Below are 57,671 nucleotides of genomic sequence, written 5' to 3' on the forward strand. Positions count from 1 at the left end.
ACGAAGCCGCAGACAGTACAGATAGTACGGAACCGATTCACTTGGTGCTTCAGCACCTTAGAGAATCGTTCTCTTTGAGCTAAGGCGAGGCAACGCCGTACTGGTTTAAAGTTAATCCACTATATCATCCAACTTTGCCTACCCGATACAGATTTGAGCAGACCGACATTCGTTTGATAGCATGGGAACACTCGGCAACTGACTTTCAGGAGTACAAAAATGTCATTTACCACAATCATTTATGCCCATCCGTACGATCAAAGCTTCAATCACGGCATTTTGCGGCGTGTGCAGCAACTATTGGACGAAAAAGGCGAAAAATACCGACTGATCGACTTATACGCAGACGGCTTTAACCCCGCCTACACCAAAGAAGAGCTTGCCCTGTTCAACCAAGGCAAAGCCCTTGACCCGCTGGTTTTACATTATCAAGAACTCTTGAAAACCACCAACCGCCTGATTTTCATCTTTCCGATCTGGTGGGCGGATATGCCCGCCATCGTCAAAGGATTTGAAGACAAAGTTTTCCTGAAAACATTCGCCTACGTCCCGACCCCCACAGGCTTGAAAGGCAACCTATCCCACATCAAAGAAGCACTGGTCATCAGCACGTCCACCGCCCCCACATGGTATCTGAAATGGTTTGGCGGCAACGGCATCGGCAAAGCGATGGTGGGACACACGCTCAAAGGCATCGGTATCGCCAAACGCCGTTGGCTCAACTTCGGCAATATGGACAAATCCACCGACGAACAGCGGCAGGCGTTTTTGGCAGATTTGAGCCGAAGCGTGTAATCTTCAGGCGGTCTCTTACTTCACCGCCGAATTTCCGCCGTCCGCAAACAACGCCGTACCCGTTACAAAGCTGCCCATCGGGCTAATAAGGAACAAAATCGCGGCGGCAATTTCTTCGGGTCGGGCGATGCGTTTGACCGCATGCAACCCTTCCGCCCATGCCCGCTGCTGCGGGTCGGTAGTCATCATTTCCGTATCCGTACCGCCGGGAAGCAGGGCATTGGCGCGGATACCTTGGGCTGCATAGTCGGCGGTAATGCCTTTTGCCAGCGCGGAAAGTGCGGCTTTGGCGCAGCCGTAGGCGGTTTTGTTCGGCAGGGCGCAACTGGTGCCGACAAAGCTGGACGTGAACACAATCGCGCCACCACCGCGTGCGAGCATAAGGGGAATTTGGCTGCGCGCGCCGAGAAAGGCAGCGGTTAGGTTACCGTCCAACGTATCGCGCCATTCGTCGGGCGAGATGTCGGCCAAAGGTTTGTATGCACCGATAATGCCTGCATTGTTGACGGCAATATCTAGGCCACCGAACTCTCGTTCTGCCGTGCGGACGACGGCTTCATGCGTTTCAGGCAGCACCGCGTCGCCTGCAACAGCAACAGCCCGTCCGCCGCGCGAGCGAATCAGGGCTGCGGTTTCCTCCAGTTTGTCGGCACGGCGGGCGCATAAGACAACGTTTGCGCCGTGCTCCGCCAACAGCAGTGCAACCGCGCGACCGATACCCGACGACGCGCCGATAACGGCGGCGGTTTTGTTGTTCAAATTCAACAGGTTTGACATGATTTTTCCTTACATGTGCGGTTAAAGACGATGCAAGTTTAAGGAAGCCGCGATATAAAGACGACCCGATTATTGATGAATTTCAGACAGACAAACAATCTTTCCATCAACAATCGGGTCGTTTCTTGTCGGCTTTCAGGCTATCCTATCCCATACAACGACAGGATAATTTATGAACTTAAATCAAACCCGCCAATTCCTCCGCATTGCCCGCGCCATAGAATACCTTTACGACCATGCCGCCGAGCATCCCGATTTGGCGCAGGTGGCGGCGGCAGTGCACGTCAGTCCCGAACATTTGCAGCGCGAATTTTCCGCATGGGCGGGCATCAGCCCGAAAAAAATGCTGCAACACATCAGTATCAGCCGTGCCAAAGAAGCCCTGAAAAACAGCGAAAGCGGCGCATTGCGGCGGACTGAGCGGCACGGGGCGGCTGCACGACTTATTTGTCGGCATCGAAAAAATGACTCCGGGTGAATACAAAAACGGTGGCGCAGGCCTGCAAATCCATTACAGCCTGATTCCCGGCCCCTTTGGCGACCTGTTGGCAGCAGCAACAGACAAAGGCATCTGCTTCATGCGTTTTTCAGACGCCCCTTCCGCCGCACTGGACGAATTGCGCGCCGAATATCCGAACGCCCGCCTAATCGGGCAGGAAACGGCATTCCACCGCCAAGCCGCCGACATCTTCCGCACCCGGTGCGGCCGCATTACCCTGCACATCAAAGGCACACCCTTCCAGCTCAAAGTCTGGCAGGCACTGCTCGATATTCCCGCAGGCAGCCTGCAAAGCTACGGCACAGTGGCGCAGGCCGTCGGCTCGCCCAACGCCGCGCGAGCCGTTGGGACGGCCATCGGGCAGAATCCCGTTGCATTACTCATCCCCTGCCATCGCGTCATCCGCGAAAGCGGCATCATCGGCGGCTACCGCTGGCAACGCGGGCGCAAAATGGCGATATTGGCGCACGAATTGGGAGACACTGATGACGTTTGACCTCTTCCCCGAAACCGCCAACCCGCACGCCAACCTGCTTCCCTACGACGGCATCGTCAGCAATTTCGGACGGATTCTCACCGTTGCCGAAGCTGACCGTTATTTTGAAATTTTGCAGCGTGATATTCCCTGGCGGCACGACGAAGCCGTGATATACGGCAAGCACATCATCACTGCCCGCGAAGTCGCGTGGTACGGAGACACGTCCTACAACTACGGCTATTCCGGCGCAAACCGCATCGCCCTGCCGTGGGATGGCGTCTTGCCCGAACTCAAAAACCGCGTGGAAGCCGCCATCGCCGACATCTGCCCCACCCGCTTCAACTCCTGCCTGCTCAACCGCTACAACAACGGCAACGAAGGCATGGCGTGGCACAGCGACGAAGGGCAGGGGCTGGTCAAAAACAGTGCCATCGCCTCCCTCAGCCTCGGCGCAACGCGCAAATTCGCCTTCAAACACAAAGAAAGTAAGGAAAAACGCGAAATGTGGCTGGAACACGGCCAGCTCATCGTCATGCACGGCGAAACGCAGAAACACTGGCTGCACACCATCCTGAAAAGCACCCGCATCCAAGAGCCGCGGATTAATCTGACGTTTCGGGTGATGAAAGGATAAAAAGGGGCTGCTTTTTTCCATTTCAGACAGCCCCCGAAAGTCGTCTGAAAAACTACTTGAAAATGTAAAACAGAAAAGCCGTAGGTCGTCTGAACCGTTTTTCAGACGACCTACCGCACCCACATCATTCCCGTACACTCGCAATAGGGAGCCATCCATGTCCCAACAAACCCCGACACCCCCCGCCCCGCGCGACTGGCTGCTGCTTATCGGCGGCAGCACCTACAAATTCACGCTGACCGGTTTTTATCTGGTCGCGCTGGTCGCCATTTTGAAAAACCACGGTTACAGCCTGAACCAACTGAGCTGGATACATTTAATCGGCGGTATCGAAGCGGCGAAGGTGTTGTTTGCCGCGCTGATGGAGCGGCGGCCGGCGGGGCGGTTCGGGCGGTTTCGCGGCTGGCTGCTGGCGGCGACGCTGGGGCTTTCGGCAGTGTTCGGGCTGATGGCCTGTACCGACATCACGCAGAACTTCCCGCTGCTTTTGACCTGCTGCGTACTGCTCTCGGCAATGTCGGCGGTGTACGGCTGCGCAATGTTAGGCTTGTCGTGCATCGTCCTGCCGCACCGCGAACGCGGTTTCGGCGGCGTGATTCAGACGATGGCGGCGCGCGGCGGCAAGATGATCGGCGGCGCGCTGGTGTTGTGGCTGTATCAGGAATACGGGCAGACGGCGGCGGCGGGCTTTATGCTGGCGTTCACCCTGCTGATGCTGCTGCAACTCTTGTGCTACCGCGAGCCGGAAAGCCCAACGGCGCAAGGCGGTTTGACGGCGTTGGCGGCGCGGCTGGTCTCCTTTTGGCGGCGGCCTGAAACGGGCTGGCGGTGGCTGGTTTTGCTGTTTGCCGTTGCCGCGCCGTATGCGTTTGCGGCGGCGACTTTTGTGCCCAAGCTGGCGGATTTGGGCTTTACCCCGAAGCAGACGGGCGGGATTCTGGCGGTGGGTATTCCTGTTGCCTGCCTGATTGTAACGCCGCTGTCGGGCTGGTTTTCGCGCAATTATCCGCGCCGCAAACTCGTGTTCCTGCTCTACGCGCTGCAACTGCCGCTTTTGGCGTCCATGACCGCCATCGACGCGCTCGCCCGCGTCCACCCTTGGCTGCCGCCCGCGCAAATCATCTCCCTGAGCCTGAGCTACACGCTGCTGCTGCCGGTGATACTGGCGTTGGTGATGGACAAATCCGACCGCGCCACCGCCGCACTCGACAGCAGCCTGCAATTTTCCGTCGTCCTGCTCGGCAGTTACGCGGCCGGTTTCGCCGCCCTGCGGCTGGCAAAGTCGGTTGGCTATGCCGATGCGTACTGGGCGGCGGTGGGCCTGTCCGTATTGGCGGGCGGGCTGCTGTATGCGTGCCGAGGCTTGTTTGATTCAGACGAGCCGTCATGAAAGCCCTGTACCTTCGTATTTGAAGTGCAACGGTTTCCCGAATAAAAACAGGACACATCATCTACATCCCTTCTGAACGATACCCCCTTTCAGACGACGTTTCCTTTTAAATCGACATAGAACTTTTCAGCGGTTGCATTGCCTATTATGTTTTACCGTTCAAAATGACAGACCATTTCAAAAGGAACATATTAATGTCAGAAACTGTTACCTACGATCCCTCCCGCTACGGTGCCAAAGCCGCATACACGACTTATGAAGCCGACCAGGGTACACTCTCAGCAGGTGCAACAGTCAAAAAAGCCGCTTCCACACACTCTACTGCCCACGAAGCCAGCAAACAGTCTTACGTTGACCTGCCGGCCAATGCCGCCGTTTCGTTTACAGCAAAAGCGGATGCGGATGCCGCCACCCTCCGCTATACCGTTCCCGACGGGGCAACCGGCAAAGTTGAAATCCAAGTAAACGGCAAACCCGCAGCCAACCTCGATTTATCATCAAAACACAACTGGCAGTATTTGGAAAATTATGAACACCACAAAGGCGAAGACATCAAAATCCACGATACGCCTGCTGCCGACCGTGTCGCCCGCTTCCAGTTCGACGAAGTGGGGACGCTGTTGAAAAATACATCCATCCAAAGCGGCGACATCGTCACCATCGTCAACCAATCAGGCAACACCCCGGTCGGTATCGACTTCGTTGAATTGGAAAAAGCCCCTTCCGCGATCAAACAGCCCGCAAACAGCGTCAGCATTACCGATTTCGGCGCAAAAGCAAACGACGGAATCGATGATTCGAAAGCCTTGACGGCGGCAATCGAATCGGCAAAAACCTCCGGAAAATCCGTTTACATTCCCGAAGGGCAGTTTGATTTCGACCACCAGCTCCACATCTATGTCCCTAAAGGAATCAGCATCGGCGGCGCCGGCAGGTGGCATACCAAACTGCATTTCACGAGCGAGGAACCGCCCGTTTTTGAAAACGGTACAGTGAAAAAAGGCGGCGGCATCGTGTTTGAACACGGCAGCAACAATATTGATTTCGGCAATCTGTCGATGGATTCAAATTTGGCATCCCGTTTCCACCAACAAGCCAACTACAAAGGCATTTCCGGCATTTTGGGCAAAGGCTCGTCCATCCACGACATCGCCATTGAGCATTTTGAAGTAGGCATCTGGACCGGCGATTACGCCAAAGTGGACAATGAACACCCACTGCACTACACAGACGGACTGACCGTCTCCAACGCCCTCATCCGGAACAATCTCGCAGACGGCATTAATTTTGCGCAGGGAACCAGCCATTCGACCGTCATCAATTCCAACATCCGAGGCAACGGCGACGACGGTCTGGCGACATGGTCGAGCATTGCAGACCAAACAGAATCCAAAGTAGCCGAAAACAACCGTTTCCTGAACAACACCGTCGAACTCGGCTGGCGCGCGGCAGGTATCGGCATCTTCGGCGGCGCCGGACATGAAGTAGCCGGCAACCTGATTCGCGACAATGCCGCATGGTCGGGCATACGCCTCAACACCGTTTTCCAAGGACACAATTTTGACCTGAACAAAAAAGGTATTTCGGTTCGGGACAATCTGTTAATCGGCAACGGCACCCGAACCGACACATACGGACGCGAAAAAGGCTCTATCGACTTTGAAGAAGAGCATGGCGCAATCAAAAACGTCAAAGTCGAAAACAACATCATCGCCGACAACCTGTCCGACACAGCCATCACTAAAACATTGCCGATTTCAAACGGCAAAGGCATCGCCCTATCCGGCAACAACATCATCGGAAATGCGGCGGTTTCTGCCCCGTCCGCCGTTGATCATCCGGAAAAAGTTACCTCCATTACCCGTCAGGAACTCAGCAATATTCCCGATCAAAATTATTATTACGCCAACGAAACCACCGGCTTCAAATCCGTCAGCGTTACCTATATTACAGGCACGGCAGGCAGCGACAGCATCAAAGGCACAGACGGCATAGACCATATTGACGGCAAAAGCGGCGATGACAGCATTTATGCCGGCGGCGGCAACGATACCGTATTCGTCAGCGGTGGAACCAACTTCATCAGTGGCGGCGATGGCAACGATATCGTCAGAGGCGGCGACGGCAGAGATACCGTCAATGGAGATTCGGGAAACGATGTGATTTTCGGCAACGGCGGAGACGACCATCTCAATGGTGGGGCGGGCAATGATACGTTGTTCGGCGGCGAAAACAACGATGTCTTTTATGGCGAGGCAGGCAAAGACGTCCTGTATGGCGGCTCAGGCGACGACTTACTGTTTGGCGGTTTAGACGACGATATCCTGTATGGCGGCGCAGGGAATGATACCTATGTCTTCTGCTTCGGAGAGGGACACGACACCATTTCCGACAATCACGGCAACAACGCCCTCCAATTCGGACAAGGCATCGCCGTCAAGGATTTGCATATCCATGCAAGCACCGACGCAAACGGTTCAATCGATTGGGAAATCACCATTGCCAATTCAGGCGGTAAAATCACCATCGACAACCAATATCTCAAAGGCAGCAACACCGCTTCTGTCGGAGAATTCCGATTTGACGAAGGGACATTTACCGTAGAAACCCTGCTGGACAAACTGTCGGCAAGCGGTCAAACCGGCGGATTTGAAACGGTCAACAACGGAGTCGGCAGCTTTAGCTACACCGCCGATACGGAAAACGTGCAGCACTACGATGCCGTAACGCAACCGGTAATTTTATAGCGGCCTGATGGAAATTCAGAACCGGCGTGGTTTGGTTCTGACTTCCACGCCAACCCCGCAGGATATTAGGCTGCTGTAACTGTATGGCGAAGTCAGGCTGAAATGTTCACGCTGTCCGCACAAACAAGAGGTCGTCTGAACCGGTTTTCAGACGACCTCTCTCAATTTTTGGCATAAAATATCTTTTTTTACACATTTTAATTTAAATCATTTCTCAAATCATAGCCATTTAAAAAATTCACGCCAAAAGCTTATCGTTCTACGCACCATCCATGCGTTATTTTCCGCCGCGTCCGCCATCCAGTATTATCCCCGACTACGCTTTGTTACAATTCAGCCAATTTTATTTCTCGACATATCCCGCTATGAGTCATTCATCCTCTTGGTCTTCCAAAATCGGTTTCGTCCTTGCCGCGGCAGGCTCTGCCATCGGTTTGGGTGCGATTTGGAAATTCCCTTATACCGCCGGTACGAACGGCGGGGCAATTTTTGTCCTTCTGTTTGTCATCTTCACGATTATCGTGGCGTTGCCGGTACAGCTTGCCGAGTTTTATATCGGGCGCACAGGCGGTAAAAACGCCATCGATTCGTTCAAAACCCTGCGTCCCGGCTCGCTTTGGCCTTGGGTCGGCAGGATCGGTGTGGCGGCGTGCTTCATTTTATTGTCGTTTTACAGCGTAGTCGGCGGCTGGGTTTTGAATTATGTCGTACACAGCTTCACCGGCGAAATTGCCCCGAACGTTGATTTTGGCGCCCTATTCGAAAAAACAATTTCCAATCCGACAAGCTCGATTCTTTATCAGGGGCTGTTCATGCTGATTACCATTTGGGTAGTCAAAGGCGGAATCTCTGACGGCATTGAAAAAGCAAACCGCTATCTGATGCCTGCTTTGTTTATTTTGTTTATCGTTTTGGCCATCCGCTCGCTGACCTTGCCCGGCGCGATGGAAGGCGTCAGTTTTTTATTGAAACCGGATTGGTCGAAAATCAAATCGGAAACGATGCTGACCGCGCTGGGTCAGGCTTTCTTTGCGTTGAGTATCGGCGTATCGGCAATGATTACCTACGCCTCGTATTTGGGGAAAGATCAGGATATGTTCCGCTCGGGCAATATCATTATGTGGATGAACCTGCTGGTATCGCTGCTGGCAGGCTTAGTCATCTTTCCGGCGGTATTCGCGTTGGGTGCCACGCCCAGCCAAGGTCCCGGTCTGATTTTCGTGGTCTTGCCTGCCGTATTCATGAAAATTCCGTCCGGCAACTATCTGTTTGCCGTGTTCATGATGTTGGTTGTCTTTGCCACGCTGACTTCAGCATTTTCCATGCTGGAAACCGTCATTGCGGCAACCATCCGCCAAGATGAACGCAAACGCAGCCGGCACACTTGGGCCATCGGCATTGCCATCTTTATTGTCGGCATCCCTTCTGCCCTATCCTTTGGCGTATGGAGCGATGTGCTTATTTTCAATAAATCTATTTTTGATTTATGGGACTACATTATTACTGCCATCATTATGCCGCTATGCGCATTAAGCATCTCCATCTTTACCGGCTGGATTCAAGACAGGCAGTCCGTTTTGACCCATGCCGGCATGGGCAGTACCGTACCGAAAACGCTTCTATATCTATGGCTGGGCGCGTTGCGCTACATCGCTCCGATTGCCATTATCGTGGTCTTCATCAATTCTCTTCAAATCATCTGATTTGCCACTATAGTGGATTAAATTTAAATCAGGACAAGGCGACGAAGCCGCAGACAATGCAGATAGTACGGAACCGATTCACTTGGTGCTTCAGCACCTTAGAGAATCGTTCTCTTTGAGCTAAGGCAAGGCAACGCCGTCCTGGTTTAAAGTTAATCCACTATATTTTCGACAAATAAAAAAGGACGGAAGCAAACCCGTCCTTTTTATGTTTCATCACCTTATCCCTCATCCTCAAACAAAAACCCGCTTTGCGCCTCCACACCGACTTCGGGCGCTGCCATGGCATCAAGCTGGCGGTTGCGGATTTTGGTTTTCCTCATACTGAGAAGACGCATGACCTGATGCTTTTGATCATCGGTCATTTTTTGCCAATAAAGCCTTTCTTCGCGGCTGCGCAGACAGCCTTTGCAATAGCCTTTGGCATTGGCTTCACAGACGCCGATACAGGGGCTGGGGATGGGGAAAAAATCAGGTTGTTCCATATTTTAAAAACGTTTGTGAAAAGAGGTCGGCGCGAACCAAAAATCCGACTGCGTCCGTTTCCGTTCAAACACGACAAGTACATCTCGTAGGGTTTATATAAGACGTAAGACAATAAACGACAGAACGCGTAAGAATTTTACTATAGCCCGTTTTAAGAACAAATCAATTTGATTTTCAGACAACCTATGCCCTACCCCAACCGTCTGGATTTTATGACTCAAGCAGTTTACGCAAAGACTGATTGTTGTATTTGATATCGGCAATCATTCGGTCGTATTGGTGCATTCTACGGAGCGATCGGGTTATCAGATAGACCGAGAAAAAAATCAAACTGATGTTCATCAAACTGACCAACACAAGCAAAGGCCAAACATCCACAGCCTCGTACCATTTCGATGTCGCAATCAAGGCACTGAAAATAGACAAAGGCAGCGCGAACACGGCAATACCCGTACGCATGACAGCAAGCGCCGTGCGTTTTTCAGCAAGGAGAAGCTGCACTTGATTGATGCTGAGGATATCGTTTTGCTGTTCGGTAATCATAAGGGGGCATCTAGAACAAATTGACTTGAATCACGGCAAACCGGCAAATATGGTTTGATGTTACCCGAAAGTCTTGAAAATAAAAACAAAGGTCGTCTGAAAATTTTCAGACGACCTTTGCTATTCCTCTTCACACCGTTTGCGAATATTGGGCTTTGGTTTCCCTATGGCGCAGGTGGTAGTCGAATACCATGGCGATATTGCGTATCAGGAAGCGGCCTTTGGGGGTAACGGTCAGTCCGTGCGGTTTCAGGCGGACGAGTCCGAGGGAGGCGAGTTGTTCCAAGTCGGCAAGTTCGTCTTTGAAATAGCGGTCGAACGGGATACCGAACACGCTTTCGTAGATTCGGTAATCCAAGGCGAAGCGGCACATCAAATCTTGGATGATATTGCGGCGCAAAAGGTCGTCCTGATTGAGCTGGTAGCCGCGCATGATGGGCAGGTGTCCGGCATCGAGGGCAGCATAGTAGGCATCGATGTCGCGTTCGTTTTGGGAGTAGGTGCTGCCGATCTTGCCGATGGAGGATACGCCGATGGCAACTAAATCGCAGTCCGCGTAGGTCGAGTAGCCTTGGAAGTTGCGCTGGAGGAAGCCTTCTTTGAGGGCGATGGAAAGTTCGTCATCGGGTTTGGCGAAATGGTCCATACCGATGAAGACGTAGCCGCGTTCGGTCAGGGTTTGAACGCAGTATTGCAGCATATCGAGTTTTTCTTCGCTGCCGGGAACGGCTTCGGTATCGATACGGCGTTGCGGCTTGAAGATATGCGGCAGGTGGGCATAGTGATAAAGGGCAAGGCGGTCGGGATCGAGCGACAAGACAGTGTCGATGGTGGTTTTGATGCTTTCGGCGGTTTGGTGCGGCAGGCCGTAAATCAAATCGACGCTGACGGATTTGAATCCGGCTTCGCGGGCGGCATCGATGACTTCTTTGGTTTCGTCGTAGCTTTGGATGCGGTTGACTGCTGCCTGCACTTTGGGGTCAAAGTCCTGAATACCGACGCTCATGCGGTTGAAGCCGAGCTTGCCGAGCATGAGGACGGTTTCGCGGCTGACTTTGCGCGGGTCGATTTCGATGGAGTATTCGCCGCCGGGGATAAGTTGGAAATGTTTGCGTATCATGCGGAATACGCGTTCGATTTGGTCGTCGCTCAAGAAAGTCGGCGTACCGCCGCCGAAGTGCAGTTGCGCGAGCTGATGCCGTCCGCCCAGATGCGGGGCGAGCAGCTCCATTTCTTTTTCAAGGTATTCGATGTAGGCATCGGCGCGGCTTTTGTCTTTGGTGATGATTTTATTGCAGCCGCAGTAGTAACAAATGGTGTTGCAGAAGGGGATGTGGATATAAAGCGAAAGGGGCTTGTTCAAAGCCCCCATACCGCGCTGATTCAAGGCATTGATATATTCGGCTTCGCGAAATCCGTCATGGAATCGGTCGGCTGTCGGGTATGAAGTGTAGCGCGGACCGCTGGAAGGAAGGCTGGCAATGAGTTCGCGGTCAAACTCAGGTTTGTCATTGTTTCTATTGTGATTATTTTGTATCGGTATTACTTTCATGGCGTGTGCGTGATTAGAGTAATGATGTTAGGCAATTTTCGGATAGTTTGGTAGAATGCCACAGTATGATAAACCTGTCTTGATATGTGTCAATAACTTACGTAATCATGACAGGATAAAAACCTTAATTTTAAGGGTGTTTTATGACCACACACAATGCTATGCATCAGATGAAAACCCTGTGTTCTTCCTGTTCGCTGCGTGAACTCTGCCTGCCTGTCGGGCTTTTGCCCAATGAGTTTGCACAATTGGACGCGGTCATCCGACAGAGCCGCCGCTTGAAGAAGGGTGAATATCTGTTCCGCACCGGTGAGCCTTTCGCGTCGCTGTTTGCCATCCGTGCCGGTTTTTTCAAAACCACGGTTGCCAGCCAGGACGGTCGCGATCAGGTTACCGGCTTTTTTATGTCCGGCGAACTCATCGGTATGGACGGCATTTGTTCCCATGTCCACAGCTGCGACGCGGTGGCTTTGGAAGACAGCGAAGTGTGTGAGCTGCCCTTCACCCACATCGAAGAGCTGGGACACAACATCCCCAGCCTGAGAAGCCATTTTTTCAGATTGATGAGCCGCGAAATCGTGCGCGACCAAGGCGTGATGCTGCTTTTGGGCAATATGCGCGCCGAAGAACGTCTGGCGGCGTTTTTGCTTAACCTGTCCCAACGCCTTTACTCGCGCGGATTTGCCGCCAACGATTTCATTCTGCGGATGTCGCGCGAAGAAATCGGCAGCTATTTGGGGCTGAAACTGGAAACCGTCAGCCGCACACTGTCCAAGTTCCACCACGAAGGCTTGATTTCGGTCGAACACAAACATATCAAAATCCTCGACTCGCAAGCCCTCAAAAAAATGGTGTCCGGCTGTTCGCACGCCATCTGATGAATACTGAGACCATTTTCAAACAGAACCCAAGGTCGTCTGAAAAAATTTCAGACGACCTTCTTCATAAAATCCAATTATGAAACACAAGAAAAAACTCATTTCCTTGACTGCTGCCTGCGCCCTGCTCGCCTACTGGCTCTATCCCGACCAACATCCCGTTTACCCCGCAAGCGACCATTACGACCCGAAAACGCAAACCTTCTTCAACCCCGAACCGCAGCAGAAACCGACCGGCCTGACCGGCGCATTTTGGAAAATCCTGACCGACCCGCAGGCAACGCGCCCGCCCAAACCTCTGCCTACCGTCAAGCCCGATTGGCAAACCTTCCTCGCCGCACCCGAAGGGAAAAGCCGCTTCGTCTGGTTCGGGCATTCTACCCTATTGATGCGGATCGGCGGACAAACCGTCATTACCGATCCCGTTTTCGGCAATTCCGTCTCCCCCATCCCCATCACCATGAAACGCTTCCAGCCTGCGCCCGCAGAAATCGACGAACTGCCGCCCGTCGATGTCATCCTGATTTCACACAGCCACTACGACCACCTCGAAAAAGACAGCGTGCAGGCACTCAATTCAAAAGGCAACAGCCACTTTATCGTCTCACTTGGCATGGGTGTACTGCTGAAAAAATGGGGCGTGCCGCAAGAGCGCATTACCGAACTCGATTGGTGGCAAAGTACCGAACGCAACGGCATCCGCTACACCGCACTACCTGCCCGTCACGATTCATCCCGAACCCTGACCGACCACAACCAAGCCCTGTGGTCCAGCTTCGTCATCGAACACGGCGGAGAAAAATTCTATTTTCACGGCGACTCGGCACAAGGCAGCCATTTCGACAAAATCGCCGAAAAATTCAACGGGTTCGATATCGCGTTCATCGAAAACGGGCAATACAGCGAACATTGGCCCAATAACCACCTCTTCCCCGAACAAACCGCCCGCTATGCCGCGCAGCTTGCTCCCAAACGCTTCATGCCCATCCACTGGGGCGCCTACGCCATGGCATTGCACGCTTGGAACGAACCCTTGCTCCAAAGCATCCCGCTGGCACGCAGTTTGGGTGTCAATCCGTTGACTCCGCTAATGGGACAAGTTTTCGATGCCGATACCGCCACGCAAGACTGGTTCGCCGAACCTTTACAGTAAAGCTGCTAAAAGGTCGTCTGAAAACAAGTACCGCAGGTTCCATCAAGTCATAAATATAGTGGATTAACTTTAAACCAGTACGGCGTTGCCTCGCCTTAGCTCAAAGAGAACGATTCTCTAAGGTGCTGAAGCACCAAGTGAATCGGTTCCGTACTATCTGTACTGTCTGCGGCTTCGTCGCCTTGTCCTGATTTAAATTTAATCCACTACACCGACGAAGCGGAAGCTGTTTTCAGACGACCTTTTTTTGAATTTACCTGTTGCAGCATTTCCAACACTTCTCTCCTTCTCCCGTTTATCCGTTTTGCAATATTCTGATAATAAAAAACTAATTTCCCCTCAACCGAAAACCTTATTTTGCAACGTGCGGTTCGCGTACAAACCACTTGACCGATTACATCGTATTACGTAAAGTATGCGGCATTCTTTTGAATTGGTATTACCAATTTATTTGGTAATTACTCTCAGATTAAGGTTCGGTATCTCTCCCGCATCCGACATCATGATAAAAATTGATAAACAACGCCGATTTAAGGATTCACCATGGCACTATTCCTCAGTATTTTTCCCATCATCCTGCTGATTTGGCTGATGGTTAAGAAAAACAGTATGCCTTCCTACATTGCGCTGCCGATTACCGCCGCGCTGATTTACGCCATCAAACTGTTTTATTTCAACGACGACGCTATGCTGCTCAACGCAACCGCAGCGTCCGGCCTGGTTTCCACACTGACGCCGATTACCGTGATTTTCGGTGCGATTATGTTCAACCGCATGATGGAAACCACCGGCTGTATCGACATTATCCGCAAATGGCTGGCGACCATCAGCCCGAACCCTGTGGCGCAGCTGATGATCATCGGCTGGGCGTTCGCCTTTATGATTGAGGGTGCATCCGGCTTCGGTACGCCTGCTGCGATTGCCGCTCCGATTCTGATGAGTTTGGGTTTCAATCCGTTGAAAGTGGCGATTTTTACGCTGGTCATGAACTCCGTACCCGTATCATTCGGCGCAGTGGGTACACCGACTTGGTTCGGTTTCGCACCCTTAAACCTGAGTCCCGAAAACATCTTAGCTATCGGCAGACAAACTGGCGTGATGCACTTCTTCGCAGGTTTCGTCATCCCCGTCATCGGCTTGAGCTTCATCGTGCCTTGGTCTGAAATCCGTAAAAACTTGGGCTTCATCGGTATTGCCGTCTTCTCTTGTACCATTCCTTATGTTGCCTTGGCGATGGTTAACGAAGAATTCCCATCACTCGTTGCCGGCGCAATCGGTCTGATGGTATCTGTATTCGCAGCCAACCACGGTTGGGGTTTGAGCAAAGACCATCCGAAAGACCCGAATGCCGAAAAAGTACCTTTTGCCCAAGTCGCCAAAGCACTTGCCCCTCTGGGTATGCTTATCGGTATGCTGGTGGTTACCCGCATCAAACAGCTCGGCATTAAAGGCCTGCTGACCAGCAAAGAAGAATGGTTCAGCTTCCAACTGCCGTTTGATTTGAGCAAAATCACCGTCAGCGACTCTTTGACCATTACCTTCGGCAACATTTTCGGACAAGGCGTTAGCGCGTCTTACCAAACTCTTTACGTTCCTGCATGGATTCCGTTTGTCTTTACCGTTTGGATTTGTATCCTGCTTTATAAAACCAAATTCAAAGACGCCTGGGCCTTCTACGCTGCAACTTTCAACCAAACCAAAAAACCGCTGCTTGCCTTGATGGGCGCGCTGATTATGGTTCAACTGATGATGGTCGGCGGCGACGACTCCATGGTGAAAATCATCGGTAAAGAGTTTGCCGCGATGGCAGGTGAACACTGGGTTTACTTTTCCCCTTACCTTGGCGCTATCGGTGCATTCTTCTCCGGTTCGAACACTGTATCCAACCTGACATTCGGCCCGATTCAGCAACAAATCGCTATTGATACCGGCCTGTCCGTTACCCTCATCCTTGCTCTGCAATCCGTTGGCGGTGCAATGGGCAACATGGTCTGCATCAACAACATCATCGCCGTATGTACCGTACTGGACGTGAAAAACGCCGAAGGTGCGATTATCAAGAAAACCGTCATCCCGATGGCGATTTACGGTGTGATTGCTGTCGCCATAGCAATTATTTTCTTCCCCCTAAGGTAAGAACCTTGTAACCCAAAAGGTCGTCTGAAAAATATTCAGACGACCTTTTTTTATGAAGCAAACAGTTAGTCAATACTCCCCTTCCCTACCATCATACTTGCGTATAGAAACCTATCTTCAGTCGCAAACATATCCATAATAAAAACCAACAAACCAAATCTTCTTCATGGACATCTATCCGTTTGCTTGAAAGTGGGCGCATATGGAATGTCCCATTCCTATCGAGTCTGCTATCAAAGACGGATATAAAACAAGACAATGAGCCGTGAAAATCTGTCACCACAACAAGCACATGCCCTCCCCTCTATACATCCAAAGACAGCAGGTCGTCTGAATTCTTCTTTTAAAGATAAAAAAATGCAGATAAAAAAACGGGCCGCCAAAAGGCGACCCTAAGAAACTCTTGCAGCTGGGAGTAATAGCAAGAGATTACGACACTTTAACCTGGTTTATGCCGGAGAAACGACGCATCAGCTCTGGAATGGCTTCGGCATTCGAAGCAACAGTGATACCCATTCTCCGCATTTCATAGATAGTCTCGATGGTGCTTTCAGGCGCGTAGCCGTGGCAGGCACCGAGATTGACAATAATATGAAGATTATCGCTGTACCAAGACAATTGCTTGGCCGTATTGGCGACAGTTTCTTCGATGGCCAATCCGCCAATAATGACAGTATCGGCTTTTTGTTCGTGCAGCCATTCCAACAGTCCTGTGCTGTTTGCCTCATTGGCTTCATGAAAACAAGCACCGTGAACATGTTTACCGCTTAATTCGAGCGCATGATCGTAATCTGCCGGAGAGGGCAAACCTTGGAGCAAATGCGTCCCACGACAACCTCCGGCGCATTGGCTAAAAAAACCGGACGGTCGGCCGAACATAACACCGTTGCGATTGACGACGGTCGCACAAATGCTCTCCGGATCGATGTTCACATTCTCAATTAAAACCCTTTTATCTGCCAACGCTGCCTGGCGGTTAAGTTCATTAACCATATTTTCCGGACGCAACAAAAAATGGGTTGCATTAGCAGCCATACAGGTAAAGCGAAATTGCGGTTGGACGTCGATTGCAACGGTAGTCATATGGTATGGCTCTCTTTATTTAATTCTATTCTGCAAACAGAATCAGGATTGCTCCGCTCAATCACTGACACCAGACGAATGGTTTAATTTGAAGATAATCGGTATATTTATGATGATCGGTATAATATCAGGATAATCGTTATATGGCTAGTAAATAATTTAAGATTTGTAACAATACTTGCAGTAAATATAATTTTTGTGGTATTTAAGGCTAATACTCTAATCAAATATCATTTTTAAACAATTCTTTTCATTCATTAATTTCTTATTTATTTTATGGTTTCTCTGCATTCGTGAAATATGATACATATTGAATAAAACTGTTGTTTAAAAGGAAATTTCACCCCAAAAAGCGAAAAATTGTTGGCAATATCCGCGTTACAAGCTGATTTTTCTCCACCAAGGGCAAAAATAAACGGTGCAAAAACCTTGCCATACCAACCGCCACAGCCCCAAACAAATAAAACGCGCAACACGGTTTCTACCCGTGTTGCGCGTTTTATAGCGGATATTGAGCGGTTCGCTTAACTGCAAACCGAATCATTTCAGAAAAATTCAAGTCAGAAAAAGTACAAAACCTGTTTCAGACGACCCTTGCTTATGAAACAGAGCCATAATGAAGTAATTGATAAAACCGACATCATCGATCTTTGCGGCTTTTCCACTTCAATATTATCGTCCCCGCTCATCGCGAACGGGACAAATCAACAAATCTCCACTTCCAAATCCAAGCGTCGTGCCGTTGCCTGTACTGCTTCGATATCATCCAGCCAAAAAATCGCAAACAGGTAACCATCATCACCGGTCGGTACGTCACACAACACCAAACCATCCCTCTCCAATGCCTCTTGTACATAAGGAAACAGTTCTTCACTATAAGTCTCTTCGGGATATTCCCATTCCCATTCATCCCAACCTAATAGATTCCGGACGATCGCTTCCATCTCTTCCGGTTCGAATTTCCAATCTGAATACCATGTTGCGCCATATCTGCGCAAGACGCAGAAGATATCCGCCCACTCTTCCCCATACCCCAAGTCTTCCATTGACTCTTCATTTTCATCTACACGGATATAAAAATTCTTAACCTGTTCCAGCTCCGCACCGGAACCATCGCCATTTTCCCCTGAAGGCCATCCCCTCTTCCGTAACGTAGCCCAAAGGCTTTCTTGAATCTGATAAACCCATTCACCCCGCTGCAAAACAGCCAAATCTTCTTCCGAGACTTCAAACCATTTAAACAACGCCCACAAATCTGCTTTTTGTTCAGGTGTAGCAGGATAAAAAATTTCTTCGCTCATGTAGTGTTCCTAATATAAAGATACAAAAACAGGTCGTCTGAAAATGGTCAAAGATTTTCAGACGACCTTTGCTTCAATCAAACTTGAATCAATGCCTAAAATGGCGAACACCCGTTACTACCATCGCAATGCCGTGTTCGTCCGCTGCGTCGAAAACTTCCTGATCGCGCATCGAGCCTGCGGGGTGGATGATGGCTTTGATGCCCTGCTCGGCAATCACGTCCACGCCGTCGCGGAAGGGGAAGAAAGCGTCAGAGGCGGCGCATGCGCCGTTTAAGTCCAAACCTGCGTCCTGCGCTTTGCGGGCGGCGATGCGGGTGCTGTCCACGCGGCTCATTTGGCCTGCGCCGATGCCGTAGGTTTGACCGCCTTTGCCGAACACGATGGCGTTGGATTTGACGTATTTTGCGACGTTCCAAACGAACAGCAAATCGTTCCATTCCTGCTCGGTCGGCTGGCGTTTGGAGACGACTTTCAAATCGGCGCGGCTGATGCGGTGGATGTCGGGCGTTTGTACCAACAGTCCGCCGCCGACGCGTTTGAGTTCGAAGCGGTTCGCACCTGCCTCAAGCGGCACTTCCAACACACGCACGTTTTTCTTGGCAGCGGCGATTTCGAGAGCTTCGGCGGTGAACTTGGGCGCCATGAGGACTTCCATAAATTGATTGTCGGTAATCTGTTTCACGGTTGCGCCGTCTACTTCGCGGTTGAAGGCGATGATGCCGCCGAACGCGCTGGTAGTGTCGGTGGCGTAGGCGAGTTGGTAGGCGGTCAATGTATCGGCTGCAACAGCGACGCCGCACGGGTTGGCGTGCTTCACAATCACGCAGGCGGGCGCGTCGAAGGATTTGACGGCTTCCCAAGCGGCATCGGCATCGGCGATGTTGTTGTACGACAATTCTTTGCCTTGGAGCTGTTGGTATGCGGCGAGGCTGCCTGCGGCGGGATACACATCGCGGTAGAACGCGGCGTGTTGGTGCGGGTTTTCGCCGTAGCGCATGTCTTGCACTTTAATCCAGCTTTGGTTGAACTGGCTGGGGAACTCGCCGATTTGGGGCGTGCCGCTCAATACGTCGTCTGAAAGCGAGGTGAGGTAGTTGGAAATCATGCCGTCGTATTGGGCGGTGTGGCTGAATGCTTTGCGCGACAGGTTGAAGCGGGTTTTGTCGCTCAATGCGCCGCCGTTGGCTTCCATTTCGGCGGCGATGGCGGGGAAGTCGGCGGTGTCGGTAACAATGGCGACGTGTTTCCAGTTTTTCGCGGCGGAGCGCACCATGGTCGGGCCGCCGATGTCGATGTTTTCAATCGCGTCTTCCAGCGTGCAGCCGGGCTTGGCGATGGTGGCGGCGAAGGGGTAAAGATTGACGCATACGAGGTCGATGTTGCCGATGCCGTGCTCTTCCATCTTAGCGACGTGTTCGCCCAAATCGCGCCGACCCAAAATACCGCCGTGGATTTTCGGATGCAGCGTTTTCACGCGGCCGTCGAGCATTTCGGGAAAACCGGTGTAGTCGGCGACTTCAATCACGGGAACGCCCGCATCGGCAAGCAGCTTCGCCGTGCCGCCGGTGGAGAGAATTTCGACACCGAGTTTGTGCAGGGTTTGGGCAAATTCGACTGCGCCGTTTTTGTCGGACAGGCTGATCAGGGCGCGTTTGATGGAAGGCATGAGGATTCCTTTTAAACAGAGATTTATAACTGGAAACAAACACTTTCAGGGGCGGTATTATCCCCCAGTTTCGAAGTTTTAGCAGCTGTTTTCTGGAAAAATTGTTGACAATTTTTTCGATAAAAAAGGTCGTCTGAAAACCGGGTTGACCCGTTTTCAGACGACCTTTACTGCTTGAAACCCCATTTCCTTGCCGTTTTCAATCAGTCTTTCACAAGGATTCCGTTTTCGATACGGAATGCGCGGTTTTAAGCGTTTTCGATGAACATCAAACAGCCTCAATGGTTAATATTGAGCGGATAGCTTTTCGGTGCAACATGTGTTTTACCGTCATAAGGAATCACATATTTCTGATTTTTATAACGTTTTTTACCATCCTCCCCCTTCACCGTTGCGCTTAATGCCCACACGCCTGAGGCTGAAGGGCGGCTTTTGTCAAAAGCAATTTTTGCATCGATGCTGGTATAGCGGTCTTCACAATTACGTTTTTCCCGCCCTTTCAATTCATCGCAATTGCCATAATATGCGTCATTATCTTTACCATTCACAATGAAGCTGCGACGGATACGGTTGCTATTATCGGTAAACAGAAAGTTTCTTCCAGTTGTCGTTTCGCCTTGACCCGTATAGCCTGATTCGACAGTGTAGCCCCAGTTTTGCTCACCCATCTGGACAAACCGCCAATCCTTATTCTCCGGCACATCCCCCCATGCGCCGATTTCATCGCTTCCATGTTGTTTGATTGCCCACTTTCCGTCTGTTTTTTCCAAAACAAACAATTCCGCCAGACCCGAAGAAGCATGCGCGTCCTGTTTGACTTTGCGCTTCATATCGTAGGCAAAACCCGTGTACAACACATAGCGCGTGGGCGTACCGTTGCGGGTAACGGCATGGTCGGCAACGGGTTTCATGCAATACATAATATTGTCAGATGTTGTCTCACTGTCTTTCGGCGGCTCGGTAAGCTGGCAGTTGTGTGCTGCAAGCGGTCGGTTGTAATACTGGGCGATCACTGCTTGGACGGCAGCTTTGTCGTTATTGTGCGCAGCCGATACCAAAACGGGGCTGGCGGCAAGCAGCAGGGCAATCATATATTTCATCAAAAATTTCCTGATATTTTTAAAACCACATCAAAACAAGATACTCGCGTACCTTCTCAGGTCGTCTAAAAACCCGATTTACACGTTTTCAGACAACCCCTTACGTATTCTTTCCCCTGTTCGACAGCCATCCTGCGACAAACGTCGCGGCGATGACGATGAACACGCCCGAAGCTGACACGGCGGATAAATGTTCGCCCAGAATCAATACCGCCATGATGACGCCGATAACAGGTTCGAGCGAAATCAAGAGTCCGGAGACATTGGCAGGGACTTTGTTCATGCCCTTATTCCATAAAAGATAGGCAAGCCAACTGCATCCCACTCCCAAATACAAAACCGACAACACGCCGCCCCACGACCAGCGGACTTCATAACTTTCAGCCAACACCAGCGAAAACGGCAGACACAACACCGCCGCCGCCGCCATGGAAGCAGAAGTAAATGCAGGCGCGCCAATGCGGGCAATCATCTCTCGGCTCGGGCGCATCACACCGGCAAAACCGATTCCGGCAAGCAAAATCAGCAAACAGCCGAACCAATCGACCGCGCCGCCCTCTTCAGCGCCGCCCAACACCATCATCCCGATCCCGACAAACGCCGCCGCACCGCAAATCCAGTGGTAAATTTTCGCTTTGTCGTTGAAAAAGAAATGCCCGACAAACACCACCAGCAAGGGTTCAAGCCCGACCATGGTAATCGCGCTGGCGGCGGACGTGTATTTCAAACCGATAAACTGAAGCAGCAAAACCACGACGTAATTGATAAAGGCAATCCACAACAAGGGCTTCCACTCGCGGCGCGGAATCTTGCCGAAATGACGGTAACAGGAAGGCAGCACCATCAACGCAGCAATCAACAGCCGCGCCTCGACCATCAGCGCGGCATCAAGCATCTCGTAAGTATATTTGGCGGCGATAAACGAGCTGCCCCAAATCAATAAGGAGAGTATTTGGTAAATCATGGCTCAAGTAGTCGGATAAAAGGATGCACTGATGAAAGGCGGGACATCACACCCCACCCTGCCTCGATTCGGTCAGCGAATCCAAAAAGGCAAAGAGTTTCGCGTTCATCTGCGTAAAATCGAAACGCTCGATTTCATCGGGATGCTGCACATAAGCCTGCGTCCTGCTTTGCGCCGCCAAGTTTTCACGCCCGTCGGCGGCAATCAAGAGGCCGACGGCGGCGCGGTCAAATTCCAAATGCGCCTGAAACGCATAATGCTTGGGTGAGAAGCGGACAATCTGGCGCGGACAACCTTTACTCGCCGCCAATACTGCCGCCCCATCCGTCAGTCCGGGCATATCCCCGTGCCAATGCCCCGCAAGGAAAGACGCACCCAACAAGGCAGTATGCTGGTCGTTCAAACCTTCCTGCGTCAACTCGACCGGATACACGCCGATTTCGCGGTGCGGGCTGCGCCCGTGCCGTGCGCCGTAGGCGACGGATAAAAGCTGTGCGCCCAAGCACACGCCGACAATGTACTTGTCCGCCGCTACCGCCTGACGTATCAGGCGCAGCTCGGCTTCAGGGTCGTAATACGGAAAAGCCTGCCTGTCTTCATCGGGCGACTGCGGTCCGCCCATGACAATCAGGAAATCGATACCGTCCGCGTTTTCGGGCAACGCTTCCGACTCATAAACCTTAGTCAACGCCGTACGATGCCCGCGCGACCGCGCCCAATTCCAATACGCGCCCGGCACTTCAAAATCCTCGTGCAAGACGAAATGGACGTTCAGCGTTTTTCCCCGTGTACCGCCGTCATGGCGAAGTTCCTGCTTCATCAGTTTTCTCCCTTTGCAACAAGACCGATATTTACAGCAAACCGTGCTGCAACAGTTTCTTACGCAGCGTATTGCGGTTCAGCCCCAAAATAACCGCCGCCTTAGACTGATTGCCGCCGCATTGTTCCATCACGCAAATCAGCATGGGCTTTTCCACTTGGTGCAACACCATATCGTACACGCCGCAAGGCTCCGTACCGTTCAAGTCTTTGAAATATTGTTGCAAATTCTGTTCAACGCATTGCGCAATATCGGGGATGGGTTGTTTCATAACATATCCTCCTTCGTTATTTTTAAAAAATGACAGGTCGTCTGAAACGGGGTTCAGACGACGTTTGTTGAGTTTGTATAGATAAATTGTTTTTTATTTCGATGAAACTGTGTTTTCAGACGACCTGATATTGCCGCCATTCCCGGATAAAAATCATCCTGTTGGCCCGACAACCCAAGCTACCCGCTGATAACCTTAATCCCCAGCAAAGCCAACGCCCCGCCGCAAAATCGGTCTATCCAATGGCCGAAACGCTGAAAACGTTTGCTCACGGCAGGGGCGGACAACATCAGCGCGACAAGGCTGAACCAAACGAACAGCATCAGCGCCATCCATACGCCATAAACCCCCATCTGCCACATCGGCGTATCCGGCGACAATACGACGGTAAACAGCGACAGCATATACACGACCGCCTTCGGGTTCAGCACATTGCACAACACCCCGCGCCATATCGTTTTCCGTGTCGGTTTATCCGCCATATGGTCCTTACGGATTTCGACCGTCCCGCCCGCAGCTTTCGCGCGCAAACCTTTATAGCCGATATACAGCAGATACAGGCGGCCGACGATTTTGACCGCGGTCAGAAGCGGGGGTGGACTGAGCCACCAGCGTGACCAAGCCGAGTACGGAATAAATAATGTGGATACCGAATCCCAACGCAATGCCCAGCGCGGTCAACATTCCGGCAGCCCGCCCCCGGCTCAACACCTGCTGCGAAACGAGTACAAAATCGGGACCGGGCGACATGCACGCCAAAAAATATACGCCGGTGATAATCCAAAAGCCATGCCCAAAAGTCATACTGAAGCCTTTTGTATTAAAGAGGAGGTTGTAGAAAGGCACATCAGCCTTTAAAAATGAATGAAGATTAACCATCAAGCCTTCACCATGCCGGATTACAGTCCACGCAACCTACTCCCCCAAGCAGGTAATCTTGCCAACCTTTTCTCCGTCAGGTTCGATTTCTGCTACATGATCTCCATATTTATTACTCCAAAAGAACCGCCCGTTTTCCTCATGCCAAGGCTTACCCAGCACATACCAAGCTTTATCCAAGCTGTCGCCAGGGCGGATGGTTTCGCATGTTGCTTTATCCTCCCCTGCACTCAGCATACACGCATCATGTTGACGACAATTGGGATTAATGCACCTGCCCTTGTCGTCATTCCAAGAGCGATCCATTAATTTACAGGCTATCAAATTATAGTCATAAGCATAAAAACCGTATCCTGTCATCAACAGCGCAGCAATACCCAAGCTTTGTAAACGCGGCGTTAATTTCATATTTACTTCTCCCAAGATAAAAAGGTCGTCTGAAACGCCTTACCTCCACGATACTCACACACCCAGCGGTCAGTTTTTTCTGAAAGCGTCTCAAGATAGGCAGCAAGGGTGTCGTATTGTGCCGCGGCGCTGTCCAAGCGGTTGATGTCCCTGCGTATCTGCTCGCCGTCGGGCATTTCGTTGATGTACCAGCCTATGTGTTTGCGGGCAATGCGTACACCGGCGACTTCGCCATAAAACGCGTGCATGGCGCGGATGTGGTTCAAAATGGTGGCGTTGCATTCTGCCAAGCTCAAGGCAGGCGGCAAAACGCCGTGTTCGGCGTAATGTTTCAAATCGCGGAAGAGCCACGGTCTGCCTTGTGCGCCGCGCCCTATCATGATGCCGTCGGCGGCGGTTTGTTTGAGGACGGAGGCGGCTTTTTGCGGCGAAGTGATGTCGCCGTTGACCCAGACGGGGATTTTCAGATGACCTTTGGTTTCGGCAATCAGGTCGTAAGTTGCTTTGCCTTTGTACATTTGCGTGCGTGTGCGTCCATGGACGGCAAGGGCGGAAATGCCGCAATCTTCGGCGATGCGGGCGATGGCGGGCAGGTTTTTGTGGTCGTCATGCCAGCCCAAACGGGTTTTGAGGGTCACGGGAACGTCCACCGCGCGGACGACGGCTTCGAGAATGGCGGCAACCAGCGGTTCGTTCTGCATCAGCGCGCTGCCGGCTTGAACGTTGCAGACTTTTTTGGCGGGACAGCCCATGTTGATGTCGATAACCTGCGCCCCGAGGCTGACGTTGTAACGCGCGGCATCCGCCATCTGCTGCGGATCGCTGCCGGCAATCTGGACGGCAACGATACCGCCTTCATCGGCAAAATCGCTGCGGCGCAGGGTCTTTTTGGTATTTCTAAGCGTCGGGTCGCTGGTCAGCATTTCGCACACCGCCCAACCCGCGCCAAAATCTCGGCAAAGTCGGCGGAACGGTTTGTCCGTAATGCCCGCCATCGGGGCGAGTGCAATGGGATTGTCGATAATGTAGCCGCCGATGCGCATGGTCAAACCGCCGTATGGAAAGGGCTGCCATTGTACAATTTTTAAGCAGGGTTTCCAATGGGATTTACTTTGACGGATAGGAAAAAAGGTCGTCTGAAAAAGTGAACTGCACCCCAAAAGTTGGACATCCCCCCTCCAACTCACAAGGTGCAGTTTTTTTATGAGCAAATATACATTACACTTCAAATACCAAGCCGTACTTCACTACCTGCATATACGCAGCCAACAGCGTACCGCAGACCACTACGGCATTTCCCGAACCCACCTGAGACGATGGATACGCGCCTATCAAGAAGGCGGCATCGGCGCACTCGAACATCCCCAATCCAAAACCATGACCGACCACCGCAAAAACCCCTTCATCGCAGATAAACCCGACCAAGAAAAAACACAGGCAGAGCTTATTGAAGAGTTGTGCTATATGCGTGCAGAGGTTGCCTACCTAAAGGAGTTAAAAGCCCTCAGCCAAAAGCGGACCGAAAAGGACAAAGCCAAACCGTCCAAACACTGAGGGCGCAACACCCGCTCAAATACCTGCTGCACATCGCAAACCTGCCCAAAAGCAGCTTTTACTACCACCATCAAGACCGACCCGACCCCGATGAAGCCGACAAAGCCCTCCTCGTCGAAACCTACCGGCGGCATAAAGGACGCTACGGGCAAAGGCGCATTGCCGCAGCATTGGGTTGGAACCGCAAAAAAGCAGCGCGGTTGATGAAACAGATGGGGCTGAAAGCCAAAATACGGGCGAAAAAAGCCTACCGCCATCCCGCCATGGGCGAAATATCGGAACACCTCCTCAAACGCCGGTTCAAAGCCGAAAAACCCAACGAAAAATGGCTGACCGACGTGACCGAACTCAAAGGGAGCGACGGCAAACTGTACCTCTCGCCGATATTGGACCTGTTCAACCGCGAGATCGTCGCCTACGCCATGAGCCGCAATGCTAACAGCGAAATGGTGAAGGAAATGCTCGAAAAAGCTGCACCCCGTCTGACTGATAAGGGAACGATGCTGCATTCCGACCAAGGTGTGCTGTACCGTACGGCGGGGTATAGGGAATTGCTTGCGGAGCATTCCATGGTTCAAAGCATGTCGCGAAAGGCGAACTGCTGGGACAATGCGCCGATGGAAAGCTTCTTTGCGGTGTTGAAGACGGAGTGTTTCTATAACGCAGGTGAATTGACGGTGGACGAATTGATGAAGCAGATAGATGACTATATGGATTACTACAACCGGGAGCGTTGCAGTTTGAAATTGAAAAAGCTGAGTCCTGTCGCATACAGAACCCAGCTTACACAGAGCGCCTGAAAAGGCTTTTATGAGTGTCCAAGATTTGGGGGCCAGTTCAAAAGTTCAGACGACCTTTGTTTTCCATTTACCTTGCTATTTTACTAAGTCGGCTATACCTGCCAAAATCAATGCGGTAAAGATAGAGACTGAACTCCCTATCATCAGAGAAAATAAGTTAATCAAACCCGACAACGCGCCCGTAAGAAGCAAAGCCAAAACAATCCATGTTCCATAAGGTTCGATTTGACGAAACTTCATAGACCATTTTGCATTGAGGAAAGAGTCAAGAATGACGCCACCATCGAGCGGCAAAATCGGAAGCAGGTTAATGACGATCAAAACTATATTAATTGTCATACCAAACTGGGTCATGATCATTAATGGGTCAACATACGCCTCTGGGACAGCGCCACCTAAAAACGAGAGCATCGCCCAGAAATACACCAGAATCAGATTGGTTACCGGACCGGCAACGGCAATCCATCTCCGCGCGCTGCGTACATTCTTAAAATTGCGGGCATTGATCGGTATGGGGCGTACCCAGCCGTAAACAAACGGTGTTAACGCCAGGCTCAACGCAGGTACGATGATTGTTCCTATCAAATCGATATGCGCCATCGGATTTAATGTCAACCGTCCGAATTGTAATGCGGTGGGGTCGCCACAGCGATATGCAACATAACCGCGTGCAATCTCACGCATGACCAAGGAAAGCATCACCGGTGGGATAGCAAGCAGCACATAACTGAAATCAAAGTTTCCAAACATAGTTTTCCTTAAAAAGGTCGTCTGAAAAACTCAGACGAAATGCACCAAGGGCTCATCGTAGGTAAACACTGTCAAATTTGCAATAAGCAGGCCGCTCGAAAATCTCGGCGGCCTGTCGGCAGATGATTATTCTTCAGTTGCTGAATGTTCTTCAGTATTTTCTTCGGAATCAGTTTCTGCCTCTGGGTCATAACCCGATGGCAACAATAATCTAGATATGATAGGTACTGTCAACTCTTTTATGTCGATGACTTTTTCGCTTGCAGGCTTAAACTTGAATACGGGTTTGCCGTAATTGTGGTAAATACTTTCCATAACGATGTTCAACGCCTGAGTGTTGCTTTTGCTGTTGACCTGCGTATAAATACGCGTTGCCAACAATCTGCCTTTTCCATTCAGATAGTAGTCATAATAGAGAGGCATGCCGACCATCTTTTCAAAGCCGGAGTGCATTGAGAGGCCTTTCTCTTTTGTACTATCTATAAACTCGCCAAAGAATTTTTCAACTTTCTCGTAGCCTTCAGCCGTAGAGCCTTCCTCCGGTTTTTTCTTCAGAGCATCAAATTCTTTTTTGAATTCTTTAGCGAAAGCATTGATAAAGAGCGGGTCATATTCGTCTTTATGGGTGTAATGGATGCGATATTTTGCTTTGTTTTGCTTACCGAATTCATCCATATTTTCAAGGCGGTATGCTTCAGCAGGAGCAGCTTTGCTGGCTTCAATAAAGGCTTTAAATGCCGCCTTTGTTGCATGGCGCAAAGGAATACCTTTTACCATCTCTTCATCTTTAAGCTGGATGCTGATGGGTTGCTCTTCAGCCAAACGCTTACGGATCTCTTCGCTCGTAAAGAAGCTCATAATCATCGAGTTGAGCAAAGGCTGATCAATAGTCAGGCTGAGATTTTCACCATCAATCAGCATGGGAGATTGGATATTCAATTGCTCATTGCGATGGTTAACTGTAATAGCGGGAATCCATTCGGCTTTTTTGGCAGGTAGGTCAATAGCTATATGCGATTTCAAACGCACGCCTTCCAAATAACGTCCGGCAACCGGATATTCCTGCCATTTGTCGAGCATCTCAGTGAACCATTTATCATTGTCGGTGTCCAGCAAGGCTTCTTTCAGCTTGGTCTGATCTTCTTCCGAAAGTTCGATTCCGTCTTCGTTCAATTCTTTGACTTGTTTGTCAAGTTCGGCTTGATCCTTCTTTGTTTCTTCCAAACGGGCTTTCTTCTCGCTTTCCGGCGCCACACCTGCTTCGGCAGTAGAAGTATGAAACTTCACTTCGCTATCAATGTTATAGCTGTAATCATCCGTATAGACGCGATCAAGGGAAATTGCCATCATTTCATGGGCAGATTTGTTTTCAAGGCTGCTGCATGCGCTCAAACCAAATGCCGCCGCCAATACTAGACAAAACGTCTTTTTCATTTACTGTTCCTTAAAAAAACAATCCAATGGGAATGTAAATGACTTTTAACACAAATAATTTAATGTGACAACATCATTGTATTGTTCGGTTTCTAAAAACGCCGAAAGGTCGTCTGAAACGGCAATTTACCGTTTCAGACGACCTTTTAAACACCATTACAAAATGCCGTTATGGTAAGTCTGATCATCAATCATGGTTGGATATTTCGGGTGATTGGCATAAACAGTATCGTGGATTGCTTCAACTTTGTTATGCACATGACCCAATACATCAGAAAGCGCGATGTCCTTACCGGTTGTATTCACATCTTTCAATTGGTCGCCATTATGGGTATTGCTGCCGGCAAAGGTATCGATATCTGCCTCATGTTTCAACCAAGTCGCATACAGTTTGCCTTTGATGTCGGTATGCAGGGTATTGTTGGCAACATTCAACGTGGCTTTTCCTACGCCGTCACCGGTACTGTTGACATCCACAATGGCATCGTTCAGTTTGCCGTGGAGGGACAACGTATTGTTGGTCACGTTGTACTCTTTGGCATTGGTACGCATATAGGCGAATTCACGATAACCGGCCGACTCTTCGCGAACGGTAATATTGTTGTTGTTTAACGTTATCGAACCATGCAGAGGGACATCCGAGCGGTGTTCTTCAAAATAGAACGGCACGGCTCCCGGTGCAATTTTTCCGATATTGGCAGTATTGTCGCTGATATTGATGGTGCCCGTACCGATACCGTCGTGTTTGCTGACATGATCGTATGTGTTGTTAATCACTGCCATCAGGTATTTGGTGGACTCACCGTCGATTTTGTTGTCGGTAATATTCAGCGTGTAATCCATTTTGTTTTCATGGTTACGGAATTCGATGCCATAAGTTTGGATGTGGTTTTGATACACTGCCAAATTTTTAATGGTATTGCCGCTGATGTCGTAATAACCTTTATCCGCCGTATGCAAATCGCGCAATTGGGTATTGGTTTGCACTTGGATGCCGGAATACATGTGGTAATGCTTGCCTAAATCATCATCCATATAAAGACGGAAATTCGGGTCTTGCGTAATAACGTTGTCTTTAATTTTCACGTTATCCATGGAAAATTGGCGGTTGTAGGCAGCGATACCATACAGACGGTCGCCGTTTAAGACGTTGTTTTCGATAACGATACCGGTACCATCATGTACATCCAAACCTTTACGGTAGTTATGGTCGGTCGTATTGTTGCGGAAAGTAATGCCGTAGTTGTAGCTGCCTGCCATCGCAGTCATGCCATAACCTGTACCGCCATCAGCTTCGTGGCCGTTCCACTCCAATCTATTGCCTTCGCCGACAAAGTTCTTTTGATATCCGACCATCGCGCCGGCAACACGGTTGTGGTGCAGATAGGAGTCGACAATACGGTTGTTCTCACCCAAAGGCAGATGGTCATATTGTTCGTTGATCTCACCGCTTTGGACGCGTGCTTTGTAAGTTTGGCTTTTACCTGCTTCCCGAACCAATGCATCAGTCGATGTAAACATCACACCGGCACGGTTGACTCCGGATACCTCGACTTTGCTGATTAAAGTATGGTCGGCATCGTTGACCAAAATACCGCTGACCTTACCGAAGTAGCTCAAGCCCTTCCGGTAAAAGTCCGGATTGGTATATTTAACAGAAAGATTCGCAATCGTTTTATGGCTTTGTCCATCCACCAAAATACCGGCAAATGCGCGAATATCATCGTGATTGGTATTGGGGTTGAACACACCGACCTGCGCTTTATCAAAGGTGATCAGCGTTTTGCCCATGCCCGAACCAAAAATACCTTTGACACCCGAATTATTGCCATTGATGACAATTTGGTCGGAAATATAGTAAGTACCGTCCATGAACAGCATGGCTTTTTCTTTGTGTGCCGCAGTCAATGCCGCTTTGATGGCTGCCAAGCTGTCTTTTTTCCCGGTCGGATCTGCGCCAAAATCATTGACGTCGATGTATCTGCCAAATTCTTTCGATTGATGAACGGTGTAGTTGGAAACCTCCCCTTCTTTTACTTCATCTTGATGATTGGCTTGATGTTCGGCCTGTCTAGCAGTATGGGCTTCATTGGATTTTGAAGTATTGTGTCGAGCCGTTTCTTTATTGTCACCGGCCTGATTGTCTTCATGTTTGTGGGCAACCGTTACCGCTGGTGCTGAATGCGCCGCTTTACCGTTGGTTTGATGATGGTGTGCAACATCATTTTCAGTATGTTGCGCTTTCTCGGCAGCCTGTTTTTCAGCCAGGATTGCTTTGGTTTTAGCGGCAATTTCCGCTTGTTTGGCTGCATGTGCGGCTTTTGATTTTTCTAACGCTTCAGCCTGTCTTGCAGCCGATGCTGCTTTGGCTTTTTCCAAGGCTTCGGCTTGACGTACTGCAGCAGCAGCTTTTGCTTTTTCCATAGCTTCTGCATGTCTTGCAGCGGCGGCGGCAACAGCGGCCTGTCTGGCAGCTTGATATTTTGCCATGACCTGCTCTTTGGCTGCTTGGGCTTCTGCCTGTTTGCGTGCAACGACATCAGCACGGAGAACCTGAGACATAATGGCCATTTCTTTGCTGGTTAATTTACTGCGGTCGGCAACCAGCGCCGGTTTGGTATTTTTTGAAGTATTGACTGCGGCAGTATCGGTAGAGGGCGTATGTTGCAGACCAAAAATTTTATCCTGCCCCCTCAATTGTTTAGGGAGGGCTGCTGCCAGATTCAGACCGCCAAAAGAATGGTCGTAAATCAATTTGTTCAATGCAGAAGGAGCATGGCCGGCATGATCTTGGCTTGCGGCTACTGCATGATTAGATTGAGAAGTTTGACTTTTAGTGTGAACTCTTGTTTGTCCGAGATTGAAGAAAGAGTACGTGGTTTTAGTTGACATAATATATTTTCCCTAGTTTAAAAGCCGCAGACTTGCGTCTGAGGCAACGAAAGCAATGCTTTCCTACCCTTTTTCAGCGATCTTTATATGTCGTTTGAATGATTTGAAATCATTTCCATCGTCATTTAAATAGCTGTAACGATTATTACTCATTCTAAAACCTCAAAACCTGACGCTCTTTTTTTAATCCTTCCGCCTTTTAAACATAAAACCGCACTTAAATATCCCTATAACATTCAGACGACTTTTCATGATCTTGTAAAAGTCATTCCAAAGCTCTCTCTTTGGAACAGTCATCTTGTAATGTCACATTAATATATTAAACACTGCTTTACATTAAAAAACGAAAACCTAAGTCTATCAGAGTTCTAGAGTATCTATTTAGTTCACTGCAATGTCGATTTAAGTCCCTTTTTCGACATTTTTCAGCAACTAAATATACCAAACGAGTAATGAAATGATTTTAGCATATTGAATTGGTATAATTACATTTTCATAACTTAGCAAATATTAAAATTTTTTAATTATTTGAAAAATAGAAAAATTTTTTTATTTTTTAGTTCAAATAGTGACTGTTTTTCACAACAACACACCAAACATCGGGATATTTTTTTACAAATGGCACGACAAAATCTGTTTACAAAATAAAAAGGTCGTCTGAAAAGAAATTTTCTTTCAGACGACCTTTGGATCTGTTCTATTAATACGAAATCAAATCAGCACACTTCAACCAACCAGCCATGTTTGTCTTCCGCCAAACCGTATTGGATGTCGGTCAAGGCTTTGCGCAAAGCGTAGCCGCGTTCTTGGCTCTTCACTTCGATTTCTTTGCCGTCGATGACAAAAGAGGTTACGGGCGAGATGACGGCGGCGGTACCGGTCAGAATCGCTTCCGCGCCCTCTTCGACTGCGGCTTTGAGTTCGTCCACGGTGAAATTGCGTTCGCTGACGGTGTAGCCCAAGTCTTTGGCGAGGGTCAGCACAGAATCGCGGGTAACGCCGTGGAGGAATTCGTCGGTCAACGGTTTGGTGATGATTTCGTTGCCTTTAATCAGGATAAAGTTGGACGCGCCGGTTTCCTGTACGTCGCCGTTCGGGCAGAACAGGACTTGATTTGCACCATGTTCGGCTTTTGCCTTCAGTACCCAAGGCATGGCGGAGGCGTAGTTGCCGCCGCATTTGACGCGACCCATGTGCGGTGCGCAGCGGATGTGCTCGGTTTCAACCAAAATTTTCACGGGCGAACCGGCTTTGAAATAGTCGCCGACCGGAGACGCGAGGATATAGAGTAGCGCAGTTTCGGACGGCGAACCGGCTTTGCCGATAACGGGGTCGGTACCGATGAGCGTCGGGCGCAGATACAGCGCGGCAGGCGCATCGGGAATTTCGTCGGCGGCGCGTTTGACCAATTCGATCAGGGCATTCAGATAGGCTTCGGTTTCGGGGCGCGGCAGGTGCAAAATGTCTGCGCTTTGCTGCATACGGGCGATGTTTGCCGTCGGGCGGAACAAGACGATTTTGCCGTTTGCCTGACGGAAGGCTTTTAAGCCTTCAAAGCATTCGCTGCCGTAATGCAGGGCGTGCGCGCCGGGCGCGAGGGTGAGGTCTGAGGAAGTTTGCCATTCGGTCGGCTGCCATTTGCCGTCCTTGTGGGCGATAACGGGCATTTGGGCGTGGAAGACGCTGCCGAACACGGCGGGTACGGGTCTGCTCATGGTGATTGCCTTTCTTATTCTGTTTGGTTCTGTTTAGATATTAAAAGTTGAAAGATACGCCTGTACGGATGGTTTTGACAAGTCCGAATACTTGTTTCGCAAACAGCTTTCGCCCAAGCCCTTGCCTGATAACGAAATACGGAAAACCATCCATTCCGATACACATACGAATTGTCAGCAATCATGCCTACCGTTTACTACATATATATAATGAAGCCTAAGGTCGTCTGAAAACTGCCGCACATCCTATCCGAAACAATCCAAATCGTTTAAACTAAGCCGCATCTGCGGCAAACGGGTTCGGAAACGGAATCCCTATCGACCGCCCTACTGAATTTTCAGACGACCTTTTCAAAACTTTCCGACAGGCATACCGCCGGAGACATCCATGAAACTGATTTATACCATTATCAAAGTCATCATTTTATTATTGTTTTTACTGCTCGCCGTCATCAATACCGACAGCGTCGCCTTCCACTACCTGCCCGGTCAGAAAGCCGATTTACCGCTGATTGTCGTCCTCTTCGGCGCGTTTGTCATCGGTATCGTGTTCGGCATGTTTGCCCTGTTCGGCAGACTTTTGGCGCTGCGCAGCGAAAACAACCGCCTGCGTGCCGAAGTTAAAAAACACGCGCATTTGAGCGAAAAAGACCTTGCCGCCCCTGTATCACAGCAACCCGCACCGCAAACGACTGCCCCTGCCAAACAACCCGTACAAACGCCCAAGCCTTAAAAAAGGAATCACATGGACAACGAATTGTGGGTCATCCTCCTGCCCATTACCCTTTTGCCCGTCTTTTTCGCCATGGGCTGGTTTGCCGCCCGTATCGACATGAAAACCGTGTTGAAACAGGCGAAAAGCGTGCCTGCCGGCTTTTACAAAAGTCTGGACGCATTGGTTGACCGCAACAGCGGACGTGCCGCCCGCGAGTTGGCGGAAGTCATCGACCAGCAGCCGCAGTCTTACGACCTCAACCTGACCTTGGGCAAACTCTACCGTCAGCGCGGCGAAAACGACAAAGCCATCAATATGCACCAAGCCCTGCTCGACTCGCCCGATACCGTCAACGAAAAACGCGCGCGGGTGTTGTTTGAACTCGCACAAAACTACCAAAGCGCAGGCTTGGTTGACCGTGCCGAACAAATCTTCATCGGCTTGCAGGAAGGCAACATGGCGCGCGAAGCCCGTCAGCATCTGCTCAGCATCTACCAGCAAGACCGCGACTGGGAAAAAGCCATCGAAACCGCGCAACTCCTCAGCCACGACGAGCAAACCTACCAATTTGAAATTGCACAGTTTTATTGCGAACTTGCCCAAACCGCGCTGTTCAAATCCAACCTTGACGCCGCCCGTTACAACGTCCAAAAAGCCTTGGACGCCAACAAAAAATGCGCCCGTGCCAACATGATTTTGGGCGACATCGAAACCAAACAGAGCAATTTCCCCGCCGCTGTCGAGGCATACGGCGCCATCGAGCAGCAAAACCATGCCTACCTGAGCATGGTCGGCGAAAAACTCTACGAAGCCTACGCCGCCCAAGGCAAACAGGAAGAAGGGCTGAACAGGCTTATCGGCTATATGCAGACCTTCCCCGATTTAGACCTTATCAACGTCATCTACGAAAAAGCCCTGCTGCTCAAAGGTGAAAGCGAAGCCGCCCAACTCGCCGTCGAACTCGTGCGTCAAAAACCCGACCTCAACGGCGTATACCGCCTGCTCGGTTTGAAAATCAGCGACATGAATCCTGCATGGAAAGCCGATGCCGACATGATGCGCTCCGTCATCGGCCGCCAACTCCAACGCAGCGTCATGTACCGCTGCCGCAACTGCCACTTCAAATCCCAAGTCTTCTTCTGGCACTGCCCTGCCTGCAACAAATGGGAAACCTTCACTCCCAATAAAATCGAGGTGTAAACCAAACCAACAAAAAGGTCGTCTGAAAAGTTTCAGACGACCTTTTATAGTGGATTAACTTTAAATCAGGACAAGGCGACGAAGCCGCAGACAGTACAGATAGTACGGCAAGGCGAGGCAACGCCGTACTGGTTTAAAGTTAATCCACTATATCTATTCCCTGCCCTACACCGCTACGGCAGCCTTAATGTGCGGATGCGGGTCGTAACCTTCCAACTCGAAATCTTCAAATTTGAATGCAAACAAGTCTTTGACTTCGGGATTGATTTTCATCACCGGCAGCGCGCGGAAGTCGCGGCTCAATTGCAGTTTTGCCTGTTCGAAATGGTTGCTGTACAGATGCGCATCGCCGAAGGTGTGGATAAATTCGCCTGCTTCCAACCCGCAAACTTGGGCAATCATCATGGTCAACAGTGCGTAGCTGGCAATGTTGAACGGTACGCCGAGGAAAATGTCCGCGCTGCGTTGGTAAAGCTGGCAGGACAATTTGCCGTTGGCAACGTAAAACTGAAACAGCGCATGGCATGGCGGCAATGCCATTTCATCCACCAGCGCGGGATTCCATGCCGAGACAATCAGGCGGCGGGAATCGGGATTTTTCTTGATTTGTTCCACCACGTTGGCAATTTGGTCAATATGGCGGCCATCGGGTGCAGGCCAACTGCGCCATTGGTAACCGTACACAGGTCCCAAGTCGCCGTTTTCGTCCGCCCATTCGTCCCAAATGGAAACATTGTTCTCTTTCAAGTATTTGATGTTGGTATCGCCTTTGAGAAACCAAAGCAGCTCGTGAATAATCGAGCGCAAGTGCAGCTTTTTGGTGGTCAGCAGCGGAAAGCCTTGACTCAAATCGAAGCGCATTTGATAGCCGAACACCGAGCGCGTGCCTGTACCGGTACGGTCGGATTTGTCGGTGCCGTTTTCGAGAACGTGGCGCATTAAGTCGTGATAGGCTTTCATCGTGATCCTTTTAAGAGTGCGTGTTGTTGGAAATGCTTTGGGGCGTATTGTATAGCATCCGGATGCGCGAATACATGGCTTTTAATGAAAATCTAAGGTCGTCTGAAAACGGCAAATCCGGTTTCAGACGACCTTTGCGTTAACCGCTATTGAGCGCTCCACAAACACGCCCTTCCACCTAAAACAAGATTCATTTTTTCAACATGTTATTTTCTTTCTTAGCTTCTTTTTCAAGCAAAAAATCAGCGTTATTGTTGACAATATTGGTCATATTTACATGAAAATTTGCGCCAGATTAAATTTTTACGCCGCCTCACTCTGAATTTCTAGTTTAACTACTTAGAATATAAATTCAATTTATACAAAAATAATGGAATTTTAAAAATTATTTTTATATTTTACTGGCAACATATACCAAATAATAAAATTCTCAAAAAAATAATGTCAACAATTTTCATCAAAACCGCTTGGCAGGCAAAAAAATTAGGTTTATATTTCTTTCCATAAATTCATTATCTCTTTCAAATCTTATTCTCAAGGAGCACCAAATGACTGACCTGAATGCCTTGTTTGCCAATCTAAAACAACGCAACCCCAATCAAGAGCCGTTTCACCAAGCGGTCGAAGAAGTATTCATGAGCTTGGGGCCGTTTTTGGCAAAAAATCCGAAATACACCCAGCAAAATCTGCTTGAACGCATCGTCGAACCTGAGCGCGTCATTATGTTCCGCGTCACTTGGGTGGACGACAAAGGACAAGTCCAAGTCAACCGCGGCTACCGTATTCAAATGAGCTCCGCCATCGGCCCTTACAAAGGCGGCTTGCGTTTCCACCCGACCGTCGATTTGGGCGTATTGAAATTCCTCGCCTTCGAGCAAGTGTTCAAAAACGCCCTGACCACCCTGCCTATGGGTGGCGGCAAAGGCGGCTCCGACTTCGATCCAAAAGGCAAATCCGACGCTGAAGTGATGCGTTTCTGCCAAGCCTTTATGAACGAACTCTACCGCCACATCGGTCCGAACACCGACGTACCTGCGGGCGACATCGGCGTAGGCGGCCGCGAAATCGGCTTCCTGTTCGGTCAATACAAAAAAATCCGCAACGAATTTGCCTCCGTCCTGACCGGCAAAGGCCTCGAATGGGGCGGCAGCCTTATCCGTCCTGAAGCGACCGGCTACGGTACCGTGTACTTCGCCCAATCCATGCTGCAAACGCGCGGCGATTCGATTGAAGGCAAACGCGTGCTGATTTCCGGCTCCGGCAACGTCGCGCAATACGCCGCCGAAAAAGCCATCCAACTGGGCGCGAAAGTGCTGACCGTTTCCGACTCCAACGGCTTCGTCCTCTTCCCCGACAGCGGCATGACCGAAGACCAACTCGCCGCGCTTATCGAGCTGAAAGAAGTCCGCCGCGAACGTGTTTCTACCTATGCCAAAGAACAAGGTTTGAAATACTTTGAAAACCAAAAACCGTGGGGCGTTGCCGCCGAAGTCGCCCTGCCCTGCGCGACCCAAAACGAATTGGATGAAGAAGCCGCCAAAACCTTGCTGGCAAATGGCTGCTACGTCGTTGCCGAAGGTGCGAACATGCCTTCTACTTTGGGCGCGGTCGATCAGTTCGTCAAAGCGGGCATCCTGTATGCACCGGGCAAAGCCTCCAACGCCGGCGGCGTGGCAACTTCAGGCTTGGAAATGAGCCAAAACGCCGTCCGTCTGGCCTGGAGCCGCGAAGAAGTCGACCAACGCTTGTTCGACATCATGCAAAGCATCCACGAATCCTGCCTGAAATACGGCACTGAAAACGGCAAAACCAACTACGTCAACGGCGCGAACATCGCCGGTTTCGTCAAAGTCGCCGATGCGATGCTGGCGCAAGGCATTGTGTAAGTCTCATTGTCCTGACTTTAGGCTGTGGAAAGGTCGTCTGAAAACCTTAATTCAAGGTTTTCAGACGACCTTTTTTACTGTTCGGAACTGCTTATAGCGGATTCAAAGGCAGGCACACAATAAAGCACACCTTAATGTGATTTCAAACCTCCTCGTTTTTATAGTGGATTAACTTTAAATCAGGACAAGGCGAGGCAACGCCGTACTGGTTTAAAGTTAATCCACTATAAACGGACAAAAGGTCGTCTGAAAAAGCCCAATTCAGCTTTTCAGACGACCTTTTTTCATGTTTTCTAAATCAAACGCCTTTAAAACGCTTCGCCGACTTTCACGCCGCCGGCGGTGTCTTTAGGCGTGGCAAGTTGCGCGGTCATGGCTTGGGCGGCTTGGAAATCGGGCGTCTGCATCACGGCTTGGGCGGCTTCCTTGCCCAATGTGTTCGCCATGTATTGCCAGCGGTTTGCCAAATCGGGATTGACGGGGATTTGGAAGCCGTCGCGCAGTTCGTCCACGAGGTCGGGACGGTTGCAGACGAGGACGATGTCGCAGCCTGCTGTAAAGGAAGCGTTTGCACGTTCTTTGATGCCGCCCGCTGCGCCTGCGCCTTCCATAGTGAGGTCGTCTGAAAAGATAACGCCTTTAAATCCGATGTCTTGGCGCAGGATTTGTTTGAGCCATTTTTCGGAGAAACCGGCGGGCTTGCCGTCAATTTGCGGATAAACGACGTGGGCGGGCATGACCGCCGCCATGCCTTCATCGCTTAAGGCGCGGAACGGAATCATGTCGGCGGCTTCGAGTTCAACAAGGCTGCGCGTGTCTTCGGGTTGCACCAAATGGCTGTCGCCTTCGACGAATCCGTGTCCGGGGAAATGTTTGCCGCAGGACTTCATGCCGCCCCGGTTCAGACCTTTTTGCAGGGCAAGGGCGAGTTGGGTTACGGTGTCGGCGTTGCGGTGGAAGCTGCGGTTGCCGATGACGGGGCATGTTCCCCAATCGAGGTCGAGGACGGGCGTGAAGGAGAGGTCTATGCCGCAGGCGGTCAGTTCCGTCGCCAATACCCAGCCGACCTGCTCGGCTTTTTCTTTGGCGGCGGCTTCGCCTTCGGCATCCCAAATCTGCCCTAAGGTGTTCATGGCGGGCAGTCGGGTGAAGCCTTCGATGAAGCGTTGCACCCTGCCGCCTTCGTGATCCACTGCGATGATGAGTTCGGGCGTGCGCAGTGCTTTGATTTCTTGAACCAGGGCTTTGAGCTGCCCGACGTTTTCGAAGTTGCGGCGGAACAGGATGACGCCGCCGATAGACGGGTCGAGCAAGCGTTGTTTTTCTTCTTCGGTCAGACAGTAGGCGGCGACGTCTGCCATAACGGGACCGCGCGGTATGGAATGAGGAGCGTTCATTTTTGGGTTCCTTAAAATGTTTCAGACGACCTTAAAGTACCAAAGGTCGTCTGAAAACGGGAAAACACATCAGGCAACTTTGCCTTTTTTGTCTTTCAGTATGAAGATGAGTGCGGTCATGACGACGCCGGTTGCGAAAAAGCCCAGCCAAGCCGATTGCGTCATGCCCAACACGAGGTAGCCTGCCGCTGCCGCGCCTGCAACGGTCAAGGCGTAAGGCAGTTGCGATGTAACGTGGTCGATATGGTTGCAATGCGCACCGGTGGAAGACAGGATGGTGGTGTCGGAAATAGGCGAACAGTGGTCGCCGCACACCGCGCCAGCCATAACGGCGGACATGCACGGGATGACCAACGATGCATCGACTTTGACTGCCATCGCGGCGGCAATCGGCAGCATAATGCCAAACGTTCCCCAGCTTGTACCTGTGGCAAACGCCATCACGCTGGCAAGCAGGAAGAGGATGACGGGCAGGAAGCCGGGATGGATGTTGTCTGCAACCAGCGTGGAGAGGTAGTCGCCGGTGTGCATTTCGCTGACGACGGTGCTGATGAGCCAGGCAAGAATCAGGATGGTAATCGCGCCGAACATCGAAGATATGCCTTGAATGATGGCTTTGGGATAATCGGCAGCTTTGATGGTACCAAGCGTGCAAAGGACGACGGCGAGTACGCCGCAAGTGCCGCCGAACACCAGCGAAGTGTTTACATCGGTATTTTCAAACGCGCCCAAAATAGTAAAGGTTTCGCTGGCCTGCGCGCCTGTGTAAATCATGGCGGAAACGGTGGAGACGATTAACACCAAAACTGGAATAATCAGCGCGTAAACCCTACCTTTGGGGTCGTCTGAAACGGCGGTTTCGTCGTGAACTTCCTGCAATGCCGCTCTCTCAAAGCGCGCCATCGAGCCGATATCGAAGGAGAACCATGCGACGATGAACACCATCAACAGGGCAAATAAGGCGTAATAGTTCATCAAGCTCATGGCGACGAACGTACCCATCGGCGTGTATCCGGTGATGTGGTAAGTAACGAGCAGACCTGCCAGCGTGGCGATAATCGATGCACCCCAGCTTGAAACCGGCATCAGTACGCACATCGGCGCGGCGGTAGAATCAAGGATATACGCCAGTTTGGCGCGGGAGACTTTGAATTTGTCGGTAACGGGGCGGGCAATCGCGCCGACGGCGAGACTGTGGAAATAGTCGTCGATAAAGGTAACGAACACGAGGCAGGCAGTCAGCATTTTTGCGCCGCGCCTCCCTTTGATGTGTTGCTTCGCCCAATCGGCAAACGCCTGATTGCTGCCCGAAAAGGTTAAAAGAGAAGTGAAAATACCGAGCAACAATAAGAAAATCAGGATTTTAGGTTTTCCCAACGACCAATCGCCGTCTGCCCAAGCCAGTCCGACCACCATGTCTTTCAGGTGTGTCAGTCCGTCAATCGGGCTGCCGCCGACCAAAAAGGCAACGCCGACCAAAATACCGATGCCCAAAGACAGCAGTACGCGGCGGGTAATGACGGCAAGCGCCAATGCCAAAAACGGCGGCACGACGGATAAAAACGAATGTGAATAATCAATCAGGTGCATAATATTTTTATTAATAGGAAGTCAATCGGAGCGGAACGTTTTCAGACGACCTTTGAATGCGATTGTTGACAAAGCCAAAAGAGCAAAACCATCAAAAAACAAACAAATCAATCAGTTGCTAAAATTACAAAATACCCGCCACCTTAGGATGGCGGGTATTCTATCATTGAATGGCGCTTGCGTTGCACCTTATTGCAGAGTCAGGGCGAGGAAAAGCGTATTGCCGTCGCGCTGAACCAGCAGCGGCACATTTTTGCCCGCGCCTGCCAACGCGCTGCGGAAGCTCGATTCGTCGTTGACGCTGATTTGGCTGACGGCGAGGATTTCGTCGCCGCGTTTGAGTCCGGCACGTTCCGCCGCTCCGCTGACGCGGGAAACAATCAGGCGGCTTTTGCCTGCACCTTCATCGACGCGCAGGGTCAGTCCCGTATTATCGACGGTAAAGCCGTCCGCCGGATTTGCCTGCTGCGGCTGCTCGGTAGCGCGTGAAGACGTTTCGTTCTGCTCCGCCATGCTGCCGAGTTTGACTTTCACATTGATTTTCTCGCCTTTGCGCCATACTTCCAGCGTGACTTCCTTACCCGGCAGCATCGAGCCGACCATGACCGGCAAATCGCTGGACACGCGCACTTCTTCGCCGTTGACGCTGCGGACGATGTCGCCCACTTGCAATCCTGCCTGCATGGCAGGGCTGTTCGGCATCACTTTGGCAATCAACGCGCCGCTGGCTTTGTCCAAGCCGAACGATTTCGCCAGATCGTAAGACACTTCCTGAATAATCACGCCCAACTGACCGCGCTGAACCTTACCGCTGGTTTTCAACTGCTCGGCAACGTTCATCGCCACATCAATCGGAATCGCAAAGGAAATGCCCATAAATCCGCCGCTGCGGCTGTAAATTTGGGAGTTGATGCCAACCACCTGACCTTTCAGGTTAAAGAGCGGACCGCCGGAGTTACCCGGATTGATGGCAACGTCGGTTTGGATGAAAGGCGTGTAGCTTTCGTTCGGCAGACTGCGTCCTTTGGCGGACACGATGCCCGAAGTAACGCTGTTGTCAAAGCCGAACGGCGCACCGATGGCGGCAACCCATTCGCCCGGTTTCAAATCTTTCGGATTGCCGATTTTGACGACGGGCAACTCTTCCGAAGCATCAATCTTCAACAGCGCGACATCAGACTGCGTATCCGAACCGATCAGCTTGGCAGTGTATTCGCGCTTGTCGTTGAGCAGGACTTTGATATTGCCCATGCCGGCGACGACGTGGGCATTGGTCAGGATATAGCCGTCTTTACTGATGATAAAGCCGGAACCGAAATTCAAATCATCGTCGGCAGATTGGTCTTCCGGCATATCGGGCATATTCGGAACCAGGCGTTTGAAAAACTCGTAAAACGGGTCGTTGTCCGGAAACTGGCTCAAGTCCATGCCCTGCTCTTCAGACTGCCCGCTGCCTGCGGCACGTCCGGCGGGGGACGCTTGGATATTGACCACCGCCTGACCTTCGTTTTGCACCAATTGTGCGAAATCGGGCAGCAGCATACCGACGCTGCCGTCATTTTTGGAGGGTTCGATTCTCTGTACGAATTCTCCGCTTTTACTCTCGCCGCCGAAGAAGCTGCTGATTTTGTCGCAGCCGCCCAATGCCAGCGCAGAAGCCGTTATCAAAGCAAAGTATCTGTATTTTTTCATTTTTTCGCGCACCGCGTTTCCTTTTCCGAATAACGGATTGTGTTCTTGCATCTTAAAAAACCGGGATCGTCTGAAACTTTTATCGTTTTCCAACCCGATAAGGTCGAATTTTACCTTTTGCCCGTATTTTTTCAAGCATTTCATTTTAAATAAAAAAATGCCGTCAGAAATTTTAACCTAATGGGAAGGTTGTTTTGTTGATTGTTTACAATTTATCAACGTTTACATCAACTTCGCGCCATACTCGCATAAATCATTAATCATACATTTCCCGCATTGCGGCTTCTGCGCCTTGCAAGTGTAGCGTCCGTGCAGAATCAGCCAGTGGTGCGCATCCATCAAAAACTCTTTCGGCACAAAGCGCATCAGCTTGTCCTCTACCTCGCGCACATCCTTGCCCGGCGCGATTTTGGTACGGTTGGACACCCTGAAGATGTGCGTATCGACCGCCATGACGGGATGGCCGAACGCCGTGTTCAACACCACGTTTGCCGTCTTGCGCCCCACGCCCGGCAACGATTCCAAAGCCTCGCGGTCTTCCGGCACTTCGCCGTTGTATTTTTCCAGCAGGATGCGGCAAGTCTGCATGATGTGTTTGGACTTGGTTTTATAAAGCCCGATGGTTTTCGTGTATTCCATCACGCCGTCCAAACCCAAATCCAACATCGCCTGCGGCGTATTGGCAACCGGAAACAGCTTCGCCGTCGCCTTATTCACGCCCACGTCGGTCGCCTGCGCCGACAGCAAAACGGCAATCAAAAGCTCGAAGGGGGAATTGAAATGAAGCTCGGTGGTCGGATGGGGATTGGCAGCGCGGAAACGCTCGAAAATTTCTTGGCGGATCTGTTTGTTCATGGGGGTACGGGTAGGATTTGTGTGTGTGTCTTTATCGTTTGCCCGATTATAGCGCAAAAGGTCGTCTAAAAACCGATGCCGAAGGTTTTCAGACGACCCGTCTATCCCGCTGCGTTAAGCGGTTTCTTTCTTGCTCAACGTCAGACCTGTCCAGCCGAACAGCAGCGTCAAAATCAGACTCAAATAACAGAAGAAGGCATAAGGCAGGTATTCCCAGACGGGTACGCCGAGCGCATGACTGATAAATACGCCGCAGACGCTCCACGGAACGAGCGGATTAATGACCGTACCTGCGTCTTCGAGCGTGCGCGAAAGGTTGCGCGAATGCAGTCCGAGCTTGTCGTACACGGGTTTGAAGGTTTCGCCGGAAAGCAAAATACTCAAATATTGTTCGCCGATAAGGAAATTGACGCCGACCGACGTAGCGGCAACGCTAAATGTGGCGCGTCCCGCAGTGGTCAGGAACGCGCGGATGGCGTCCAGCAGCGACGGAATCACGCCGAGCGTAAACAGCAGCCCGCCCAAACTCATGCCGAGAATCACGATGGTTTGCGTGAAGAACATGCTTTCCAAACCGCCGCGCGAAATGAGTTTGGCGATGTCTTTAAACGCTTCGCCTTCCAGCTTGTAGCCGCCGTAAAACCATGCGCCGAGCTGGTTCAAGTCGGGTGTGCTGTGGAAATAGGTAACGCCAAGCGCGGCGATGATGGTGAAGAGCATGGCGACGACGGCGTTGACGCGTAACAGCGCCAACACGACCAACAGCGCAAACGGAATCAGCGAATAACCGTGCACCAAGCCCGTCGCTTCGAGCTGGCTGCGGAAGGATTCGACGCTGTTCATATCGTGTGCGGCGACATTGGGCAAAAGCCACAGCATCAATGCCGCACTGATGAGCCACGCGGGAATGGTGGTGTACATCATGTTTTTGATGTGTTCGAACAAATCAATGCCGACGATGGAGGCGGAAATGCCCGTGGTATCGGAGAGCGGGGACATTTTGTCGCCGAAAAACGCGCCGGAAACAATCGCGCCCGCCGTCATCGCCAAATCGGCATGAAACGCCGCCGCCATGCCCATAAAGGCAACGCCGACGGTGGCGCAAGTGGTCAAACTGCTGCCGATGGATACGCCGATAATGGAACACAGTGCGAAAGCAGAAAAATAGAAATAAGTGGGGGAAATCAGCCCGAAACCGTAATACATCAGCGTCGGAATCGCGCCGCTCATCATCAGCGCGCTGACCATCAGCCCGATGAAGAAAAACAGGTAAATCGCGCCCATGCCCTGCCCCACCGCGCCGACCATGCCTTTTTGCATGTCGTTATATTTCAACCCGCGCGCGAGGCCGTAGAGGATGAGGACGGTAATGGCGGCAATGATGGACATATGGGGCAGCCAGCCCAGCGAAATAATGGTGTAACCCATCGCCCCGATTAACGCCGCAACGACGGCAAGCGCCTCTTTGCGCGGCATATCGAGCAGTGATTTGAATGCAAACATATTGCTTTGCCTGTTTTGTGTGTATTTAACGAAGTTTAGCACACGGGGTCGTCTGAAAAACCGCTTTTCAGACGACCCCGTGATTTTTTATGAATGTAATAACAGATTTCAGTTGATGCGATATGATTTTAATTTTGATTTTTTGAAATAAAATATCCTTATTTAAAATAAAAAAATATTTTATATCTTTTTAACCATGATTAAACCGCCCCTCGCGCAAAAATGTTGCGGTTTGTTCTGCGGTAATGTGTTTAAACAGCATACCGCTGTGGTTGACGGGCAAGATAACGTGGTCGCGCATATTCGGGCAGCGGGTTTCGCTGACCAAAACCGTACCGTCGTGTTCGCCGTGCAAGCCCAATACGCGCCCAAGCCCGAGCGGCTTGTTGCCGGCGATGCTGCCCAGTTCGATATGTTCGGGCAAATCGGGCGTGCCGCCGTCGAGCGCATCGCGATACGCGCCGCCGAGTACGGGGGTTTTCAACCCGAGCCGGAACACCCTTTGCGCAGCCCGGCTGCCTTGGTGGGGCGTGCCGAAGGTAACGATGCGCCCGGTGATTTTTTCGGGATGGGCGGCGGCAAAGTGGCGCAACACCAGCCCGCCCAGACTGTGTCCGGCAAAATGCAGAGGCTCGCCCGTATCGTGTTTTTCAACAAATTCCGCCAACGCCTGCGTGTGCTGCGGCATGGTGTGCCAGACGCTGTAATAACCGAACAGGGCAACGTCAAAACCTTGCTTTTCCAGCATATCTGCTAAAGGTTTCATCACCCAAGAGTGCATGTGCAGTCCGTGTAATAAGATGATTTTCGACATGAAGACCTCCTGTATTTTTGCCGCTAGCATTATGCCATAAGTCAGTCAGACCGTATTGCGGACGCGTTCTGCCTTTTGAAAACGGGCTTAAGGTCCGGTTAAAATCTGTTGCCGTATTTTCAGACGACCTCGGTTTGGACGGATCAGGTTTACAAGTCCGCCGCAAAGCAAAAAGGTCGTCTGAAAACCTGATTTCCAAGTTTTCAGACGACCTTCAGTTCAAACCATGCTTACTCGTCGGCTTTATAACCTTTAAGCGCAAAGAAGACGATGTAGAGGTAGCACACGGCAGGTGCAACATAAGAAATCATCATACCGAAATCATCAGCAATCTTACCTTGCAAAACAGGAATCAGCGCGCCGCCAACGATGGCGGTACAAAGAATACCTGAAGCAGAATTGGTAAATTTGCCGAGGTTTTTGGTTGCCAGCGAGAAGATGGTTGGGAACATAATGGAGTTGAAAAAACCGATGGCAATCAACGCCCACATGGCGATGTCGGCATTACCTTTACCAACCATGATGGCAATGACGAGCAAGGCAGTGGCAACTGAGGCATTAAAGGCAAGGTAGCGGTTTGGTGCGACTCGAGCCATGACTGCCGAACCGAGGAAGCGTCCGACCATGGCACCGCCCCAGTATAACGCCAGCATGTCTGCAGCTTTGGCATGATTCAATCCTTTCAGAAAGCCCAAAACATTGACCATGAAAGAGCCGATGGATACTTCCGCGCCAACGTAGCAGAAAATGCCGACCACACCGAGAATAAGGTGTTTGTATTGCCACACGCTGCTTTTGCCGTCGTGGTTGTGTTCGCTTTCCTCAACGGCAATTTTGCGCGCATCGGGCAGGCGGATCATTTTCACGAAGACGGCGAGGAGGATCAAAAATCCCGCCAAACCCAAATAAGGGATTTGGACGGATGCGATTTGCTCGGCTTTGCTGGCTTTCTGAGCCGCATCGGCAAAAATGAGATATGAACCGATTTTCGGAGCAATAGTCGTACCCAATGAATTGAATGCCTGCACCAAAGTCAATGTCACTGATTCTTTGCCCGGTTTCGCCAGCAGGGTCACATACGGATTACCCGCAACCTGCAACAGGGTGACGCCCGAAGCAAGAATGAAAAGCGCGCCCAAGAAAGTCGGGTAAGATAGGCTTTCTGCGGCGGGATAAAACAACAAGCATCCGACGGCGGTCAGCAAAAAGCCGCCGATAACGCCGTTTTTATAGCCGATTTTACCGACGAGATGCCCCATCGGAATTGACATGATGGCATAGGCGGTAAAGAAGCAGAACTGAATCAGCATCGCCTGAACGTTGGTCAGCTTGAAAATGTCTTTCAGATGCGGAATCAAGATGTCGTTCATGCAGGTGATGAAACCCATCATGAAGAAGAGCGTAGTCAGGACGACCAGCGCGGGGTTATGGTTTTGTTGTGATGGCGTAGACATGATTTGCCTTTCGATTTATTGGAATTGACCGTATAAACAGTTAATATCCGTTAATAACGGGCTGAATCATACTGGCTTTTGCCATTATTGCAAATACTGGAAATACGCCGACTACACAGAGTTTCAGCAAGATTCTGTCCGATAACGCATTTTTGTAGACAGAATCCGTCTGAATTTTACAATTAACCTGCCCGCAAACGACTTAAAATCTTATTTCAGACGACCTTTGACCTGACGCAAACTTATCCGCCATGCCCCTCATTTACGCCTACCTCGGACTCGCCGCTTCCGCCTTCACCTCCGCCACCATCCTGCCCGGCACGTCCGAAGCTGCCTTCGCCGCGTTCATCTACACCTATCCCGAACAGGCATACGGCGCGTGGTTGTGTGCCGGACTGGCAAACGGCTTGGGCAGCATGGTTTCCTATTGGATGGGGCGGCTGATTCCGTCCAAGAAAATGTCGTCTGAAAAGACCCTGCGCCTGCTCCGACGCTGGGGCACCCTGCCCCTTTTGTTTGCCTGGCTGCCCGTTATCGGCGACGCGCTGCCCATTGCCGCAGGCTGGCTCAGGCTCAACCCCTACACCTCCGCACTCATGCTCCTGACCGGAAAAATCCTGCGCTACGGCATCATCCTCGCCGGTATCAAAGGCATGATGTAAACCATTTGCGCAAAACCTGCCGCATTCATTTTCAGACGACTTGAAACAGCGTAAAATCCCAAAGGAAATATCCCGTCCCTTCATTTTTTGCAAAGCGAGAAACCATGTTCTTCAAGCACATCGAAGCCGCCCCCGCAGACCCCATCTTAGGCTTGGGCGAAGCATTCAAAGCCGAAACCCGTCCCGAAAAAGTCAACCTCGGCATCGGCGTTTATAAAGACGCATCCGGCGCAACCCCCATCGTCAAAGCCGTCAAAGAAGCCGAAAAACGCCTGCTCGAGAGCGAAACCACCAAAAACTACCTCACCATCGACGGCGTTGCCGACTACAACGAGCAAACCCAAATCCTTCTTTTCGGCGCAGACCACGAAATCGTCGCCAGCCGCCGCGCCAAAACCGCCCAAAGCCTCGGCGGCACAGGCGCGTTGCGTATTGCCGCCGAGTTCGCCAAACGCCAGTTGAACGCGCAAACCATCTGGATTTCCAACCCCACATGGCCCAACCACAACGCCATCTTCAAAGCCGTCGGCATCCAAGACAAGCCCTACCGCTACTACGACGCCGCCAAACACAGCCTAGACTGGGACGGCATGATTGAAGACCTCAGCCAAGCGCAAAAAGGCGACGTCGTCCTTTTGCACGGCTGCTGCCACAACCCCACCGGTATCGACCCCACGCCCGAACAATGGGAAACCCTCGCCAAACTCTCCGCCGAAAAAGGCTGGCTGCCCCTGTTTGACTTCGCCTACCAAGGCTTCGGCAACGGCCTCGAAGAAGACGCATACGGCTTGCGCACCTTCCTGAAATACAACAAAGAATTGCTCATCGCCAGCTCCTATTCCAAAAACTTCGGCATGTATAACGAACGCGTCGGCGCATTCACCTTAGTCGCAGAAGACGAAGCCACCGCCGCCCGCGCCCACAGCCAAGTCAAAACCATCATCCGCACCCTCTACTCCAACCCCGCCTCCCACGGCGCGAACACCATCGCCCTCGTGTTGAAAGACGCGGATTTGAAAGCACAATGGATTGCCGAACTCGACGAAATGCGCGGCCGCATCAAAGCCATGCGCCAAAAATTCGTCGAGCTTCTCAAAGCCAAAGGCGCGACTCAAGACTTCGACTTCATCATCGAACAAAACGGCATGTTCTCCTTCAGCGGCCTCACGCCCGAACAAGTCGACCGCCTGAAAAACGAGTTCGCCATCTACGCCGTGCGCTCCGGCCGCATCAACGTCGCCGGCATTACCGATGACAACATCGACTACCTGTGCGAAAGCATCGTGAAAGTGTTGTAATCCGCATCAGGCAATACCAAAAGGTCGTCTGAAAACCCGAAATACCGTTTTCAGACGACCTTTCCCCACCGTTTGACACAACAACCCCTTAAAGCATCACATTATGAGACCCACACTAGACGTCATCATCCCCTGCTACAACTCCGCCGCCACCCTTCAAGCGGCTGTCGAAAGCGCCGTTTCCCAACCCGCCGTCGAAAACGTCTGGCTGATTGACGACGCCTCCTTCGACGACACACGCCTCATCATGAGCGACCTCGCCGCCATCCATCCCAAAGTCCGCTGCGAATACATGCTCGAAAACGGTGGCGCAGCCAAAGCCCGCAACTGGGGCGCCATGCAAAGCCAAGCCGATTTCATCGCCTTCCTCGACGCCGACGACGTCTATGAAAACAACGTCCTCAACGCCGCCTACCTCGGCTTGGAAGCCTATTCCTACCTCAGCCTGGTCCGCCTCAAACTGCGCCCGATCGGCTTTCCCGAACACTACCTCAACCACCCGCAATTCCCTACCGCATGGGAACGGCTTCAAATGACCGTCGGCGGCAACACCGTATTCCGCCGCAGCATCTTTCTCGCCTGCGGCGGCTTTCCGCAAGACGAACTCTTCCGAATCTTCGGCGGCGAAGATGCCGCACTCGGCATCGCACTGACCCGCGACAGCGTCGTCGGCTACCTCTTTGAAGAACGCGACCCCGCCGTCAGACACAACTACCGCCCCGGCATCCACGCCGAGCGCCTGCTCGATGCCGAACTTTTCGGCAAAACCATCCCCGGACTGACCATAGACCACCAAAACGAAGCCGAAGCCGTCACCCGCCGCATCAGCCGCCGCCTGCAAGAAGTCAAAGCACACTCGACCTTCGAAGAAGCCGGCACCATGCCGCTCTACCCCGAGTACGAATAAGCGGGCATAAACGCAAAAGCCCGCCCGAACGGGTGCATCTCATTGCTTGCAGCAAAAGGTCGTCTGAAATCTTGTTTTCAGACGACCTTTTCTATATTTATAGTGGATTAACTTTAAACCAGTACGGCGTTGCCTCGCCTTAGCTCAAAGAGAACGATTCTCTAAGGTGCTGAAGCACCAAGTGAATCGGTTCCGTACTATCTGTACTGTCTTCGGCTTCGTCGCCTTGTCCTGATTTTTGTTAATCCACTATAACGGCAAACCATGCTTTTATGATTTCAATTCCTTATTATTACCACGCCGCACGTTCCCTCATATCTTCCACCGCTTCCACCAACGCCGCCGACAATGGCGGATCAAACGACGAGTGTCCCGCCTGAATCACGCGCAGTTCGGCTTCGGGCAGCGCCTGCGACAGTTCCCACGCGCTCTGCATGGGGGTGCATAAATCGTAGCGTCCTTGCACGATGATGGTCGGGATAGGGCGGATTTTGTCCGTGTTCGCCAAAATCGCTTTGTCGCCTTTCAGCCAGCCTTCGTTGACGAAATAATGGTTTTCCAAGCGGGCGATGGCGAGCGATTGGTAGGCGTCTTCATCGACGTCTTGCGGCTCGAAGCGGATCAGGTAGCTTTCCCAGTCCGCCCAGGCTTTGGCGGCTTTCAGACGACCTGCTTCATCTTCGCCAAACAGCATTTCGTGATATGCCGCAATCAGGCTGCCGCGTTTTTCTTCGGCGACGGGCGCGAGGAATTTCTGCCATTGTGCGGGATAAATCTGGCTGACGCCGCCCGCTTCGTCGAGCCACGCCATTTCGGACGGACGGCACAGGAATATCCCGCGCAAAACGAGTCCGGCAACGCGTTCGGGATGAGTTTCGGCATACGCGAGAGACAGGGTGCTGCCCCACGAGCCGCCGAACACCAGCCATTTTTGGATACCCAGCATTTCGCGGACTTTTTCGATGTCGGCAACCAAGTCCCAAGTCGTGTTGTCATCGGTGCAGGCGTAAGGCAGCGAACGGCCGCAGCCGCGCTGGTCGATGATGACGATGCGGAACACGTCGGGATTGAAAAAGCCGCGGCAGGCAGGCGATGCGCCCGCGCCGGGTCCGCCGTGCAGGAAGATGACGGGCAGCCCGTCGGGATTGCCGGATTCTTCCCAGTAGATTTGGTGGATGTCCGATACTTGCAGCAGGCCGCTGCGGATGGGTTCGCGGATGGGGTGCATGATGTTTCTCCTGTTGTCTGACGTTTGGATTGTACCCATCGGGCAGGTAAACGACAAACGGCAAGAGGTCGTCTGAAATCCGCTTCTGCCGCCGCGTTTCCCGACCGCCCGACTATCCGCTATAATTCCCCGATACCCGCGCAACAGAAAGAATGAAATGAACAAAATCCTGATGACTGCCGCCGTGCTGCTTCTGTCCGCCTGCGGCTTCCACCTCAAAGGCATGGGCGGCACTGCACACACGCTGCCGTATCCCGCTTGGCACATCCAAAACGCCTCCGTCATGCAAAAGGCTTTGGAAAACGCCCTGCGCCGCGCCGACGGCAAACCGGTTTCCGCCGCCGAAGCGCAAATGACTTTGCACATCAAGAACATTGAAACCCGTCAGGACATCTACACCATCACCCGCGCCGCGCTGGTCAACGAATACCTGCTGACACTGCGCGTCGAAGCCCAAGCCATACGCAACGGCGAGCCTGTGGGCGAACCGATGACCATTCTCGTCAACCGCACGATGGACTACAACGACAGCGAAGTGTTGGGCAAACAGGAAGAAAGCGAAACCATCTGGGCGGAAATGCGCGCCGACGCCGCCGACCAAATCGTCCGCCGCCTGACGTTCCTGAAAGCGTATTGATGGCGGTCATGAACATCGAACAGGTCAGCGCGGATATGCCGCTTTCGCCGCTGTACATCATTCACGGCGAAGAAGACCTGTTGCGCATCGAAGCCCTTGACACCCTGCGCGCCGCCGCTAAAAAACAAGGCTACCTCAACCGCGAAGTCTTTACGGCGGACAACGGCGCCGACTGGGACGAACTTTTGCAAAGTGCAGGCAGCGCGGGGCTTTTCGCCGACTTGAAACTTTTGGAAATCCACATTCCGAACGGCAAGCCCGGCAAAAACGGCGGCGATGCGCTGCAAACCTTCGCCGAACGCCTGCCCGAAGACACCGTCACCCTGATCCTGCTGCCCAAGCTCGAAAAAGCCCAAACGCAGGCAAAATGGTTCACCACGCTCACCGCCAAAGGCACGGTACTCGAAGCCAAAGCCATTAGCGCGCAAGCCCTGCCGCAGTGGATAAAGGGTCGTCTGAAAAAGGTCGGACTCGACATCGAACCCGACGCGCTCGCCCTGTTTGCCGAACGCGTCGAAGGCAACCTGCTCGCCGCCCGCCAAGAAATCGACAAACTCGCCCTGCTGCATCCGCAAAACCATACCGTCAATATCGCCGATGCCGAAGCCGCCGTCGCCAACGTCGCCCGTTTCGACGTATTCCAGCTTTCCGGCGCATGGATGAAAGGCGATGCCCTGCGCGTCGCCCGCCTTCTGGACGGACTCGAAGAAGAGGGCGAAGAACCCGTTTTGCTGCTGTGGGCGGTTGCCGAAGACATCCGCACCCTCATCCGCCTGACCGCCGCGCTCAAGCAGGGGCAAAGCGTACAATCCGTCCGCAACAGCCTGCGCCTGTGGGGCGACAAACAAACCCTCGCGCCGATTGCCGTCAAACGCATTCCCGCCGTCCGCCTGATCGAAGCCCTCAAAACCTGTGCCAAAATCGACCGCATCATCAAAGGCGCGGAAGACGGCGACGCGTGGACGGAGTTCAAGCAGTTGGTAACGGGGCTGGCGGTGTGATTTCATTTCGCATGGATAGGCGCTTTTACGCGACAAGTGCGTGCCTGTTTAAAAAGCGCGAAAGTTTGTATGCCGTATTGCTTCCATGCGCGCCCCAAACGGCAAAAATACTGTAAAATACCGTTAAACATAAAGTTATGATATTTGAGGTCGTCTGAAACCCTGCCTATCTGCTGCAAACCTTTTTTCAGACGACCTCCCACCCTTAATAAGGAACTGCAACTTCATGGACAACCAAACCAAACTCCGCATCGGCGGCCTGCTTGTGCTGACCACCGCCGTTTTAAGCCTGCTCATCGTCTTAATCGTCGATTCGTGGCCGCTCGCCATCCTGCTCGCCGTCATCATCGTCGCCGCAGCCGCCGGCGGCTTTGTCTGGACTTCGCGCCGCCAGCAGCGCCAGTTTCTCGAACGTCTGAAAAAATTCGACATCGACCCCGAAAAAGGCCGCATCAACGAAGCCAACCTGCGCCGTATGTACCACAGCGGCGGCCAGCACCAAAAAGACGCGATAACGTTGGTCTGCCTGTCGCAAAAATGTTCGGCCGACGAAGCGCACGCCATGTTCAAAAAACGCCCGACCCGTCAGGAAATGAACCAAATGGCAGCCCAGCAGGCGCGCGGACAAAAACGTCCCCACCGCTGATTCCTCCCACACAAAGGTCGTCTGAAAACGGATGCGGCGGTTTCGCCCGAACCAAGCATTCCGTTTTTCAGACGACCTTTTTACCGAGCAGACCGCCATGACCGCCCTTCCCCCCGCCCCCGTCAAACGCCGCCTTGCCGCCCTGATGTACGAATTGCTGCTGACCGGCGCCGTGACCGCCATCGCCGCCCTCCTTGCCGGCATCGCCGCGATTTTCCTCAACCCCGTCTCCCAGCTCCTTTCCAGCTTGGCTACCTGCGTTATCTTCGTAGGCAGCTGGTGGCTCTACTTCAAAACCAACTGGACGAAAACCGGCCGCACCCTCGCCATGCAGACGTGGAAAATCGGGTTGCACGGCAGAAACGGTACGCTGCCGCCATTATCGCAACTGCGCATCCGCTTTATTTGGTCGTGTATCTTCGTCGTCTTCATCCCCCTGCTCGCCTACGCCGGCCTGCGCCACCTGCTCGCCGTCCCGCCCATACCCGCCTTCGGCGCCGCCCTGATCTGGCTCATCCTGCCGTGGGGCTTCGCCCTGCTGAACCCCGACCGGCAGTTTTTATATGATTTCTTAGCGGGAACGCGATTGGTCGATTTGAAACAGGAAACATCCGAAAGCTGATTGTTCTACTGTTTTGCCACACAGACAAAAGGTCGTCTGAAAACGAGGCAAGCCCTTGCCGTTTTTCAGACGACCTTTTTATCCGCCGTCGTTCTTGTTTGAAACCCAGCCGTCTTTCCGCTTAAACCATCTTCGGTTCACACATTCCCCTACTGTTTAAACGAAACGGGAATAACGGCAAACCTGATATCCATCTTGCAGTCTTGAATCAAACCCGCCACAACAAAAAGGTCGTCTGAAACCCAAATTGGATTTCAGACGACCTTTTATTTCAAGCCAATAGGCTTATTTATTGAAGAAAACCAGCGTCCACGGCAAGACATAGGCTTGCAGCAGGGTTAGCAGGCCGACGAAGGTACAGAAAATCAAGCTGTGTTTCACGGTGAAGCGGAACAGGTTGGATTCTTTGCCTTCCAGACCGACTGCCGCGCAGGCGATGGCGATGGATTGTGGCGAAATCATTTTGCCGGTCACACCGCCGGTGGTGTTGGCTGCAACGGTCAGCTCTGGCACGACGTTGATTTGATGCGCGGTGCTGGCTTGCAGCGAGCCGAAGAGCGCGTTGGCGGAAGTGTCCGAACCGGTCAGGAATACGCCCAGCCAGCCGAGGAACGGCGAGAAGAACGGGAACACGGCGCCGGTAGCGGCAAGGACGAGTGCCAATGTAGATGACAGCCCTGAATAGTTTGCCACGAATGCGAAGCCGAGTACCAAACCGATAGACAGGATGGACAGGCGCAGTTCTTTGAGCGTTTCAAAGAAAGTGCTGACGGCGTCGGAAGGTTTCATTTTCAGCAAAACGGCGGAAACGATGGAAGCAAACAGGATTGCCGTGCCGACTGCGCCGAGGAGGTCGATTTTGAACACGGCGGCGTATGGTGTCGGTTCGCTGACGATGGGCGCGGCTTTTTGTACCAAATTGTGCAGCATCGGCCAGTCGAATTTGATGGTGGCAACGCCCAAAGCCTCTTTAACGCCCTTAATCGTCCACACGCTGACGAAAACGGTCAGGATGGCGAAAGGAGACCAGGCTTTGATGATTTGTCCGGCAGTGTATTCGCCCGCTTTGCGCTCGGCCGGTTTTTTCATGCCGTTGAAGGTGAAGATTTCTTTAGGCTGCCATTTTTTCAGGAAGGCAGACAGGCAGACCAGGCTGACCAATGCAGAGGTCACGTCGGGCAATTCCGGGCCGATGAAGTTGGCGGTAATGAACTGGGTAGTGGCGAAAGATACGCCCGCCACCAATACGGCAGGCCAAGTTTGGCGTATGCCGCGCATACCGTCCATCATGGCGACCAACCAGAAAGGAACGATAATCGACAGGATCGGCAGTTGGCGGCCGGCGACCTGACCGATATGGTAAGGGTCGAGGTTGGACACTTGACCGGCAACCAGGATTGGAATACCCATCGCGCCGAAAGCCACGGGCGCGGTATTGGCAATCAAACACAAACCGGCGGCGTAGAGCGGATTAAAGCCCAAGCCCACCAACAACGAGGCGGTAATCGCCACCGGCGCGCCGAAGCCTGCCGCGCCTTCGAGGAATGCGCCGAAGGAGAAGCCGACCAGCAGCATTTGCAGGCGTTGGTCTTCGGTAATCGAAATCACGGAAGCGCGGATGATGTCGAACTGCCCTGTTTTCACGGTAATTTTATACAGGAACACGGCGGTAACGATAATCCATGCAATCGGCCACAAACCGTAGGCAAAGCCGTACAGCGCGGAAGAAACCGCCATGCCCGCAGGCATTCCGAAGCCTAATATGGCAACGCCAAGCGCAATCAGCAGCGTATAAAGCCCCGCCTGATAACCCTTGAGCTTCAGGATGGTCAGTGCGACGAAGAAAAAGATAATGGGCAGGAGGGCAACGGCAGCCGTCAAATATAGGCTGCCGCCCACTGCGGTATAGTTTTGAATCCAAGTATCCATAGGGAAAATCTCCGAATATTTTTCTAATATATTTTCTTAAATTGGTAAAACCAATTTTGAGAACGGAGGACACTTTACGAAACTTTAATATGGCGGTCAATTATTTTTTCAGGCGACCTGACTGCATCGGCGCAAATTTGTTATTTAATTTTAAATAAAACAAATCATTATACGAAGTGTAAAAATGTAGCCTGATGTAGTTTTAAAACACATACGGGTAGGACAAGCCATATTGACGGGATACGGGGCGGTTAATTAGAATACGGCGACATTGGTCATGCCAATTTGGTCATGCTAATTTTGACACAGGTTGCCATTTCAGACGACCTGCCGCATCACATTATCGGATTTGAGTCTTCTTCGCAGAAAAAACATGATGGAAAAGAGGGAATTACAATGACAAAACTGGTTCGTCCGCAAAAAATCAGCGACCAAATATTGTCGATATTGGAAGAGAGGATTGCGACGGGCGTTTACGAAGAAGGCGGCAAAATCCCGCCCGAACGCACGCTCGCGGAAGAATTCGGCGTATCGCGCCCGTCGGTCAGGGTCGCGCTGAATATCCTGATTGCGCGGCAGGTTTTGGAAGCGCGTCAGGGCGACGGCTATTACGTTTCCGTCAAACCGCAGCAGGATTTCCTCCAAAGCTGGCAAGAATTGCTCGGCAAACATACCAACTGGGAAACCGACGTTTTCGATTTCAGCTGCCACATCGAAGGCTGCATGGCATCGCTGGCTGCCGAGAGGCGCACCGATGCCGATTTAAAACGGATTGATTTTTGGCGGCAAAAATTCGAATCCGCCTGCGAGAGCGGCAATCTGGAACATCAAAGCGAAGCCGACGTGAGCTTTCACCAAACCATCGCCGACGCCGCACACAACATCCTCTTCAGCCACCTCTCCGGCGGCCTGCTCAAAATGCTCTACCGCCAGACGCGCAGCAGCATCATCTACTTCAACCAAACCGAAGACCCGCGCCCCAAGCTGATTGCCCAACACCGCGCCATCTACGAAGCCATACTCGAACGCCGCCCTGCCGATGCCGCTGAAGCAGCCAAAATACATTTAAACTACGTCGCCAACAGCATCTTACAAAACAGGGAATACAAAAGCCGCAACGAACACGCCGACACCTTGGCGCAGAACGACTTGAAGCGGGTACAGGACTGGAAATAACACCCTGCCCGCCGTTCCCTTGCTACGTCGTAGACATAGTACGCAAACCAAAGTCCGATTATCCGCCCATAGCTGTAAGGTCGTCTGA

The 57,671-nt window shown here is 51.7% G+C and carries 53 protein-coding genes; 23 read left to right on the forward strand and 30 right to left on the reverse strand.

Annotated elements, in window-relative coordinates; translation table 11 throughout:
• Positions 1–219 precede the first annotated feature (219 nt).
• Positions 220–795 carry an NAD(P)H-dependent oxidoreductase gene (locus tag AAG834_RS01225; RefSeq protein ID WP_342031015.1) on the forward strand — a complete coding sequence of 192 codons (576 nt, stop codon included), beginning with the start codon at positions 220–222 and terminating at the stop codon, positions 793–795.
• A 15-nt stretch (positions 796–810) separates the two neighbouring features.
• On the opposite strand, the gene AAG834_RS01230 is transcribed toward AAG834_RS01225, so the two are convergent.
• Entirely contained in the window at positions 811–1,572 is a 762-nt protein-coding gene (locus AAG834_RS01230; protein ID WP_342031016.1) for an SDR family oxidoreductase, read from the reverse strand.
• Between the two features lie 172 nt (positions 1,573–1,744).
• On the opposite strand from AAG834_RS01230, the gene AAG834_RS01235 reads away from it, so the two are divergent.
• The 6 genes from AAG834_RS01235 to AAG834_RS01260 all read left to right on the forward strand — a co-directional run bounded on the left by AAG834_RS01235 (position 1,745) and on the right by AAG834_RS01260 (position 9,023).
• Positions 1,745–2,050 carry a hypothetical protein gene (locus AAG834_RS01235; RefSeq protein WP_342031017.1) on the forward strand — a complete coding sequence of 102 codons (306 nt, stop codon included), beginning with the start codon at positions 1,745–1,747 and terminating at the stop codon, positions 2,048–2,050.
• Entirely contained in the window at positions 2,037–2,567 is a 531-nt protein-coding gene (locus AAG834_RS01240) for a methylated-DNA--[protein]-cysteine S-methyltransferase (protein WP_342031018.1), read from the forward strand. The genes AAG834_RS01235 and AAG834_RS01240 overlap by 14 nt, the downstream gene beginning before the upstream one ends.
• Positions 2,557–3,183, forward strand: a complete 627-nt coding sequence (locus AAG834_RS01245; RefSeq protein WP_342031019.1) for an alpha-ketoglutarate-dependent dioxygenase AlkB family protein — start codon at positions 2,557–2,559, stop codon at positions 3,181–3,183. The genes AAG834_RS01240 and AAG834_RS01245 overlap by 11 nt, the downstream gene beginning before the upstream one ends.
• A gap of 157 nt (positions 3,184–3,340) precedes the next feature.
• Positions 3,341–4,573, forward strand: a complete 1,233-nt coding sequence (locus AAG834_RS01250) for an MFS transporter (protein ID WP_342031020.1) — start codon at positions 3,341–3,343, stop codon at positions 4,571–4,573.
• Between the two features lie 194 nt (positions 4,574–4,767).
• Positions 4,768–7,320: a calcium-binding protein gene (locus tag AAG834_RS01255; protein WP_003768355.1), complete on the forward strand. Its 2,553-nt coding sequence runs from the start codon at positions 4,768–4,770 to the stop codon at positions 7,318–7,320.
• Positions 7,321–7,685: 365 nt separating this feature from the next.
• The gene (locus AAG834_RS01260) at positions 7,686–9,023 is read left to right on the forward strand and encodes a sodium-dependent transporter (RefSeq protein ID WP_036492995.1); all 1,338 of its coding nucleotides are present in this window, start codon (positions 7,686–7,688) and stop codon (positions 9,021–9,023) included.
• Positions 9,024–9,244: 221 nt separating this feature from the next.
• Here the strand turns inward: AAG834_RS01260 and AAG834_RS01265 are convergent, their stop codons facing one another.
• The 3 genes from AAG834_RS01265 to hemN form a co-directional block, all read right to left on the reverse strand.
• A complete protein-coding gene (locus tag AAG834_RS01265; protein ID WP_003761976.1) occupies positions 9,245–9,508 on the reverse strand; it encodes a DUF1289 domain-containing protein in 264 nt (87 codons plus the stop codon).
• A gap of 211 nt (positions 9,509–9,719) precedes the next feature.
• Entirely contained in the window at positions 9,720–10,052 is a 333-nt protein-coding gene (locus tag AAG834_RS01270; RefSeq protein ID WP_003776702.1) for a hypothetical protein, read from the reverse strand.
• Positions 10,053–10,182: 130 nt separating this feature from the next.
• Positions 10,183–11,604 carry an oxygen-independent coproporphyrinogen III oxidase gene (gene hemN / locus AAG834_RS01275; RefSeq protein ID WP_003762539.1) on the reverse strand — a complete coding sequence of 474 codons (1,422 nt, stop codon included), beginning with the start codon at positions 11,602–11,604 and terminating at the stop codon, positions 10,183–10,185.
• A 143-nt stretch (positions 11,605–11,747) separates the two neighbouring features.
• Here hemN and fnr point away from each other — a divergent pair, with 143 nt between their 5' ends.
• From fnr to AAG834_RS01290, 3 genes are all read left to right on the forward strand, one after another.
• On the forward strand, positions 11,748–12,482 hold the full coding sequence (fnr, locus tag AAG834_RS01280) for a fumarate/nitrate reduction transcriptional regulator Fnr (RefSeq protein WP_009311137.1): 735 nt from the start codon (positions 11,748–11,750) through the stop codon (positions 12,480–12,482).
• A gap of 79 nt (positions 12,483–12,561) precedes the next feature.
• The gene (locus AAG834_RS01285) at positions 12,562–13,635 is read left to right on the forward strand and encodes an MBL fold metallo-hydrolase (RefSeq protein ID WP_342031021.1); all 1,074 of its coding nucleotides are present in this window, start codon (positions 12,562–12,564) and stop codon (positions 13,633–13,635) included.
• A gap of 543 nt (positions 13,636–14,178) precedes the next feature.
• Positions 14,179–15,771, forward strand: a complete 1,593-nt coding sequence (locus tag AAG834_RS01290; RefSeq protein ID WP_342031022.1) for an L-lactate permease — start codon at positions 14,179–14,181, stop codon at positions 15,769–15,771.
• 429 nt (positions 15,772–16,200) lie between these two features.
• On the opposite strand, the gene AAG834_RS01295 is transcribed toward AAG834_RS01290, so the two are convergent.
• From AAG834_RS01295 to dusB, 12 genes are all read right to left on the reverse strand, one after another.
• Complete coding sequence (locus tag AAG834_RS01295) at positions 16,201–16,854, reverse strand: isochorismatase family protein (protein ID WP_342031023.1); 654 nt, start codon at positions 16,852–16,854, stop codon at positions 16,201–16,203.
• Between the two features lie 269 nt (positions 16,855–17,123).
• On the reverse strand, positions 17,124–17,330 hold the full coding sequence (locus AAG834_RS01300) for a hypothetical protein (RefSeq protein WP_141745738.1): 207 nt from the start codon (positions 17,328–17,330) through the stop codon (positions 17,124–17,126).
• Positions 17,331–17,558: 228 nt separating this feature from the next.
• Positions 17,559–18,155, reverse strand: a complete 597-nt coding sequence (locus AAG834_RS01305; protein ID WP_342031024.1) for a DUF6630 family protein — start codon at positions 18,153–18,155, stop codon at positions 17,559–17,561.
• 88 nt (positions 18,156–18,243) lie between these two features.
• Positions 18,244–19,824, reverse strand: coding sequence for a bifunctional phosphoribosylaminoimidazolecarboxamide formyltransferase/IMP cyclohydrolase (purH, locus tag AAG834_RS01310; RefSeq protein ID WP_342031025.1), 1,581 nt, complete (start codon positions 19,822–19,824; stop codon positions 18,244–18,246).
• Positions 19,825–20,102: 278 nt separating this feature from the next.
• A complete protein-coding gene (locus AAG834_RS01315) occupies positions 20,103–20,924 on the reverse strand; it encodes a hypothetical protein (protein ID WP_342031026.1) in 822 nt (273 codons plus the stop codon).
• A gap of 100 nt (positions 20,925–21,024) precedes the next feature.
• On the reverse strand, positions 21,025–21,888 hold the full coding sequence (locus tag AAG834_RS01320; RefSeq protein WP_070513723.1) for a DMT family transporter: 864 nt from the start codon (positions 21,886–21,888) through the stop codon (positions 21,025–21,027).
• Positions 21,889–21,934: 46 nt separating this feature from the next.
• The gene (locus AAG834_RS01325) at positions 21,935–22,708 is read right to left on the reverse strand and encodes a glutamine amidotransferase-related protein (protein WP_070513725.1); all 774 of its coding nucleotides are present in this window, start codon (positions 22,706–22,708) and stop codon (positions 21,935–21,937) included.
• A 31-nt stretch (positions 22,709–22,739) separates the two neighbouring features.
• A complete protein-coding gene (locus tag AAG834_RS01330) occupies positions 22,740–22,979 on the reverse strand; it encodes a Fis family transcriptional regulator (protein ID WP_070513728.1) in 240 nt (79 codons plus the stop codon).
• A gap of 179 nt (positions 22,980–23,158) precedes the next feature.
• Positions 23,159–23,614, reverse strand: a complete 456-nt coding sequence (locus tag AAG834_RS01335) for a LysE family translocator (protein ID WP_342031087.1) — start codon at positions 23,612–23,614, stop codon at positions 23,159–23,161.
• Entirely contained in the window at positions 23,514–23,783 is a 270-nt protein-coding gene (locus AAG834_RS01340; RefSeq protein ID WP_246830419.1) for a LysE family translocator, read from the reverse strand. The genes AAG834_RS01335 and AAG834_RS01340 overlap by 101 nt, the downstream gene beginning before the upstream one ends.
• Before the next feature lie 111 nt (positions 23,784–23,894).
• Positions 23,895–24,266: a toxin gene (locus tag AAG834_RS01345; protein ID WP_342031027.1), complete on the reverse strand. Its 372-nt coding sequence runs from the start codon at positions 24,264–24,266 to the stop codon at positions 23,895–23,897.
• 2 nt (positions 24,267–24,268) lie between these two features.
• Entirely contained in the window at positions 24,269–25,309 is a 1,041-nt protein-coding gene (gene dusB / locus AAG834_RS01350) for a tRNA dihydrouridine synthase DusB (protein ID WP_342031088.1), read from the reverse strand.
• Between the two features lie 160 nt (positions 25,310–25,469).
• Between dusB and AAG834_RS01355 the strand changes: the two genes are divergently transcribed.
• Positions 25,470–25,820 (forward strand): helix-turn-helix domain-containing protein, encoded by a 351-nt coding sequence (locus tag AAG834_RS01355; RefSeq protein WP_308862247.1) that lies wholly within the window; start codon positions 25,470–25,472, stop codon positions 25,818–25,820.
• Complete coding sequence (locus tag AAG834_RS01360) at positions 25,724–26,620, forward strand: IS3 family transposase (protein ID WP_342031028.1); 897 nt, start codon at positions 25,724–25,726, stop codon at positions 26,618–26,620. The genes AAG834_RS01355 and AAG834_RS01360 overlap by 97 nt, the downstream gene beginning before the upstream one ends.
• A 75-nt stretch (positions 26,621–26,695) precedes the next feature.
• On the opposite strand, the gene AAG834_RS01365 is transcribed toward AAG834_RS01360, so the two are convergent.
• From AAG834_RS01365 to ilvE, 4 genes are all read right to left on the reverse strand, one after another.
• Positions 26,696–27,370, reverse strand: coding sequence for a site-2 protease family protein (locus tag AAG834_RS01365; protein ID WP_342031029.1), 675 nt, complete (start codon positions 27,368–27,370; stop codon positions 26,696–26,698).
• Positions 27,371–27,496: 126 nt separating this feature from the next.
• A complete protein-coding gene (locus tag AAG834_RS01370) occupies positions 27,497–28,804 on the reverse strand; it encodes an RNA polymerase subunit sigma (protein ID WP_070513735.1) in 1,308 nt (435 codons plus the stop codon).
• A 156-nt stretch (positions 28,805–28,960) separates the two neighbouring features.
• Positions 28,961–31,696 (reverse strand): right-handed parallel beta-helix repeat-containing protein, encoded by a 2,736-nt coding sequence (locus tag AAG834_RS01375; protein ID WP_070513737.1) that lies wholly within the window; start codon positions 31,694–31,696, stop codon positions 28,961–28,963.
• Positions 31,697–32,412: 716 nt separating this feature from the next.
• Positions 32,413–33,411 (reverse strand): branched-chain-amino-acid transaminase, encoded by a 999-nt coding sequence (gene ilvE, locus AAG834_RS01380; RefSeq protein WP_342031030.1) that lies wholly within the window; start codon positions 33,409–33,411, stop codon positions 32,413–32,415.
• Positions 33,412–33,799: 388 nt separating this feature from the next.
• Between ilvE and AAG834_RS01385 the strand changes: the two genes are divergently transcribed.
• Complete coding sequence (locus tag AAG834_RS01385; protein ID WP_285046952.1) at positions 33,800–34,144, forward strand: LapA family protein; 345 nt, start codon at positions 33,800–33,802, stop codon at positions 34,142–34,144.
• A 12-nt stretch (positions 34,145–34,156) separates the two neighbouring features.
• Positions 34,157–35,326, forward strand: a complete 1,170-nt coding sequence (lapB, locus tag AAG834_RS01390) for a lipopolysaccharide assembly protein LapB (RefSeq protein WP_107842406.1) — start codon at positions 34,157–34,159, stop codon at positions 35,324–35,326.
• Between the two features lie 165 nt (positions 35,327–35,491).
• On the opposite strand, the gene AAG834_RS01400 is transcribed toward lapB, so the two are convergent.
• Positions 35,492–36,286: a thymidylate synthase gene (locus AAG834_RS01400; RefSeq protein ID WP_342031031.1), complete on the reverse strand. Its 795-nt coding sequence runs from the start codon at positions 36,284–36,286 to the stop codon at positions 35,492–35,494.
• A gap of 548 nt (positions 36,287–36,834) precedes the next feature.
• Between AAG834_RS01400 and gdhA the strand changes: the two genes are divergently transcribed.
• On the forward strand, positions 36,835–38,172 hold the full coding sequence (gene gdhA / locus AAG834_RS01405; RefSeq protein WP_003776652.1) for an NADP-specific glutamate dehydrogenase: 1,338 nt from the start codon (positions 36,835–36,837) through the stop codon (positions 38,170–38,172).
• A 308-nt stretch (positions 38,173–38,480) separates the two neighbouring features.
• On the opposite strand, the gene nagZ is transcribed toward gdhA, so the two are convergent.
• From nagZ to AAG834_RS01440, 7 genes are all read right to left on the reverse strand, one after another.
• Positions 38,481–39,569: a beta-N-acetylhexosaminidase gene (gene nagZ, locus AAG834_RS01410; protein WP_342031032.1), complete on the reverse strand. Its 1,089-nt coding sequence runs from the start codon at positions 39,567–39,569 to the stop codon at positions 38,481–38,483.
• Positions 39,570–39,638: 69 nt separating this feature from the next.
• Positions 39,639–41,159, reverse strand: a complete 1,521-nt coding sequence (locus AAG834_RS01415) for a Na+/H+ antiporter NhaC family protein (protein WP_342031033.1) — start codon at positions 41,157–41,159, stop codon at positions 39,639–39,641.
• A gap of 189 nt (positions 41,160–41,348) precedes the next feature.
• Positions 41,349–42,851, reverse strand: a complete 1,503-nt coding sequence (locus AAG834_RS01420) for a DegQ family serine endoprotease (protein ID WP_446740440.1) — start codon at positions 42,849–42,851, stop codon at positions 41,349–41,351.
• Positions 42,852–43,073: 222 nt separating this feature from the next.
• On the reverse strand, positions 43,074–43,706 hold the full coding sequence (gene nth, locus AAG834_RS01425) for an endonuclease III (protein WP_019269879.1): 633 nt from the start codon (positions 43,704–43,706) through the stop codon (positions 43,074–43,076).
• Positions 43,707–43,820: 114 nt separating this feature from the next.
• Positions 43,821–45,209, reverse strand: a complete 1,389-nt coding sequence (gene nhaC, locus AAG834_RS01430; protein WP_070514137.1) for a Na+/H+ antiporter NhaC — start codon at positions 45,207–45,209, stop codon at positions 43,821–43,823.
• A gap of 190 nt (positions 45,210–45,399) precedes the next feature.
• Positions 45,400–46,023 (reverse strand): alpha/beta fold hydrolase, encoded by a 624-nt coding sequence (locus AAG834_RS01435; RefSeq protein ID WP_342031034.1) that lies wholly within the window; start codon positions 46,021–46,023, stop codon positions 45,400–45,402.
• 230 nt (positions 46,024–46,253) lie between these two features.
• Positions 46,254–47,477 carry a sugar MFS transporter gene (locus AAG834_RS01440; RefSeq protein ID WP_070514139.1) on the reverse strand — a complete coding sequence of 408 codons (1,224 nt, stop codon included), beginning with the start codon at positions 47,475–47,477 and terminating at the stop codon, positions 46,254–46,256.
• A 251-nt stretch (positions 47,478–47,728) separates the two neighbouring features.
• On the opposite strand from AAG834_RS01440, the gene AAG834_RS01445 reads away from it, so the two are divergent.
• The 3 genes from AAG834_RS01445 to AAG834_RS01455 all read left to right on the forward strand — a co-directional run bounded on the left by AAG834_RS01445 (position 47,729) and on the right by AAG834_RS01455 (position 50,344).
• A complete protein-coding gene (locus AAG834_RS01445) occupies positions 47,729–48,139 on the forward strand; it encodes a YqaA family protein (protein WP_070514140.1) in 411 nt (136 codons plus the stop codon).
• Positions 48,140–48,243: 104 nt separating this feature from the next.
• The gene (locus tag AAG834_RS01450) at positions 48,244–49,437 is read left to right on the forward strand and encodes an amino acid aminotransferase (RefSeq protein WP_070514141.1); all 1,194 of its coding nucleotides are present in this window, start codon (positions 48,244–48,246) and stop codon (positions 49,435–49,437) included.
• Between the two features lie 103 nt (positions 49,438–49,540).
• On the forward strand, positions 49,541–50,344 hold the full coding sequence (locus tag AAG834_RS01455) for a glycosyltransferase (protein WP_070514142.1): 804 nt from the start codon (positions 49,541–49,543) through the stop codon (positions 50,342–50,344).
• A 292-nt stretch (positions 50,345–50,636) separates the two neighbouring features.
• On the opposite strand, the gene pip is transcribed toward AAG834_RS01455, so the two are convergent.
• Positions 50,637–51,572 carry a prolyl aminopeptidase gene (gene pip, locus AAG834_RS01460; protein ID WP_146736301.1) on the reverse strand — a complete coding sequence of 312 codons (936 nt, stop codon included), beginning with the start codon at positions 51,570–51,572 and terminating at the stop codon, positions 50,637–50,639.
• A gap of 157 nt (positions 51,573–51,729) precedes the next feature.
• On the opposite strand from pip, the gene AAG834_RS01465 reads away from it, so the two are divergent.
• From AAG834_RS01465 to AAG834_RS01480, 4 genes are all read left to right on the forward strand, one after another.
• Positions 51,730–52,209 carry an LPS-assembly lipoprotein LptE gene (locus tag AAG834_RS01465; protein ID WP_146736281.1) on the forward strand — a complete coding sequence of 160 codons (480 nt, stop codon included), beginning with the start codon at positions 51,730–51,732 and terminating at the stop codon, positions 52,207–52,209.
• Positions 52,209–53,210 (forward strand): DNA polymerase III subunit delta, encoded by a 1,002-nt coding sequence (gene holA / locus AAG834_RS01470; RefSeq protein ID WP_342031035.1) that lies wholly within the window; start codon positions 52,209–52,211, stop codon positions 53,208–53,210. Before AAG834_RS01465 ends, holA begins: the two co-directional genes overlap by 1 nt.
• A gap of 226 nt (positions 53,211–53,436) precedes the next feature.
• The gene (locus AAG834_RS01475) at positions 53,437–53,856 is read left to right on the forward strand and encodes a hypothetical protein (protein ID WP_009311100.1); all 420 of its coding nucleotides are present in this window, start codon (positions 53,437–53,439) and stop codon (positions 53,854–53,856) included.
• Between the two features lie 97 nt (positions 53,857–53,953).
• Positions 53,954–54,478, forward strand: a complete 525-nt coding sequence (locus AAG834_RS01480; RefSeq protein WP_342031089.1) for an RDD family protein — start codon at positions 53,954–53,956, stop codon at positions 54,476–54,478.
• A 285-nt stretch (positions 54,479–54,763) separates the two neighbouring features.
• Here AAG834_RS01480 and AAG834_RS01485 read toward each other — a convergent pair whose 3' ends face one another.
• Positions 54,764–56,407 carry a lactate permease LctP family transporter gene (locus AAG834_RS01485; RefSeq protein WP_342031036.1) on the reverse strand — a complete coding sequence of 548 codons (1,644 nt, stop codon included), beginning with the start codon at positions 56,405–56,407 and terminating at the stop codon, positions 54,764–54,766.
• Positions 56,408–56,803: 396 nt separating this feature from the next.
• Here AAG834_RS01485 and AAG834_RS01490 point away from each other — a divergent pair, with 396 nt between their 5' ends.
• Complete coding sequence (locus AAG834_RS01490) at positions 56,804–57,583, forward strand: FadR/GntR family transcriptional regulator (protein ID WP_342031037.1); 780 nt, start codon at positions 56,804–56,806, stop codon at positions 57,581–57,583.
• Positions 57,584–57,671 lie beyond the last annotated feature (88 nt).

This window comes from Neisseria sp. Marseille-Q2251, from assembly GCF_940793045.1.
Classification (GTDB): Bacteria; Pseudomonadota; Gammaproteobacteria; order Burkholderiales; family Neisseriaceae; genus Neisseria.

Bases quoted from the DNA above. Each gene is read 5' to 3' on its own strand.
- AAG834_RS01440 (WP_070514139.1), bottom strand. From the start codon at position 47,477: ATGTCTACGCCATCACAACAAAACCATAACCCCGCGCTGGTCGTCCTG.
- AAG834_RS01400 (WP_342031031.1), bottom strand. From the start codon at position 36,286: ATGAAAGCCTATCACGACTTAATGCGCCACGTTCTCGAAAACGGCACC.
- AAG834_RS01270 (WP_003776702.1), bottom strand. From the start codon at position 10,052: ATGATTACCGAACAGCAAAACGATATCCTCAGCATCAATCAAGTGCAG.
- AAG834_RS01340 (WP_246830419.1), bottom strand. From the start codon at position 23,783: ATGACTTTTGGGCATGGCTTTTGGATTATCACCGGCGTATATTTTTTG.
- nhaC (WP_070514137.1), bottom strand. From the start codon at position 45,209: ATGTTTGCATTCAAATCACTGCTCGATATGCCGCGCAAAGAGGCGCTT.
- hemN (WP_003762539.1), bottom strand. From the start codon at position 11,604: ATGAAAGTAATACCGATACAAAATAATCACAATAGAAACAATGACAAA.
- AAG834_RS01285 (WP_342031021.1), top strand. From the start codon at position 12,562: ATGAAACACAAGAAAAAACTCATTTCCTTGACTGCTGCCTGCGCCCTG.
- AAG834_RS01365 (WP_342031029.1), bottom strand. From the start codon at position 27,370: ATGTTTGGAAACTTTGATTTCAGTTATGTGCTGCTTGCTATCCCACCG.
- nagZ (WP_342031032.1), bottom strand. From the start codon at position 39,569: ATGAACGCTCCTCATTCCATACCGCGCGGTCCCGTTATGGCAGACGTC.
- AAG834_RS01490 (WP_342031037.1), top strand. From the start codon at position 56,804: ATGACAAAACTGGTTCGTCCGCAAAAAATCAGCGACCAAATATTGTCG.
- AAG834_RS01290 (WP_342031022.1), top strand. From the start codon at position 14,179: ATGGCACTATTCCTCAGTATTTTTCCCATCATCCTGCTGATTTGGCTG.
- holA (WP_342031035.1), top strand. From the start codon at position 52,209: ATGGCGGTCATGAACATCGAACAGGTCAGCGCGGATATGCCGCTTTCG.
- pip (WP_146736301.1), bottom strand. From the start codon at position 51,572: ATGCACCCCATCCGCGAACCCATCCGCAGCGGCCTGCTGCAAGTATCG.
- AAG834_RS01295 (WP_342031023.1), bottom strand. From the start codon at position 16,854: ATGACTACCGTTGCAATCGACGTCCAACCGCAATTTCGCTTTACCTGT.
- AAG834_RS01385 (WP_285046952.1), top strand. From the start codon at position 33,800: ATGAAACTGATTTATACCATTATCAAAGTCATCATTTTATTATTGTTT.
- lapB (WP_107842406.1), top strand. From the start codon at position 34,157: ATGGACAACGAATTGTGGGTCATCCTCCTGCCCATTACCCTTTTGCCC.
- AAG834_RS01420 (WP_446740440.1), bottom strand. From the start codon at position 42,851: ATGAAAAAATACAGATACTTTGCTTTGATAACGGCTTCTGCGCTGGCA.
- AAG834_RS01455 (WP_070514142.1), top strand. From the start codon at position 49,541: ATGAGACCCACACTAGACGTCATCATCCCCTGCTACAACTCCGCCGCC.
- AAG834_RS01345 (WP_342031027.1), bottom strand. From the start codon at position 24,266: ATGAAATTAACGCCGCGTTTACAAAGCTTGGGTATTGCTGCGCTGTTG.
- AAG834_RS01370 (WP_070513735.1), bottom strand. From the start codon at position 28,804: ATGAAAAAGACGTTTTGTCTAGTATTGGCGGCGGCATTTGGTTTGAGC.
- AAG834_RS01245 (WP_342031019.1), top strand. From the start codon at position 2,557: ATGACGTTTGACCTCTTCCCCGAAACCGCCAACCCGCACGCCAACCTG.
- AAG834_RS01475 (WP_009311100.1), top strand. From the start codon at position 53,437: ATGGACAACCAAACCAAACTCCGCATCGGCGGCCTGCTTGTGCTGACC.
- AAG834_RS01355 (WP_308862247.1), top strand. From the start codon at position 25,470: ATGAGCAAATATACATTACACTTCAAATACCAAGCCGTACTTCACTAC.
- AAG834_RS01235 (WP_342031017.1), top strand. From the start codon at position 1,745: ATGAACTTAAATCAAACCCGCCAATTCCTCCGCATTGCCCGCGCCATA.
- AAG834_RS01465 (WP_146736281.1), top strand. From the start codon at position 51,730: ATGAACAAAATCCTGATGACTGCCGCCGTGCTGCTTCTGTCCGCCTGC.
- AAG834_RS01305 (WP_342031024.1), bottom strand. From the start codon at position 18,155: ATGAGCGAAGAAATTTTTTATCCTGCTACACCTGAACAAAAAGCAGAT.
- dusB (WP_342031088.1), bottom strand. From the start codon at position 25,309: ATGCGCATCGGCGGCTACATTATCGACAATCCCATTGCACTCGCCCCG.
- fnr (WP_009311137.1), top strand. From the start codon at position 11,748: ATGACCACACACAATGCTATGCATCAGATGAAAACCCTGTGTTCTTCC.
- AAG834_RS01480 (WP_342031089.1), top strand. From the start codon at position 53,954: ATGACCGCCCTTCCCCCCGCCCCCGTCAAACGCCGCCTTGCCGCCCTG.
- AAG834_RS01320 (WP_070513723.1), bottom strand. From the start codon at position 21,888: ATGATTTACCAAATACTCTCCTTATTGATTTGGGGCAGCTCGTTTATC.
- AAG834_RS01255 (WP_003768355.1), top strand. From the start codon at position 4,768: ATGTCAGAAACTGTTACCTACGATCCCTCCCGCTACGGTGCCAAAGCC.
- AAG834_RS01230 (WP_342031016.1), bottom strand. From the start codon at position 1,572: ATGTCAAACCTGTTGAATTTGAACAACAAAACCGCCGCCGTTATCGGC.
- purH (WP_342031025.1), bottom strand. From the start codon at position 19,824: ATGCCTTCCATCAAACGCGCCCTGATCAGCCTGTCCGACAAAAACGGC.
- AAG834_RS01485 (WP_342031036.1), bottom strand. From the start codon at position 56,407: ATGGATACTTGGATTCAAAACTATACCGCAGTGGGCGGCAGCCTATAT.
- AAG834_RS01415 (WP_342031033.1), bottom strand. From the start codon at position 41,159: ATGCACCTGATTGATTATTCACATTCGTTTTTATCCGTCGTGCCGCCG.
- AAG834_RS01265 (WP_003761976.1), bottom strand. From the start codon at position 9,508: ATGGAACAACCTGATTTTTTCCCCATCCCCAGCCCCTGTATCGGCGTC.
- ilvE (WP_342031030.1), bottom strand. From the start codon at position 33,411: ATGAGCAGACCCGTACCCGCCGTGTTCGGCAGCGTCTTCCACGCCCAA.
- AAG834_RS01225 (WP_342031015.1), top strand. From the start codon at position 220: ATGTCATTTACCACAATCATTTATGCCCATCCGTACGATCAAAGCTTC.
- AAG834_RS01375 (WP_070513737.1), bottom strand. From the start codon at position 31,696: ATGTCAACTAAAACCACGTACTCTTTCTTCAATCTCGGACAAACAAGA.
- AAG834_RS01435 (WP_342031034.1), bottom strand. From the start codon at position 46,023: ATGTCGAAAATCATCTTATTACACGGACTGCACATGCACTCTTGGGTG.
- AAG834_RS01315 (WP_342031026.1), bottom strand. From the start codon at position 20,924: ATGAAATATATGATTGCCCTGCTGCTTGCCGCCAGCCCCGTTTTGGTA.
- AAG834_RS01250 (WP_342031020.1), top strand. From the start codon at position 3,341: ATGTCCCAACAAACCCCGACACCCCCCGCCCCGCGCGACTGGCTGCTG.
- AAG834_RS01450 (WP_070514141.1), top strand. From the start codon at position 48,244: ATGTTCTTCAAGCACATCGAAGCCGCCCCCGCAGACCCCATCTTAGGC.
- gdhA (WP_003776652.1), top strand. From the start codon at position 36,835: ATGACTGACCTGAATGCCTTGTTTGCCAATCTAAAACAACGCAACCCC.
- AAG834_RS01445 (WP_070514140.1), top strand. From the start codon at position 47,729: ATGCCCCTCATTTACGCCTACCTCGGACTCGCCGCTTCCGCCTTCACC.
- AAG834_RS01260 (WP_036492995.1), top strand. From the start codon at position 7,686: ATGAGTCATTCATCCTCTTGGTCTTCCAAAATCGGTTTCGTCCTTGCC.
- nth (WP_019269879.1), bottom strand. From the start codon at position 43,706: ATGAACAAACAGATCCGCCAAGAAATTTTCGAGCGTTTCCGCGCTGCC.
- AAG834_RS01240 (WP_342031018.1), top strand. From the start codon at position 2,037: ATGACTCCGGGTGAATACAAAAACGGTGGCGCAGGCCTGCAAATCCAT.
- AAG834_RS01325 (WP_070513725.1), bottom strand. From the start codon at position 22,708: ATGAAGCAGGAACTTCGCCATGACGGCGGTACACGGGGAAAAACGCTG.
- AAG834_RS01330 (WP_070513728.1), bottom strand. From the start codon at position 22,979: ATGAAACAACCCATCCCCGATATTGCGCAATGCGTTGAACAGAATTTG.